This window comes from Microvirga roseola, from assembly GCF_020866965.1.
In the GTDB taxonomy this organism is placed as follows: Bacteria; Pseudomonadota; Alphaproteobacteria; order Rhizobiales; family Beijerinckiaceae; genus Microvirga; species Microvirga roseola.
Genome location: NZ_JAJATX010000004.1, coordinates 55,904 through 111,612 on the forward strand (window position 1 = coordinate 55,904; position 55,709 = coordinate 111,612).

The following is a 55,709-nucleotide window of genomic DNA, read 5'->3' on the forward strand; positions in this document are numbered from 1 at the left end:
GGTTCTTCAGCGCCGCCACGATGCGGTCGAAGCTATTCCAGTCGCGAGCCGCGCGGCCGATGCCGCCATAGACGACGAGCTCGCCGGGCTTCTCCGCCACGTCGGGGTCCAGGTTGTTCATGAGCATGCGCAGAGGCGCTTCCGTCAGCCAGCTCTTGGCTGCAAGCTCGCCGCCGTGGGCTGCGCGGATCACGCGGGCATTGTCGATGCGGGTCATGGGGCGTCCTCGATCAGGCTTTAGAACGGGCGAAGGTGAGACAGGTTTCGAGAATGAGAGCCAGCGCCGCGCGCATGGGGGCGGCATAGGTCTCGCTGTATTCGGCGGGCCACTGGCTTTCGGCGACAGGACCGAGCGGCTCCTTCATGTAGCCTCGGCAGGCGAGCTCCATCTGGATGGCGTGGACGCCGTCCTGCGGCTGCCCGAGGCTGCGCGTGATGTAGCCACCCTTGAAGCGGCCGTTGACCACATAGCTGAAGCCGCTGCCGGCGCTGATCTGCTCGATGGCGCCGCTCAGCGCGGGCGCGCAGGTCGTGCCGCCATTGGTGCCGATGTTGAAATGGGGCAGGGTGCCTTCGAATAGGCGCGGGATCACCGAGCGGATCGAGTGGCAGTCATAGACCACGATCTTGGGATGCATCCCGCGAAGCCGCACGATCTCCTCACGCAGGACCGCATGATAGGGGTTGAAGAAGCGTGCGCGGCGCTCGGCGATCTCGTCTGCGCTCGGCTCGGCCCCCGATCGATACAGCGGCTCGCCGTCGAAGGTGCTGGTCGGGCACAGCTCCGTCGTCGCCTGCCCCGGATAGAGCGAGACGCCGGAGGGATCGCGGTTCACGTCGATCACGGTGCGCGAGATCGACGTGCGAACGACGGTCGCGCCGAGACCGGAGGCGAAGTCGTAGAGGCGCTCGATCCACCAATCCGCATCCTTGCGGGCAAGCCATGGCGAGACGAGTCCGTGCTCATATTCTGCGGGTATTTCGGTGCCCGTATGCGGCAGGCTCACCAGGAGGGGAGCATCGCCGCGGATCACCGTGAGCCAGGAGGGGTGTTCGGCGCTCATCGCGCGACCTCTTCCGCGACGAGCGGCAGCACGTCGTTTCCGATAGCCCCCTCCAGCGCTCCGGATGTGACGAGGGCCGTCGCCTGTTCCATTTCCGGAGCCATGTGCCGGTCGTCGTCGAGATACGGAACCGATGCGCGTAAGAGCGCGCGGGCGCGCTCCAGGCGCTCGCTCGAGCGCATCGGCGCATGGAAGTCGCAGCCCTGAACCGCGGCGAGCAGTTCGATCCCGATCACGTTCGCCGCATTGGCCGCCATCGGCAGGAGGCGGCGCGCCCCGTGGGTCGCCATGGATACGTGATCCTCCTGATTGGCGGAGGTGGGAATCGAGTCGACGCTAGCGGGATAGGCCCGCTGCTTGTTCTCGGAGACGAGCGCCGCCGCCGTGACCTGCGGAATCATGAAGCCGGAATTGAGCCCCGGCTTCGGCGTGAGGAAAGCCGGCAGGCCGGAAAGGGTCGGGTCGACCAGCATGGCGATGCGCCGCTCGGCGAGCGACCCGATCTCGCACAGGGCCATGGCGATCATGTCGGCGGCGAAGGCGACGGGTTCCGCGTGGAAGTTGCCGCCGGAGATGACCTCGCCCGAATCCGAGAAGACCAGGGGATTGTCGGAGACGCCGTTCGCCTCGGTCGCGAGCGTTGCGGCGGCTTGGCGCAGCAGATCGAGCACCGCGCCCATCACCTGCGGCTGGCAGCGCAAGCAGTAGGGATCCTGCACGCGGTCGTCGTTGGTGAGATGCGAGGCGCGGATGGCGCTGCCCTGCATCAGAGCGCGCAGGGACTCCGCCACCTCGATCTGCCCTCGATGCCGCCGAAGCTGCTGGATGCGCGGGTCGAACGGCCCGTCCGATCCCTTGGCCGCATCGGTCGCCAACGCGCCGGTGACGAGGGCGGCGCGGAGCACGCGCTCGGCCTCGAAGAGCCCGGCCAGCGCCAGCGCCGTCGAGACCTGCGTGCCGTTGAGAAGGGCGAGGCCTTCCTTGGGGCCGAGAACGAGAGGCGAAAGACCGGCCTGCGCAAGCGCGTCCTCAGCCAGCATCCGCTCGCCGCCCACGAAGAACTCGCCGACGCCCATCAGCGCCGCCGTCATGTGGGCAAGGGGTGCGAGATCACCCGAAGCGCCGACCGATCCCTGGCCGGGAATGACCGGAACGAGCCCGACCTTCAGGCACGAGGCCAGATGCTCGACGGTGGACCAGCGTATGCCCGACGCTCCTTGAGCGAGACTCGCGAGTTTGAGCGCCATGACCAGTTTCACGACAGGAACCGGGAGAGGCTCGCCGACGCCCGCTGCATGCGAAAGCACGATATTGCGCTGGAGCGTCGCCAGATCGGAGGCGCCGATGCGCACGCTGGCGAGCTTTCCGAAACCCGTGTTGATGCCGTAGACGGGGTCGCCCTTGGCGACGATGGCCTCGATGGTCTTGGCTCCGGCCTCGATGGCCGGACGGCAGCCCTGATCGAGGGCAACATACGCGCCGAAATAGACGCGCCGCCAGTCGGCGAGGGGAACGGAGCCGGGAATGAGCGTTACGGTTTCTGTCACTGGCCCCTCCAGATGCGGGCATGAAGCGGGTTGAAGCCGATGCGATAGGCGAGCTCTGCCGGGCGCTCAATATTCCAGATCGCGAGGTCGCAGGATTTGCCGGGCTCGAGCGTGCCGGTTTCGTCGAGACGGCCGAGCGCGCGCGCCGCTTCGCGCGTGACGCCGGCCATGCATTCCTCGACCGTGAGGCGGAAGAGGGTTGCGCCCATGTTCATGGTGAGCAGAAGCGAGGTCAGCGGCGAGGTGCCGGGATTGCAGTCCGTCGCAATCGCCATGCGGGTCCCGTGCCGGCGGAAGGCACCGACCGGCGGCAGCTTCGTCTCGCGCAGCATGTAGAACGCACCGGGAAGCAGCACCGCGACCGTGCCGGCCTTTGCCATGGCGGCCGCACCGTCCTCGTCCGTATGCTCGAGGTGATCGGCCGAGAGCGCGCCGTACTCGGCGGCGAGCTTGGCTCCATGCAGGTTCGACAGCTGGTCGGCATGCAGCTTGACCTTCAGCCCCAGCGCCCTGGCGGTGGCGAAGACCCGCGCAGTCTGCTCCGCCGAGAAGGCGATTCCCTCGCAGAAGGCATCCACCGCATCCACCAAGCCCTCGCGGGCGAGGGCGGGCAACATCTCCTCGCAGACCTTCGCAATGTAAGCGTCCTTGTCGCCGTTCGCCTCCGGCGGAAGCGCATGCGCGCCGAGGAAGGTCGTGGTGACCGCAACGTTCCGCTCACGGCCAAGACGCCGCGCCGCACGTAAGGACTGCGCTTCCGTCTCCAGGTCGAGGCCGTAGCCCGACTTGACCTCGATGGTGGTGCAGCCTTCGGCGATCAGGTGATCGAGTCGGGGCAGGGCGCTCGCCACCAGCTCGTCCTCGCTCGCAGCACGAGTGGCCCTCACCGTGGAGACGATGCCGCCGCCGGCCCGGGCGATCTCCTCATAGCTCGCGCCTTTCAGGCGCAGCTCGAACTCGTGCGCCCGGTCGCCGCCGAAGACCAGATGGGTGTGGCAGTCGATGAGGCCTGGGGTGATCCAGCGTCCCTCGCAGTCGATCCGCTCGGCCGCGTCCCGTTGGGAGGGCAGATCCTCGACCGGACCGGCAAAGGCGATGCGGCCGTCCTTCGCCGCAACGGCGCCACCCTCGACGATCCCGAGATCGTCGCCGGCAAGGGTGGCAAGGCGAGCGTTGAACCAGATCCGGTCGAAGCGCATGGGTTCTCCTCCGGTGGGCTTGGGTTAATGTCTATACATAATCCCGAAAAGATGGATATTGTCTAGACGTATTCGATCCGCTCTGATGATCTAGCGCGCAGCCGGTCCCCAGCCAGCCGCCATCCTCCCTGCGGATGCATGGTGCCGATGAACCAAGAGGGTTTCAACGATGCGCAAGCTCATTCTCGATCATGCCCTGCTGCCGAGCGGATGGGCGCGGAATGTGGCGGTCGATATCGAAGGCGGCATCATCCGCGCCGTGCGGTCCGATGCCGCTGCAGAGGGGCGTGAGCGTATCGCCGGCATCGCGCTGCCGGGGCTCCCGAATCTCCACAGCCACACTTTCCAGCGCGGCATGGCGGGGCTTGCCGAAACGCGCGGACCGGAAGGCGACAGCTTCTGGACATGGCGGCAGGTCATGTACCGTTTCCTCGACGACCTGACGCCCGACGACGTCGAGGCCATCGCCGCCTTCGCGATGATGGAGATGCTGGAGGGCGGCTTCACGTCGCTCGCGGAGTTTCATTATCTGCACCACGACACCGACGGCCGAGCCTATGCGGACCTGGCCGAGCTCTCGGTCCGCATCGCTGCGGCGGCGGGGGAAACCGGCATTGGGCTCACGCTCCTGCCCGTCTTCTATGCGCAGGGCGGTTTCGGCGCGGCTCCTCCCACGGAAGGGCAGCGGCGCTTCGTCAATGACGTCGAGCGCTATTCCAGCCTGCTGGAAGGCGCGCGCAGGGCCGTGGCGGGTCTCGACGATGCAGTTGTCGGCGTCGCGCCCCACAGCCTGCGCGCCGTCACGCCCGAGAGCCTCGCCGAGGTCGTGGCCCTCGCAGGCGAGGGGCCGATCCACATCCACATCGCCGAGCAGGTGAAAGAGGTCGAAGACTGCATTGCCTGGTCCGGCCAGCGCCCGGTGGCGTGGCTGCTCGACCATGCCCCCGTCGACCGGCGCTGGTGCCTGATCCACGCCACCCATCTCGATCCCGCCGAGACGCGGGGCATTGCGGTCAGCGGAGCCGTGGCGGGATTGTGCCCGATCACTGAAGCAAATCTCGGCGACGGCATCTTCGAGGGCGTCGATTTCCTGGCGGCAGGCGGTCTCTTCGGCGTCGGCTCCGATTCGAATGTCGAGATCAGCGCCCCGGGAGAGCTCAAGCAGTTCGAATACAGCCAGCGCCTCAAGCACCGCGCCCGCAACGTGCTGGCCCGCCGCGAAGGACAATCCACCGGGCGCAGCCTGTACGACGGGGCGCTCGAAGGCGGAGCGCGCGCCCTGGGACGGCGAATCGGAGCCATCAAGGTCGGCCACCGGGCGGATCTCGTCGTGCTCGATGCGGCGCATCCGGATCTTGCAGCCCTCGCAGGCGACCGCTGGCTCGATGCTTACGTCTTCGTGGCCGGCAAGGCTGTCGTCGACACCGTGATCGTCGGCGGCAGCTCGGTGGTTTCGGGAGGCCGGCACTGCAGCCGCGACTCCATCGCTGCGCGCTTTGCCCGCACCATAGCCCGCCTTCTAGCGTGATCGAAGGAAGAGCAGCCCGGCATGAAGCATATCTACCAGCGCATCCGCGACGATATCGAGGCCCGCATCATGTCGGGGGAGTGGCCGCCGGGACATCGCGTGCCGTTCGAGCACGAGCTGATGGCCGAATATGGCTGCTCGCGCATGACCGTGAACAAGGTGCTCTCGACGCTCGCCGCCAACGGCCTGATTCTCCGGCGGCGGCGGGCCGGATCGGTCGTGGCGGAGCCGAGCACCGAGCGCGCTGTGCTGGAAATCCAGGATTTCGCGCTGGAAGCCGCGCGGGCCGGAAGCGCCTACCGCTTCCAGATCCTGCGCCGGGCCATCGAGCCCATCGACTCCGCGGCGGCGCAGCGCACGGGCCAGCCCGCTGGCACCGAGATGCTCAGCATCACCACCCTGCACCTGATGAACGATGTGCCGGAGGCCTTCGAGCAGCGCCTGATCCATCTCGACACGGTCCCCGAGGCCGCCGAGGAACCCTTCGACGACCTTCCGCCGGGCACATGGTTGCTCCGTCGCGTGCCGTGGACCGATGCCGAGCACATCGTCCGCGCCGTCAGCGCAGACAGCGCGCTCGCCAAGCGCCTTCATATCGAGACCGGAGCCGCCTGCCTCGTGCTGGAGCGGCGCACCTGGCAGGCCGGTTCCTTCGTGACGGAGGCCCGCATTGCCTATCCCGGCGACCGGCATCACCTCGTCGGCCGCTTCTCCCCGGTGGGACAGGGGGCGGTCGCATAAGCCGTCCCGGCGCAGCAGCCTTCAGCCGCGTGATTGCAATGAAAAGGCCGCCCTGAAAGGCGGCCTTTGAAGCTTTTGGGTGCGTGACGGAGCTTATTGAAGCTTCGTGCGCATGTCGTTGAGGCCCTGCGTCACGAGGGAAGTGGCGGTGGGGCCGGTGATCTCGTTGCGCAGGATGCGCTCGGAGGCCTTGATGGCGGCATCGACCGCAGCTGCGCGCACTTCCGCGGAGGCCTGAGCTTCTGCCTGGGCGATCTTCGCCTCGGCGGAAGCGGTGCGGCGCTTCACGAAGTCGGCCATCTTTTCCTGCGCCTCGGCGGCCAGGCGCTCGGCCTCGGCCTTGGCAGTGGAGACGATCTCGGCGGCTTCGCGCTCGGCGGCGGCCCGCTTGCTCTCGTACTCGCGCAGCAGGCGCTCGGCGTCCTCGCGCAGGCGCTTGGCCTCGGCGAGTTCGTCGGCGATGCGCTGACCGCGCTTGTCGAGCTGGTTCACGACGTTCTTCGGCACTCCGTAATAGGAGAGGAGCACCATGAAGATGACGAAGGCGATGCCGACCCAGAAGGTGGGATTAGCCAGAAGCGCTGACATAGGGCTCTCCTTACGCCTTTAAATCAATCGAGGGCGGCTTCGACCGCCTGCGGAGCAGGGGTCTTGCCGGTCAGGCGCTCGACGATGGCCGCGGCCGTCTCGGCGGCGATGCCGCGGACATGGCTCATGGCATCCGTCTTCTTCGCCGCAATGGTCGCTTCGGCCTCGGCGAGACGCTTGTTGAGGTCTGCCTCGAGCGCCTTGCGCTTGGCGTCGCTCTCGGCGGCGAGCTTCCCGCGGGTTTCCTGGGCAAGGGCCTGAGCACGGCCTCTGGCTTCGGCCAGTGCCTTCTCGTAGGCCGCGCCGGCCTCTTCCGCGCGGGTCTTCATCGCGGCGGCATCGTCGAGGTCCCTCGCGATCGTAGCGCGACGATTCTCGATGATGCCGGTAAGACGCGGCAGCACAACCCTGGAGAGGAGGGTGTAGAGCACCACGAAGGAAATCGTGAGCCAGAGAAGTTGGCCGGCGAAGGTTTCCGTCGCGAAGGGCGGGAAGGTGGCGTCCGCTGCGTGAGCGTCGCCGGGGACTTCCGTACCAGCCTGTGGGGTCTGAGCCTGGGCCTGAGCCATGGGAATGGTCCTGGAATGTGTAAATGACGGCGGATGGCCCGCCGTCACTGTCTAACAGCAAGGCGCATGGGGCGCCTTGCCCTCCCGATCACCAAATATGTTGATTAGGTGAACAGCAGGAGGAGGGCGACGACGAGGCAGAAGATGCCGAGACCTTCCGCGAGCGCCGCACCGATGAACGCGCGAGCGAACTGGCTGTCGGCAGCCGACGGGTTGCGCAGGGCGCCCGAGAGGAAGTTGCCGAAGATGTTGCCGACGCCGAGAGCGGCGAGGCCCATGCCGAAGCAGGCAATGCCCGCGCCAAGAGCTTTGAAAGCGATAGGATCCATCGTGATCTCCTAGGGTGATGATCGGGAGGGGAAGAAAGGGACGACGCCGTGCCTTAGTGTCCCGGATGCAGGGCGTCGTTGAGGTAGATGCAGGTCAACACCGTGAAGACGTAGGCCTGCAGGGCGGCGACGAGGAACTCGAGCGCCGTAAGACCAACCGCCATGATGAGCGGAAGAGGGGAAAGAAGCGCGATGCCCACGCCGGCGGTGCCGAGCGAGACCACGAAGCCGCCGAACACCTTCAGGGCGATGTGGCCCGCGAGCATGTTGGCGAAGAGACGGAGGCTGAGGGAGATCGGGCGGGAGAGGAAGGAGATAATCTCGATGACCGAGATGAAGGGAAGCAGCCAGCCCGGCACGCCCGACGGCACGAAGAGGTGAAGGAAATGCAGGCCGTGCGCGACGAAGCCATAGATGATGACGGTGCCGATGACCAGGAGGGCCAGGGCGAAGGTCACGACGATTTGGCTGGTCACGGTGAAGAAGCCGGGCACCATGCCCAGCAGGTTCGCCGTCAGCACGAACATGAAAAGGGAGAAGACGAAGGGGAAGAATTTCATTCCTTCGCGACCCGCCGTGTCGGTGAGAGTGTTGGCCACGAAGTCATGGAGAATTTCGGCGACAGACTGAGAACGTCCGGGAATCAGGGCGCGCTTGCGAGAGGCGTAAAGCAGGCCACCGACGATCAGGCCCACAGCACCAATCATGAACAGCGATGAATTGGTGAAGTTGATGATCGGAATGATGGGCTTGACCTGGAATTGCTCGATCGGGCTCGCCATGATCCGCTCTTAATCTCGCTGTTGTTCGCTTTTGCTCGGCCGTCGAAAGTCAGGCTCGTCACTTTTTGTCGTCATACCGGGCGGGTTTCACCGCGCCCGATGCTCGCAGGAGATTGAGCATTCCGGCGCAGAAGCCGAGCAGAAGACAAATTATGAGACCCCAAGGGGAACTGCCGAACAGATGATCGACGAGCCAGCCTACGATCCCGCCCGCGACAACTCCTGAAACGAATTCGGCCGAATACCTGAAGGCTTGGCCGATTGCGTTGGAATCCGTCTTGGAGTGGGCACGAGGTTCAGATTCTGCTCTTTGAACGGACGCTTTATTGATCCGTGCATCGAGAGATTTCAGCCTCGCCGATAGGTCGGCATCGTCGGCACCGTCCGGTTTCCGCTCATCTTCACCGCTCCGCTTGTGAGGGTCCGCCATTGCGATCTCCTTAAAAGCGTTGCGGGAAAAGTGCTTGGAAGCCTGGCCCCGAAAGCCGGGCGCAACATATGAGCGGGGGTCCCCCCTGTCAAGGACTGTCGGAAAAGACTTAAGCAGCTGAAACCTTTACTTAAAAAGCGTTTCGGGGCTGGCTTGGCCTTAAAGCGCACACGTTTTTGAGGCTGAAGGAAGGCGAAGCCTGAAAGCCTTAGGCTACTTCGAGAATGCGCTCGGCGCTCTGCAGGTCGACGGAGACGAGCTGCGAGACGCCTCTTTCCGCCATGGTGACGCCGAAGAGGCGGTCCATCCGCGCCATGGTGATCGGGTTGTGGGTGATCACCACGAAACGGGTTTCGGTCTGGCGCGCCATATCGTCGAGCAGGTCGCAATAGCGCTCGACATTGGCGTCGTCGAGCGGCGCGTCCACCTCGTCCAGCACGCAGATGGGCGAGGGGTTCGTGAGGAACACGGCGAAGATCAGGGCCGTCGCCGTGAGCGCCTGCTCACCGCCGGAGAGCAGGGTCATGGTCTGCGGCTTTTTGCCGGGCGGACGGGCCAGGATATCGAGACCGGCTTCCAGCGGATCGTCCGAATCAACCAGGGTCAGTTCCGCCGTGCCGCCGCCGAAGAGGGTGGTGAAGAGCCGTTGGAAATGGGCGTTGACCACGTCGAAGGCGGCGAGCAGGCGCTCGCGGCCCTCGCGGTTGAGGCTGCCGATGGCCTGGCGCAGGCGCTTGATGGCCTCGACGAGGTCGTCCCGCTCCGTGGTGATGCCGTTGTACTTGGTCTCGAGCTCCGTCAGCTCCTCGTCCGCACGCAGGTTCACGGCGCCGAGGCGCTCCCGGTCCGACTTCAGGGAATGGAGCTTGCTCTCGATCTCTCCATGGGACGGCAGTTCGACGCCGTCCTTGAGGCCTGCCAGTTCGATAAGCCCGGCCGGGGTCGTCTCCAGGTTCTCCGCGATGGCGCGGGTGATCTCGGCGAGGCGCTGGACCGCGGCCTCATGGCGCGCCTGCGACCCGGCGCGGGCCTCGCGGGCGGCGGACAGCGCCTCCAGCGCCGCGCGGGCCGTGCGGTCGGTCTCGGCGAGATTCGTCTCGGCATCGGCGAGGCGGTCGGCCGCCTCCTTGCGCCTGGCCTCGGCCTGCTCGATCTCGGAGAGGAGCGAGCGGCGGCGCAGGAGATAGGTGTCGGGAGCCTCCAGCAGGCGCTGGTGCTCGTCCTGGGCGCGCTCCAGGCGCTCGCCCAGATCCTCGAAGGCCTTGGCGGCGCGGGCGGCGCGCTCGGTCCAGAGGCGGATGTCGGCGGCAATCGAATCCTGCCGGCGGCGCCGCAGTTCCACCTCGTGCATGAGGGATTGCAGGGCGGCCCGCGCCTCGGAGGCAGCGGCCCGGCGCTCGGCGACCCAGGTGCGTTCTTCCAGCAGGCGGCTTTCGAGATCGGGGGCGGGCGCGAGGTCCTGAAGGGCGCTCTGCGCATCCTCCACCCGCTGCTGCGCCTCCGCCTCGCTCTCCGACAGGCGGGCGAGACCTTCCTGCAGGGCCGAGCGGCGCTGGCCGAGCTCGGCCTCCTTGCGCTCGGCGGCGGCAAGGCGCGTACGGGCGGCATCGAGAGCCTGACGGGCCTGACGCGCGGCCTCGATGGTCTGCATCTCGTGGGAGGCGGCGTGGCGCACCGCTTCGAGGGCCTCTTCCGCCTCGCGGCGCAGGTTCTCGGCCTCTTCGCGGGCCTCCGCCGCGTCTCGCTCCAGATCGCCCAACCGATTCTTCTCCGCCAGGCGGCGGGCGGCGGGCGAGGGCGCTTCGGCGGCGGTGGTGAAGCCGTCCCAGCGCCAGAGATCGCCTTCCTGGGAGACGAGGCGCTGGCCGGGCTTGAGAAGGCTGCGCAGGCGCAGGCCCTCTTCCTTGCTCACGACGCCGATCTGCTTCAGGCGGCGCTGAAGCTGAGGCGGGGCGATGGCGAGATCGGCCAGGGAGCGGACGCCCTCCGGCAGCACCGGATCGCCCGCGCCGGACGAAGTCTCGCCCCAATGGGCCGGGGCGGAGGGATTGGTGGAGGCTTCCAGGTCGTCGCCGAGGGCTGCGCCCAAGGCCGTCTCGTAGCCCTTCTGCACAGTGATCTGATCGAGGGCCGGGGGCCAGAGATCGCCGGTGGCGGAGGTCACGAGCTTGGCCAGGGTCCGCGCTTCGGTTTCGAGGCGCTGGGCCCTCCGCTCAGCCTCGTTGAGGGGCTGGCGCAGGCGGTTCTCGGCATCGCGGGCGAGGCTCAGGGTCTCGCGGGCCTCGGTGACGGCCTCTTCCGCCGATTGCACAGCCTCCTCGGCGATGGCCGCTTCCTCACGCAGCTCGTCGATCGGAGGCGCGTCGTCGCCCGAGGTGGAAAGGGCCTCGATCTCGCGCTCCAGCCGCTCCTTCTCGGCGGCGAAGCGCGCGGCGCGCTCCATCTCCTCGCGCACGGAGCGTTCGAGCGCGGCGCGGCGGGCGTTGAGGTCCGAGGTCTGGGCCTGGAGGGCGCTCAAAGCCGCTTCGGCCTCGGCGAGTTCCGCTTCCGCATTCTGCAGGCGCTCCTCGCTCTCGGCGCGGGCGTCGTCCGCCCCGTCCGTCGTGAGCGACAGTTCGGCGGCCTCGGATTGCAGGCGTTCGATGGTGGCTTCCGCATCCGTGCGCTGGGCGGCCTCGCGGGCCAGGTCCCGGTTCAGGTCGGAGATATGGCGCTCCAGCTCCACGACCCGGTCCTTGGAGCGGCGCTCTTCCGATTCGAGCTCGTTGCGGGCATGGGTCAGGCGCTGCAGCGCTGCGGCCGCCTCGGCCTCCGCCTGGCGGAGCGCCGGAATGGAATGGGCGGCGACCGCCTGGGCCGTGGCGGCCCGGGTCTGTTCTTCGGTCAGGTCGGCAACGGCCTTGAGGTCCTCCGCCACTTGGCGTTCGGCGGTGGCCGCCTGCTCTCGCGCCTCGGCGAAGCTGATGGCGTACATCAGCGCTTCCAGACGGCGGATCTCGGCGGAGAGGTTCTTGTAGCGCGAGGCCTGGCGGCCCTGGCGCTTGAGGCTCTCGATCTGGGTTTCCAGCTCGCGGATCACGTCCTCGACGCGGAGAAGGTTGTCTTCCGCCGCTTTCAGCCGCAGCTCCGCCTCATGGCGGCGGGCATGGAGGCCCGCGATGCCGGCCGCGTCCTCCAGGATACGGCGGCGGGATTGCGGCTTGGCCGAGATGATCTCGCTAATCTGGCCCTGGCGGACGAGGGCGGGCGAACGCGCGCCGGTGGCGGCGTCCGCGAACAGGATCTGCACGTCGCGGGCGCGGACTTCCTTGCCGTTGATCCGGTAGGTCGAGCCTTCCTCGCGTTCGATCTTGCGCGAGATTTCAAGAATATCGGCGTCGTTGAAGGCGGCGGGCGCCGTGCGCTCGGCATTGTCGATGGTGAGCATCACCTCGGCCGAGTTGCGCGCCGGCCGGTTGCCCGAGCCTGAGAAGATGACGTCGTCCATCCCCGTGGCGCGCATGTTTTTGTGGGAGTTCTCTCCCATGACCCAGCGCAAGGCTTCGACGAGGTTCGATTTGCCGCAGCCGTTCGGCCCGACCACGCCGGTGAGACCCGGCTCGATCAGGAACTCCATCGGCTCGACGAAGGTCTTGAACCCTGCAATGCGAAGGCGCGTCAGCTTCATGGACGCGCCTTTCCGGCCCGCCCCATCGGGGCAGGGTGGGAGATGTTACTCTCCGAGCATCGGCTTGATGATCGTCTCAAGCTCATTGATTGACAGGCTTCCAGGGTGACGCTGACCATTGATGAAGAAAGTCGGGGTGGAGTCCACCTTGAACTGCTCCATACCCCGGTTCTTCACCGCATTCACCGCGTCATAAAGTTTCTGGTCCTGGAGGCAAGCATCAAATTTTTCCTGTGAAAAACCTGCCTGCTTCATGATCGCCCGCAGGGCATCCAGAGGCTTGTCCGTGAAAGCCCAGTTCCGCTGCTGCTCGAAGAGCAGGTCGGTGATGGGGTAATACTTGTCGTTCCCGTCGCAGCGGGCGAGCATGAAACCGGCCGTGGCCAAGGGATCGAGCGGGAATTCGCGCAGGATGAAGCGCACCTTGCCCGTGTCGATGTAGCGCTTCTTCAGCTCCGGCCACGTCGTTTTGTGGAAGTTCGCGCAGTGCGAGCAGGTCAGCGAGGCGTACTCGATGATCGTCACCTTGGCGTCCTTGGGGCCTAAGGCCACGTCACCGAGCGGGCCCTCGGCCGTGAGCTCCTCGGTGGAGACGTTCTGGGCGAAGGCCGGCAGGCTCGAGGCGAGAAGGGCGGTTGCGGCTGTGGCTCCGAGAAGCTGAAGCGTGTGGCGACGGCTGATCATCTCAAACTGGCTCCCTTGGGAATGTCTTTCTGCCTAGATGGTGACGGATATGGAGACAAGCACCGGATATGTCACGCTTTCGTGCGCGATCCGGTTCCGACCACCGCCTGCCCGAGCCTGTCGAGGGCGGCTTTCAGGGGCTCCTCCTCGATGGGCGCGATGGCCGCATTGACCTTCTCCCTCTCGGCCGGGGTAAGGCTGCGATGGACGGGCTGCTTCTTCTCGATCCGCCGCACGGGCCCCTGCTTGAGCACGAGCTTTCCGATGCAGCGCCAGCCGTAATAGGTGTTCACCCGGTCGATGATGGTGGGCGCGAGGTGCTGGAGTTCGAGGGCGAACGCGCTCTCGACCCGGATCACGAGGGTGGCCGGCTCGGGCCGTGCCTCGGGGTCGGCATGGGGAGGTTTCCGCTTCCACTCGATCTTGAGGGGCTGGGTGAAGGCGGCCAGCCGCTCGCCCACGATATCCGCCCAGGCCATGATGATGTCGGATGTGGCGAATCCCTGCGCCGCTAGGCTCGGAGAGAGGCAGGCGTCCAGAAGCTCGGCGAGGGGGCGGGCCAGGGGCCGCGGGCGTCTCATGTTGAAGGTCCAAAAGTCACGTTGGAATATGCGGTGAGGACAGTTATTCCACGTCACATGTTAACGCCCGCTTCGAGCGTCACCAAGCCCGACCCCGAAAGCCTGCTCGCCTGGTACGACCGTCACCGGCGCGAACTGCCCTGGCGCGCGCGTCCGGGAGAGGTCGCGGATCCCTACCGGGTCTGGCTCTCCGAGATCATGCTGCAGCAGACCACCGTGGCGGCTGTGAAGCCGTTCTACCTTCGATTCCTGGAGCGTTTCCCGACCGTCGAGGCGCTGGCCGAGGCGCCCACGGATGCGGTCATGCAGGCCTGGGCGGGGCTCGGCTATTACTCCCGCGCCCGCAATCTCCATGCCTGCGCCAAGGCGGTTGTGGACAAGTGTGGAGGACGCTTTCCCCCGACCGAGGCCGAGCTTCTGAAGCTTCCCGGCATCGGGGCCTATACGGCGGCGGCGGTGGCGGCCATCGCCTTCAACGAGAAGGCGGCGGCGGTGGACGGCAACGTGGAGCGGGTCGTCTCACGCCTCTACATGGTCGACGAGCCGCTGCCGAAGGCCAAGCCCATCATCCGCAGCCTGACGGACGAGCTGGTGCCATCGGAGCGGCCGGGGGATTTTGCCCAGGCCATCATGGATCTCGGCGCGACGATCTGCACGCCCAAGCGCCCGGCCTGCGCTCTCTGCCCCTGGATGCCGCCTTGCCAGGCCAGGGCTTCGGGGCTGCAGGAGAGCTTTCCGCGCAAGCAGAAGAAGGAGACCGGGCAACTCCGGAAAGGGGCTGCCTTCGTGGTGCTGCGGGCCGACGACACGATCCTGCTCCGGACCCGCCCGCCTCAAGGGCTCCTCGGCGGCATGGCCGAGCCGCCGACGAGCGAATGGACGCCGGATTACGAACCTTCCCGCGCCGTGCTCGACGCGCCCATCGAGGCCCGCTGGCAGCGCCTGCCGGGAACCGTGCGCCACGTCTTCACCCATTTCCCGCTGGAAATGACGGTCCTCTTCGCAAAGGTGCCGAAGGGCACGCCCGCGCCCGAGGACATGCGCTGGGCACCCCGTCCGCAGCTGCAGGAGGAGGCTCTGCCGGGTGTCATGAAGAAGGTGCTCGCCCATGCGCTGGGCGACATGCCGGGAGGGCAGGCGAAGGCTCCGGCAAAGCAGAAGGCCTGACGGCAGTCAGATTCCGGCGAGCGCCTTCCTCTCCCGCCTGAACAGGTCAGCCAGCGCATCCGCCACCCGCCGCACATTGGGCCGGCTGCGGCTGCGCTCATGCATGACGAGGAAGACGTCCTCGAGCAGTTCGGGTTCGGGGCCCGTGATGCGCACGAGGTCGGCGTCGGAATCGCCGAGCCAGCAGGGCAGGAAGGCCGCGCCGAGGTCGGCTCTCGCGGCCTGATGCCGGAGCGGCGTGTCGCCGATGCGGGCGACCACGGGGCGGCCCGCAGCGATCCGGGCGACGAAGGCGGCCTGCCGGGACAGGCTCGGGTCTTCCGGGGGCGCGATGAAACCCTCTGGATCCGGCGTACGGCTGTAGATCGCGAAGGCGACCTCGCCGATCTTGCGGGCGATGAGATGGTCGGCGCCGGTGAGCCGGTACATGCGAAGGCCGATATCCGCCTCGCCGTTCGCAAGGTCCAAGTGACGGCGCGTGGGAAGAAACGCGATCTCGGAGGGCGAGGCGGCTCGCGCCAACCCGGTGGCGTGAAGCGTCAGAAACATGGCGACCGAAGCCGTCGCGGTGATCCGCACCGGGGCGTCCGGATCCGGCCGGTAGGCAGCCGCCGCGCGCTGGGCCGTCTCGGCGGCCTGAGCCATGGGAGTGGCCGCCGCCAGAACCGCCTTGCCGGCTTCCGTCAGCTCGAGGCGGTTGGGGCCGCGCTGAAACAGCTCGATCCCGAACCCATCCTCCAGAACCTTGATTCGCCGCGCGACCGTTGGCTGGCTCTGGCCGAGCGCGCGTGCCGCCGCATTCATCGATCCATGAGCCACCACGGCCAGGAAGATCCGGAGATCGTCCCACGAGGGCGCGGCCATGCCGTTGGAAGGAGAGTCGAGAGGAGCTGGATCCATGAGACGATGCTAAATCGTTGGCTGGGTGTCGGCATAGGGGCTGCCTGAAAATCCTGGACAGGAGAGAACCCGAGCATCGCGCAAGGACCGGCCCGCCGCAGCCTGCCAGAAACATGGGAGCGCTCTTCAGTTTTGGAGAGCGCGGAGGAGGCTCTTCACAGGCATGCGGCTTTGAGGCAATCAGGGTCGGTCACACCAAGGACATCGACCGTGCGCCTCATCCGTTAGCGACGCTATCCGAACGAAATGAGCTGACAGGCCATCCGCATCTTCGCGGTCGTTTCGTCATGCCTTTCTCAGGGCCGGACCCCGGTTCGGCCGGACTGCATTCGTTGACACATGAAGGAAATCACCATGTCCGACCTTGGACAGACACATCGTGCCCTGGAGCGCGGCACCATCCGTTCCGGAAAATTCACCTTGAGCTACGCCGTCGAGGGGGAGGGATTGCCTGCCCTCGCGATCGGCAGCGCCGTCTATTACCCAAAGACGTTCTCGGAAGACCTGCGACGCTCGCTGCAACTGATCTTCGCCGATCACCGGGGCTTCGCGCCTTCGTCAGGCGATGCGACGGTCTCGGAATACGCGCTCGACATCATCCTTGCCGACATGGATCTCGTGCGCCGGCATCTCGGTCTTGAGCGCATGATCGTCATCGGTCATTCCGGTCACGGCTACATGGCGCTGGAATACGCCAAACGCTATCCGCAGCATGTTTCGCATGTGGTGGTGATCGGCGCCGGCCCGAGCCATAGCGCCCTGCACATGCAGGCGCTGGAGCGGCACTGGCAGGACTCGGTCTGCCCCGAGCGCAAGGCGATCCTGGAGCGCGACCTCGCGCTTCTGCCTGCCGAGATCGAGGCGGCGCCGGACCGGCGCTTCATCGCCTATTGCCTGAGGATGCGCGCACGGAGCTGGTACGATCCCGCCTTCGACGCCGCGCCGCTCTGGGAAGGCGTGCATGTGAACATGCCCGCCTTCAATCATCTCTGGGGCGAGGTCTTCCGCGACATCGATGTCAGGCAAGGTCTCGACCGGCTCGACGCGCCGGTCTACCTCGCGCTCGGGCGGTACGATTATCTCGTCGCGCCCTATGAGACCTGGACGCCTTACAGGGACAGCTTCCGCGATCTCACCGTGCGGGTGTTCGAGAAGAGCGGGCACACGCCGCAGCTGGAGGAGAGCGACCTCTTCGATGCGGAGCTGCTGAACTGGCTGGCGTCCCGCCCTTGAGTGCCTGAGGGCGGGCCTCGAGCCTTGTCATGGCCGGGAAGTATCCCGGCCATGATTGCAGAATCATATGCGGCCGAGCGCCGTGTCGGGCTGCAGCTTCATGAGGCGGCGAGCGCGGGGATGGGCCGGTCCTGCCACATCGTCCTGAACGGACAGCTCTTTCGCTCCGCATTCCCACGGCAGGGCTCCTGTCGGCAGGCGCCGACCGAGCGCATCGAGCGCCAGCATGGCGGCGGCGATAACGGCGATCGTGACCATGGCGACGGCGGCGGCCTCGCTCGCAAGGCCGGCCTCTTCGAGATTGTAGAGCACGACGCCGATGGTCTCCGTTCCCGCCGACCAGAGCAGGGCGGAGACGGTGAGTTCGTTGAAGGCGAGCAGGAAGGCCATGAGCCCGCCGGCCGCCGCCGCAGGCAGGAGCGAGGGGAGGATCACGTCCACGATCCGTCGCATCGTGCGGGCGCCGTCGAGGGCGGCGGCTTCCTCCGGCGCGATGTCGACCTGCGCCATGCCGGCCAGAACCGGCTTGAGCACCACCGGCAGGAAGCGAGCGAGATAGGCGAAGACGATGATCCAGGGCGTGGCGTAGAGCGACAGGCCGATGAGCGGCAGCGGCTTGAGGAACAGCAGGATGCAGGCGACCGCCAGCACGATCCCCGGCATGACATAGGGGATTTCGAGCAACGGCGGAACGATCCATCCCGCCGGTCCCGCGCGGCGGACCAGCACATAGGCGATGGGTACGGACAGGATCGCAAGCAGGCAGGCCGCGCCGCCGGCATACATCAGCGAATTCGCGAAGGCCCGAACCGTCACCGCCTGCCGCACCAGAACTTCCATGAAGTTGCCGAGGGTGATGGTGGAGGGCGTGAGCGGCATGCCGTAGGACGGCACGAGGGCGGTCGTCACCAGGGACAGGACCGGCAGCGCCAGCGCAACGGCCAGGATGCCCGCGACGAAGGCCTGGGCGAGAACGCGAGACCGCCCAAGACGCCAGAACGGCTGGAGCGGCGCATCCTCTTCCAGCTGCAGGCCGTCGCGTCGCGTGAGCAGCTGACTGATCAGGACGCACAGTCCCGCCAGCGCTGCAATCAGGATCCCGAGCGCGGCCAGATCGCCGATCACGCCGGGGCCGAAGCTCGACATGCGGCGGTAGATGAGAACCGGCAGCGTCAGGTAGTTCACCGGCGCGCCGAGGAGGGCAGGGATGCCGAAATTGCCTGCTCCGGCCACGAAGGCGAGCAGCGCCGCGCCGATGATGTGCGGGCGCAGCAGCGGGAGCAGGATGTCCTTCACGATCCGGCGCGGGGTCGCGCCGTCCATGCGGGCGGCCTCGATCACGAAGGCGGGAACGCGCTTCAGCCCCGCTGTGAGCACCACATAGACCAGCGGCGCGTGGTGAAGTCCGAGAACGAGAATGATGCCGCCCCGCCCCAGCATCGGATTTTCCGTTCCGACCGGAGGCGCCAGTCCCAGCGTGTTCAGGAGCGGCGAGGCGGGACCCGCAAGGCTCAGGAAGGCGAGCGCCACTACCTGGGGCGAGATCATCATCGACAGGAAGAACAGGAACGATGCAGGCCGACGGCCGCGAATGTCGGTGACGCCGAGGACGAGCGCCATCGCGCCGCCGATCGCGAGCGACAGGAGACACGAGGCGAGGGCCGTTTCCAGGGTCGCAAAGGTCGCGCGGATCGCCGACCGGCTCCCGATGACGGACAGTGCGTTCTCCGGCGCGAAGACGCCGCCCGGAAAGAGGGCGGCCACGATCAGCCGCCCGGCGGGAAGAATGTCGAAGACGAGGACGATCAGAGCGAGAAGAGCGAGGAGGCCGAAACCTCCCCGCTCCAGGAACGGTCTGATCTGATGGGAGCGTATCACTGACCGAAGATGTCGGCGAAGGTCGCCTTGTTCTTCGTCTCATCGGCGAGCGCCTTGGCGGCGTCGAAGCTCATGATCTTGATCTGATCGCGCGAGGGATAGCCGGCGGGTATCGCGACGGCTGGATGGGCGGCGATGTAGCCCTGCTTGAGGGCCAGTTCCTGACCTTCCTTCGAGAGCAGGAAGTCGACGAAGGCGCGCGCAGCCTCGGGGTTCTTCGTGTTCTTCAGGATGGCGACAGGCTCGGACACGGCCGACACGCCCTCCTTCGGAAACACGAACTCCACGGATGCGCCCTTCGCCTTCTCGCGGATCGGCATGAAGTCGACGATCACGCCGTAGAGCTTCTGGCCTCCGGCGACCTGCTTCAAGATATCGCCGTTGCCGCCGCCGGCCATCGCATCGTTGGCCTTGAGTGCTTCGTAGTACTTCCAGCCGCCTTCCATGGCGCCGGTCAGGGTCGCGGCGTGGATGAGGGCGGCGCCGGAGGTGAGGGGGCTCGGCATCACGAGCTGGCCCTTGACCTCCGGCTTCGTGAGATCGAGCCACGACGTCGGCTTGAAGGAGGCCTTCGTGTTGTAGGCGATGCCGGTCGTGATCAGCTTGGTGGCGAACCAGAATTTCTGCTGATCGTGGATGCCTGCGGGATAGGCCGACACGTCGGCCTTTTCGTGGGCCATCAGGCGGCCCTGCTTCTTGAGGCCTTCCATCGTCACGCTGTCGGCGATCAGGAGCAGGTCGGCCTGCGGCTGACCGGCCTCGAACTCGGCGTTGAGCTTGGCGAGGATCTTCGGCGTTCCGTCGCGCACGAAGGTGACGTTCACGCCCGGATGCTTCGCCTTGAAGGCATCCACGGTCTGCTGCGCATCGGTGTTCGGCTGGCTGGTGTAGAGCACCAGGTCGCCGGAGATTCCTTGCGCCTGCGCCAGGGCAGGAACGAGCGAGACGAGAATGGGAAGAAGGCGCTTCATCAGCATGGATCAATTCCTCGTTTGGGGCGGTCCTGCCCTGGCGCTAGCGGCCTTGGGTGACGTCCATGTGACGAAAATCTGTTGCCTCAGACGCGAATGGCCGGCGCGAGCCGGCCACCCCCGAAATCTTGCCTATGCGTGAAGTCACGCTGCCATGTCAGCCCGCACCTTGGCGCGGAACTCGTCGATGGAGACGAGTTTGCCTTTGCGCTCCACGTTCCAGAACGTCCAGCCGTTGCAGGAGGGGAAGCCCTGCGTGAGTGCGCCGATCTTGTGGATCGAGCCGACGATGGCGCCGAGCGCCAGCGTTCCGTCGGCGCGCACCACCGCCTTGTGACGGCGGCGCTCGTCCACGAGCGTTTCGCCTGCCTTCACGTAGCCGCTCTCGATCAGCGACAGGAACGGCACGCGCACTTCCGTGCGCTTCTCCGGCGGAGCGGCGACCGACACGTCGTCGAGCGGCACGACCGCGTCGATGCGCTTGCGCGCAGCCTTGGCATAGGTGGGATCGCGCTCGAGGCCGATGAAGTTGCGGCCCAGCATCTTCGCGACCGCACCCGTCGTGCCGGAGCCGAAGAAGGGATCGAGCACCACGTCGCCGGGGTTCGAGGAGGACAGCAGCACGCGGGCCAGCAGCGATTCGGGCTTCTGGGTCGGGTGCACCTTGCGCCCGTTCGCATCCTTCAGGCGCTCTTCGCCCGTGCAGATGGGAATGAACCAGTCCGAGCGCATCTGCACGTCTTCGTTGCCGGCCTTCAGCGCATCGTAGTGGAAGGTGTAGCCCTTCGAGTCCGCGCTTTTCGAGGCCCAGATCATGGTCTCGTGCGCATTGGTGAAGCGGCGGCCCTTGAAGTTCGGCATCGGGTTGGCCTTGCGCCACACGATGTCGTTCAGGATCCAGAAATTGAGATCCTGCAGGGCGGCGCCCACGCGGAAAATGTTGTGGTAGGAGCCGATGACCCAGAGCGTCGCGTTCTTCTTCATCACGCGGCGCACGGCATGCAGCCAGGCGCGGGTGAACGCGTCGTAATCGGCGAAGCTCGCGAACTTGTCCCAGTCGTCGTCGACCGCGTCGACGAGGCTCTGGTCCGGGCGCGTCAGCGCCTGTTCGAGCTGGAGATTGTAGGGAGGATCCGCAAAGACCACGTCCACGCTTTCGGGAGGAAGCTTCTCGAGATTGGCGATGCAGTCGCCGAGAAGGATCTCGTTGAGAGGAAGAGTTTTCGGCAGGACGGAGAGGGGAGCTTTACGCCCCGTCCGAGGAGCCGGCGCAGACCGCCCGGTACGCGAGACACTGATCCGGGAGGCGGCGCCGGCAGCCCCGGTACGCAAGGTACCCATGGGTAATCACCGGTTACGCAACTGACACTCAGGATCATGCGCCGTTAGGGTAAAGAGGAGGTTTCCAAATGCGGAAAAGTGCAAAAAAAATGCCTCGGCAAAACTTGCCTAACTTTTGAAAAGATTGAGCTTTTTCGTTAATCAGCGTTAAGGGAGGTTACAGGTCCAGTAACCCTTGGCGCAACGGCGCGAAACTCATGCGGTGGAACGGGCAGGGACCCTCGCTCGCGACCGCCGTGAGATGCGCCTTGGTGCTATAGCCCGCATTGCTCGCGAATCCATAGGCCGGATAAACCTCGCCGAGGCGTGCCATCATGCGGTCCCGAATCACCTTCGCGACGATGGAGGCGGCGGCAATGGAGGCGATCTGCGAATCGCCCTTCACGACGGCTTCCGTGAAGCAGGGCAGATGCGGCGGATCGTTGCCGTCCACGAACGCCATGTCGGGCGTGCAGGGAAGCGCCGCGAGTGCGCGGCACATGGCGAGCAGGGATGCCTGCCGGATGTTGATGGTGTCGACCTCCGCATGGGACACGGAGGCGATGCCGACCTGGCATGTGGCCAGGATCTCCGCGAACAGCGCCTCGCGCCTGTGCGCCGGAATCGCCTTCGAATCCCCGAGCCCCTCCGGCACGCAATCGAGATCGAGCACTACGGCCGCCGAAACGACAGGTCCTGCCAGCGGCCCGCGACCGACTTCGTCGAGCCCGGCGATGCAGACGTAGCCCCGCGCACGGGCGGAAAGCTCGCGCTCGATGCCGAGGCCGGTCTTGCTGGGCAGGCGAATCGGTGTGCTCATGGAGGGATCAAAGCGGCGAGGCGCGCCTTTGTCACCCCCGACGGCTCTAAGAGCCGGAACCATTGTGACGCATCTGCACGACGGCTTCCTTCTCCCCTGTCTCGCTCCGGCGACGGGCGTGCTGAAGGAACAGTCAGAACAGGCTCAACTGCCCCGTCTCCTTGGCGGGCGGGCTGAAGAGGTCCGTGCGCAGCCGCAACGACCGCTTGTTGAGGCCGAAGCGTTCGGCGGCCGTCTCGAAGCGGCGGCCGATCATCCAGGCATAGGGGCCGACGCCCGCCTGCCGCACGCCCCATTCGGCGTCGTAATCCTTGCCGCCGCGCGCCTCCTGCAGGAGCGAGAAGACGTGCTTGAGCTTGTCCGGGTAGTGCTCGGCGAGCCAGTCGCGCATCAGGTCCTTCAGATCATAAGGAAGGCGCAGGAGCACATAGCCCGCCTCCTGCGCGCCGGCGGCGGCCACCGCCTTGAGGATCTCCTCGATCTCGTGGTCGTTGATCGCCGGGACGATCGGCGCCACGAGCACGATGACCGGAATGCCGGCGTCCGAGAGCTTGCGGATCGTCTCCAGCCGCTTGGCGGGGGAGGCGGCGCGGGGCTCCATCCGGCGGGCGAGCTTGGGGTCGAGGGTCGTGACCGAGATCGCCACCTTGGCGAGCTGCCGGTCGGCCATGCGGCTTAAGATGTCGATGTCTCTGGTGACGAGGGCGGATTTGGTCACGATCCCGACCGGATGGTTCGTCCGGTCCAGAATCTCCAGGATCGCGCGGGTGATGCGGAAGCGCCGCTCCACCGGCTGGTAGGGATCGGTGTTGGAGCCGAGCGCAATCGTCGTCGGCCGGTAGCCGGGGGCGCGCAGCTCCTTCTCCAGCAGTTCCGGGGCGCTCGGCTTGGCGAAGATCTTGGTCTCGAAATCGAGCCCGGAGGACAGGCCCTGATAGGCGTGGGTGGGCCGCGCGAAGCAATAGGAGCAGCCGTGCTCGCAGCCCCGGTAGGGATTGATCGACTTGTCGAAGAGGATGTCGGGCGAATCGTTCTTGGTGATGATCGTCCGAGGCTTCTCCACGATCACCTCGGTCGGGATCGGCGGCAGCTCCTCCTCGATGGACCAGCCGTCGTCGAATCCCTCGCGCTGCGCGGGCTCGTAGCGCCCGGACGGATTGGCCGCAGCGCCCCGGCCCCGGCGGCGCTCCGCCTCGACCCGGTAGGAGGGATCGTCCATGCGCCGGCGCGCCGCTTCCGCCGCCTCGATGGGGGAGCGGACGGCAGGCCTGGAGAGGACGGGATCGCGGGCATTGCCCCTGGTGCGAATGGTCATGGCGGCCTCGGACGAATCTGGAATGGAAGCGTCCGGCCATTACTGAACAAAACAGGAACAAAATCAAGCCGCCGGTGGGGCGACGGCGCGGAGGAAAAGAAGTATGCTGGCGAAATGTTGACTGTCCTCATTCGCGTCAAACAGGGGCCGGAGGCCCTCGCCGTCACTTTGAGCGCCCTCGTTCCCGCCGTGGCGGCGGGTCTGGTGGGCGATGCGGTCGTCTTGGCGGCAAAACCGGACGATGTCGTCACCCAGGTGGCGGATGCGGCGGGCGCGACGCTGATCGTGACGGAAGATCCCTCCTGGCGCCCCGGCGCGCAGGCCGCCCGGCGCGACTGGCTGCTCTGCCTCGACGACGGCGACATCCCGCAGGAGGGCTGGATCCGGGTGCTGGAGCGCTTCGTGGGCTTAGGCAAACCGGAGAAGGGCCTGGCGCGCCTGCGCCGTCACAGGTCCGGCCTCCTGGAGGCGGCGCTCGGAGCCGTCATGGGCCTGATCCCGCAATCCTCCGTGCGCGCCGGCGACCTCGTGCATCGCCGTGTGCTGCTCGACGAGGTGAAGGCCCGCGCGCCCGTGCGCCTGTCGGCCACCATTGAGCGCGATCCGGTTTTCGGCTGACCCTCAGGCCTTGAGCTTTCCCCGCTTCAGGTGCTCGTCGAGGCGCGGCATGATCTCCACGAAGTTGCAGGGGCGGTGCCGGTAATTGAGCTGGGCCTGCAGAATGCCGTCCCAGGCGTCCTTGCAGGCGCCGGGCGAGCCCGGCAGCACGAAGATGAAGGTCGCGCCCGCGACCCCGGCCGTCGCCCGCGACTGGATCGTCGAGGTGCCGATCTTGTCGTAGGAGATGCGGTGGAAGACGGCGGAAAAGCCCTCCATCCGCTTCTCGAACAGGGGCTCGACGGCCTCCGGCGTCACGTCGCGGCCCGTGAAGCCCGTGCCGCCCGTGGTGATGATCACGTCGATGGCGGGATCGGCGATCCAGGCCTGCACCTTCCCGCGGATCGCCTCCACGTCATCCTGCACGATGGCCCGGTCGGCGAGCCGGTGCCCTGCCTTGGTCAGGCGCTCGGCAAGGGTCGAGCCGGACTTGTCGTCCTCCAGCACCCGCGTGTCGGAGACGGTCAGCACCGCGATGGAGAGAGAAACGAAGGGGAGATTCTCGTCGATGCCGGGCATGGGCAGGCCTTGTCCTGGAAACGTTCACCTCTTGTCATAGCCGGCCTCGTGCCGGGCATCCACGTCTTGTTGAGCGAACTCGTCGGCGTTCTCGATTGAACGAATTCACGCGACCGCGGGATCGCTGGAAATCGCGGACTTGTATTTCTGGCGCAGGCTGAACAGACGCCCCGCAAACATGCCCGCGATCAAGCCAGTCGATCCCACATCGCAAATCAGGAACCACAATCCCGTAGGAGCTTCCGGCTGAATGGCTGAGAGAACAGCCAAGGTGTACTTGATGCCGAAGACCAGCAGCGATGAGGCGAGAGTGAACGTACTGCCGGGAAGATCGAAAACCTGTCGCTCTTTCTCGAAGTGCACTTCGATGGCGGCTGTGCGTGCTATCCCGAACGCGGTGCCGAGACAGAAACTGACCACCCAAATGGCGATGCTGAGACCGCTTCCGTGAAAGCGGTCGAACACAGTCCAGAGGCCCCACAATGCAAAGGCGACGGGCATCGTGGAAAGGCGCAGGAATGTGGTCTGCCCGCCCTTCATGGCGCGAAGCCCTTGAACGATCAGGTAGGCAAGAAAAGCCCAGCTCCACCAAGGCGTATTGCTGAGGACTGCAAGGATGAATCGTCCCGTGTCCGCCATGACCTTCTCCCCACGTGCAGCATGGCTTATGCCGCAACCTTACCGTGCGAGGGGAGGGCGGGCGAGGAAAAATTCGCCAACAGGAGAAGTGCTCAGCTTAAAGCCTATTCGCCCGAAACGTGTCGCAGGCCTCCACCTGTCCGGTTCGCAAGCCCGTCGTGAGCCAGCGCATGCGCTGCTCGGAGGATCCGTGGGTGAAGGAATCGGGGACGACCCGGCCCTGGGACTGCCGCTGCAGCCGGTCGTCGCCGATGGCTTCCGCCGCGGCGAGCGCTTCCGCGATGTCGCCCTGCTCGAGGGACTGCCAGCGCTGGTTCGAGTGATGCGCCCAGACGCCCGCCAGGCAATCGGCCATCAGCTCGACCCGCACGGAGAGCTGGTTGGCCTCCGTCTGCCCCACTTGGCGCTGGCGCTCCTGGATGCGGGGCAGGATACCGAGCTCGTTCTCCACATGGTGGCCGACCTCGTGGGCGAGCACATAGGCATAGGCGAAGTCGCCGCCCGCGCGGAAGCGGCTCTGCATTTCCTGGAAGAAGGAGAGGTCGATATAGACGGTCTGGTCGAGGGGGCAGTAGAACGGCCCCATGGCCGATTGCGCCCCGCCGCAGCCCGAGCGCGTGGCGCCGGAGAACAGCACGAGCTTGGGTGGATTGTACTGCCGGTTGACCTGCTGGGGCAGAACCGTGCCCCACACGTCCTCCGTATTGCCGAGGACGGCGGAGGCGAAGCGGCCCATCTCGTCCTCCGGCACGCCCTGGCGGCCCGGACTCTGCTCGTAGCCGGACCCGCCGCCCGCGACCATCTCGGCCCCGCCGATCAGGAGGCGCGGGTCGATGCCGAGCGCCCAGCCGATGAGCCCGAGCACCACGACCGTGCCGATGCCGAGACCGCCCGCGCGACCCGGCATGCCCATGCCGCGACGGTCTTCCACATTCGACGAGGTTCTAAAGTTGTCCCAGCGCATGGCCCACCCTGAAAGCGCGGCCTATCGCGCCGCAGAGCCTTAAGGCGGGAGCATATGGCCCGGTTCCAGTCGCCGCCGGAAGAAGCCCTTATTCCTTGCCGTCGAGGGCGCGACGCAGGGCCGTGAAGTCCCGCCACCCCAGGCGTTTCTGCAAGGGCTGGCGCAGGAGATAGGCCGGGTGGAGGGTCGGCAATGCGCGGATCTCCCTGCCGTCCTCGGTCTTGTAGGCGAACCAGCGGCCGCGCGTGCGCAGGATGCCGTCCTTGACGTTCAGGAGGTTCTGGGCGGCGGGACCGCCGAGGCAGAGGAGGAATTCGGGGGAGGCCAGCTCGATCTGCCGGGCGATGAACGGCTTGCAGATCGCGACTTCCTGCGGGGTCGGCGTGCGGTTGCCCGGCGGACGCCACGGCACGATGTTGGCCACGTAAACGTCGGAGCGGTCGAGGCCGATGGCCGCCAGCATCCGGTCGAGGAGCTGGCCCGAGCGGCCCATGAAGGGCTTGCCGATCCGGTCCTCGTCCGCGCCGGGCGCTTCGCCCACCAGCATCACCCGGCCTTCCGGATTTCCGTCGGCGAAGGCGAGGTTCTTGGCGGAGAATTTCAGGGCGCAGCCCTCGAAGCCGGCGAGAATGGATTCCAGCTCCTCGAGCGACTGGGCATGGCGCGCCTGCTCGCGGGCAAGGCTCGCCACCTCATCCGGCGCACTGGCCGCAACCTTCGGCAGGGCGCGGGGCGGGGGAGCTGCTCGGGCAGGATCGGCTTTGGGGGCAGGGGCCTGCGCCTGAGCTCTTGAAGGGACCGGCTCGGCCTTCGGCTCCGCAAAGCGATTGTGCGGCGTCTCGTCGAGCGCAAGGTCCACCCCCGCCTCGACATGGAAGTCGAGGAGCGCGTTGAGAGCATCGCGGTCGGTGGGGAGATCCTGCATGGCTCGTATGTAAGCATCCTGAGAGATGTGGACAACTCGGGATGCTCCGGGACGGCGCAATTGTCGCCCGGTTTTCGCTGGCGTCGAATGGAGCGCGGGCCTTTCAGCCCCACCGGTTCGGCAATGATCGGCTTTCGGCATAACCTTATGCCGAAACAGAACTTTCAGGGCCGCAACAATAAAGCTAGGAAGGTGGCTAGTTCAGAATGACTTGAGAAATCGGACAGATTGTTCATATGTAAACCATCTGTCCTTTCAAGCGTTGAAGCCGCGTATCAGGAGGAAACCATGTCCGATCTGCCCGCCCGTGAATCGATGGAGTTCGACGTCGTCATCGTGGGCGCGGGTCCCGCGGGCCTGGCTACCGCCATCCGGCTCAAGCAGAAGGCGGCCGAAAACGGCGGGGACATCTCCGTGGTCGTGGTGGAGAAGGGCTCGGAGGTCGGCGCCCACATTCTCTCCGGCGCGGTGGTCGACCCGATCGGCCTCGACCGGCTCATCCCGGGCTGGCGCCACGAGCCGGACCGGCCCCTCAAGACCCAGGTGACCGCCGACGAGTTCATGTATCTGGGCCATGCGGGCGGCGTGACGCTGCCCAACGTGTTCATGCCCAAGCTCATGAACAACCACGGCAACTTCGTCGGCTCGCTCGGTGACGTCGCCCGCTATCTCGGCCGCAAGGCGGAGGAGCTTGGCGTCGAGATCTATCCCGGCTTTGCGGCGACCGAGGTCCTGGTCGAGGACGGCAAGGTCATGGGCATCGCCACCGGCGACATGGGCATCAGCCGCAACGGCGAGCCCAACGCCAACTACACCCGCGGCATGGAGCTGCGCGCCAAGTACACGATCTTCGGGGAGGGCGCCCGCGGCTCGCTCACCAAGCAGATGGTCGAGCGGTTCGGACTGAACGAAGGCCGCGACCACCAGAAATACGGCATCGGCATCAAGGAGCTCTGGCAGGTCCGACCGGAGAACTTCCAGCCGGGCCTCGTGCGCCATTCCATGGGCTGGCCCCTGCCGAACAATGCGGGCGGCGGCTCCTGGCTCTACCACTTCGACGACAATCTCGTCTCCGTCGGCTTCGTGGTGCACCTCAACTACAAGAACCCGACCCTCTCGCCCTTCGAGGAGTTCCAGCGCTTCAAGACGCACCCGATGGTGCGCGACGTGTTCGAGGGGGCCAAGCGCATCGGCTACGGCGCACGCGCCATCATGGAAGGCGGCTGGCAGTCGGTGCCGCGCCTGTCCTTCCCCGGCGGCTGCCTCGTGGGCGATTCGGCAGGCTTCGTGAACGTGCCGCGCATCAAGGGCAGCCACAACGCCATCCTCTCCGGCATGCTCTGCGCGGATCACCTCTTCGAGGCGCTGCAGGCGGGCCGGGCCAATGACGAGATCGCCTCCTACGAGGAGGCCTGGCGCTCCTCGCCCATCGGCTACGACCTGAAGCGCGTGCGCAACGTGAAGCCGCTCTGGTCGAAATACGGCACCTTCGCCGGCGTGGCGCTGGGCGGCCTCGACATGTGGATGACGGAGCTCCTCGGCTGCTCGCCCTTCGGCACTATGAAGCACGGCAAGCCCGACCACGCGTGCCTGATGCCGCTCGATAAGGTGAAGCCGATCAAGTACGACAAGCCCGACGGCGTGCTGACCTTCGACAAGCTCTCCTCCGTGTTCCTGTCGAACACGAACCACGAGGAGGATCAGCCGCCCCACCTTCAGGTCAAGGATATGGGCCTGCAGAAGGGCTCCGAGCACGATGTCTATGGCGGTCCGTCGCAGCGCTACTGCCCGGCGGGCGTCTATGAATGGGTCGAGGCCGAGGGCGGCGGCGTCCGCTACCAGATCAACGCCCAGAACTGCGTTCACTGCAAAACCTGCGACATCAAGGACCCGAACCAGAACATCAACTGGGTTCCGCCCGAGGGCGGCGGCGGGCCGAACTACATCAACATGTAAATTTCCTTCTTTTCCGCCGTTTCCGGCCCAGAAACGGCGGAAAGGCCGCCAGCCGCATCAACCCTTGGCAGCCCGGCCTCTTCAAGAGACCGTGTCCAGCGGCAATTGTCCCCTTGCCGCAGGAGAAGGGAACCGCCATTCTCCGGCCTGATTTGGCGCACATCTCCACATGAGAGATGTCGCGATGATTGGAGCCGCGCTTCGTGCCAACCTTTAGATTGCCTTTGGCCCGCAAGGGCCTGCCTGCGATTGCATTCCTGGCTGCCGGCCTTCTGGCTGCGCCCGCCCTGGCGGCCAACACGGATCCGAACGTGAGCTTGGTGCCAGCGGAGAGCCTGGAAGGCAACTTCCTGTCGGCCTATGTGGCCGGGTCCGCCCGCGATACGGCGGCGGCCAGCGTCTTTTACCGCGAGGCGATCCAGGACGATCCGCGCAACCAGGAGCTTCTGGAGCGCGCCTTCGTGGCCTTCCTCGCCAGCGGCGCGATGAACGAAGCGGTTCGGGTGGCGGAGCGCCTGACGGCCCGCGATCCATCCAACAACCTGGCGCAGTTCGCCCTTGCGGTCCGCTCCCTCAAGGACAAGAAATACGCCGATGCCCGCGCGCGCCTGGACAAGGGAAATCGCGAACGCGCGGCGGATCTGACGGCCACGCTGCTTTCGGCCTGGACCTATGCGGGTTCCGCCAAGAACGGCAAGAAGGCTCTTGAGACGGTCGACCGGCTCAAGAAGGAGCAGGCCTTCAACCAGTTCCGCCAGTACCACGCCGCCCTGATCGCGGACGTGACCGGCAACACGAAAGAGGCCGAGAAACGCTTCAAGGCGGCCTATGAAGGCGAGCGCAACACCCTGCAGGTGGTGGACGCCTACGGTCGCTTCCTGGCGAAGCAGGGCAAGCGGGACGAGGCTCTCAAGGTCTACCAGACCTTCGACGAGACGGTGCCGCGCCATCCCATCGTCCGCACCGCCATGGAGGCTCTCAAGGAGGGCAAGCCCCTCAAGCCGCTCGTTTCCAACCCGCAGGAGGGCGCAGCCGAGCTGCTCTACGGCCTCGGCGTGGTGGGCAACACCCAGGGCGACGAGCTGACCGCGATCATCTATCTCCAGCTCGGTCTCGCCCTCGACCCGGACCATTCCCTGGCGCTGGTCACCCTGGGCGACGTCTATGAGCGCCTGAAGCAGTACGAGCAGGCGAACGCCGTGTTCGACCGCATTCCCAAGGACGCGCCAGTCCGTGCGAGCGCCGACATCGCCATCGGACAGAACTACGAGCTGATGGAGCGGGGCGACGAGGCGATCAGCCATCTCCAGCAGCTGATGAAGGAGCGTCCCGATGACGTCGAGGTCGTCATGGCGCTCGGCAACGTGCAGCGCTCGCGCAAGAAATTCGCCGAGGCCGCCGAGACCTACAGCAAGGCCATCGACCTGATCGGCGAGCCGGACAAGGGCCACTGGATCCTCTTCTTCTATCGCGGCACGTCCTATGAGCGCGCGAAGCAGTGGGACAAGGCCGAGGCCGACCTGAAGAAGGCACTGGAACTCGTTCCCGATACGCTGCCGGCCGGAAAGGCCCAGGTGCTGAACTACCTCGCCTATTCATGGGTCGACCAGAACATGAATATCGACGAGGCCTTCAAGATGCTGAAGCAGGCCGTGGAGCTGGCCCCTCGCGACGGCATGATCCTCGACTCGCTCGGCTGGGCCTATTACCGCATGGGCCGCTACGAGGACGCCGTGCGAGAACTCGAGAAGGCCGTCGAGCTGAAGGCCGGAGACGCCACGATCAACGATCACCTTGGCGACGCCTACTGGAAGGTCGGCCGCAAGCTCGAGGCGAAGTTCCAGTGGAATCACGCCAAGGACTCCGACCCGGAGCCGGAGGATCTCGCGAAGATCCTCAAGAAGATCGAGGCCGGCCTCGAGGACGAGGTGAAGCCCGCCGCGGCGGAAACCGCTCCCGCGCCGGAGCAGGCGGCGAGCAAGCAGGGCGGCTGATCCAGGCTTTAGCCTTCCATTCGAATGGCCGGGCTCGTCCCGGCCATTTTGCTGTGGGGCCAAGCTCTTCCCATCCGCGCTTCACTCGGGCATGGAAATCCCATGCCCCAGCCCCTCGCGACCCGCGCTCCCGCCAAGATCAACCTGACGCTCCATGTTCTCGGGCGGCGGGCCGACGGTTATCACGAGCTGGAAAGCCTCGTGGCCTTTGCCGGCACGGGCGACGATCTCCGGCTCGAACCCGGCCCGGGCCTTGCTCTGCAGGTCGGCGGCCCGACGGCGCCTCTCGCCGGCAGCAACGCCGACAATCTCGTGCTGAAGGCGGCCCGGCTGCTCGCAGAGCGCGTGGAGAACCTGGCGGTCGGGACGTTTCACCTCACCAAGCGCCTGCCCGTCGCTGCCGGGATCGGCGGCGGCTCCTCGGATGCAGCGGCGGCCCTTCGGCTTCTCGCCCGCCTCAACGGCCTCGGGCTGTCCCATCCGGCCGTGCGCGAGGCCGCCCGCCTGACAGGCGCGGATGTCCCGGTCTGTCTCGAACCGCGGGCACGCATGATGCGCGGGGCAGGGGAGAGCCTTGGGCCTGCCCTCGACCTGCCGCGCCTTCTCGCCGTGCTGGTCAATCCCCGCGTGCCGGTCGAAACGCCCGCCGTCTTCAGGGAACTCGGCCTGCAGCCGGGGGAGAGCCTGCCCGGAGCGGCGCATCCCGCCATGGAGACATCCTCGTCCGACCCGATCTTCGCCGCGCTGAAGGCCGCGCGCAACGACCTGGAGCCGCCCGCCCGCCGGATCGAGCCGCTGGTCGGCGAGGCGCTGGGCCTGATCGGGGCGACGGGCGCCTGTCGCCTCGCGCGCATGTCGGGCTCGGGCGCGACGTGCTTCGGGATCTATGACGATTGCACCGCAGCCGCCGAGGCCGCCAGGCGCATCGGGCGTGAGCGGCCGGACTGGTGGGTGAAGGCGACGAGCCTGCGGTAATGGCGGGAGGATGAGGCTATGGACGAGCCCCTCATCCTCCTCGTTCCTATCTCAGCGGCAGAAAGATATCCGTGACGGCCCGATGCTCCGGGACGTCCGGGAAGAACTCGATGCGCTGGCAATAGAGCGGAAAGTCCCGTGCTTCCTCTCCGCTTTCCGGCAGCCAGACGCTGTACAGATAGGCAATGGCCTCGCCCAGGCTGCTCTCCGGGCCGGTATGGCGCAACACGGCGCAACGGCCGCCGGGAATGGTCTTGGCGATGATACCTGCGCCATTGGGAGCCACATCGCGGTCTGTCTCCGCGCAGAGAACGAGACGGAAGTCTTCCGCAGGCGTAGTGTCCGGGTCATCGTAGAGGATGTTGAGGGTCGCGCTGTGCTTCGGGGAGAGGCCAGCCTCCTTGCGCCATCCGATGAACCGGCGCACCGAGTCGCCGATTGCCGAGGGATCGCCGCGATGTTCGAGAGCGGCGACGCGTAGGTCCCCGACCTCTCGAACTCCGACCTGCTCGTTGCTCCATGTTCTGGCCATGTGGACCTTCCTTGTCTGGCTGAAGGGTTGATAGGCTTCGTGCCAAGAGGTCCATCGCGGCTGGTCTCTGAAATCGCTCGGGGTCTGTCCGAACCGCTGCTTGAAGGCCCGTGAGAAGGCTTCGGGTCCCTCATAGCCGCTGTCGAGCACGATCTGGAGGATCGGCTCCTCGCCTCTGAACGCCAGCTTATAGGAGGCGCGCCTGAGGCGGGCGAGCTGCACGTAGCGGTGCAGGCTGATCCCGAGGAGTGCGGAAAACTGCCGGTGGAAATGGTAGCGTGAGAAGGCGGCAACGCTGCTGAGCACGTCGAGGCTCAGATCGCCGGAGAGGTTCTCGTCGATATGGTCGAGAACCCTCCGAAACCGGGCATGATAGTGCGTCCTGGCTGGTGCCGTCACAGGAACCTCCGTCTTGGCGCTCGGAGGTCTAACCGGCTGCGCCAGGCCTTGCCTGACGGATCTTGCTGATCTGCTTGCCTCAATAGGCGCGGGCGATGCAGAAATCGACCGTTTCCAGCAGCGCCTGCTTCATCGGACCGTTGGGGAAAAGCGCCAGGGCGTCGCGGGCCATGGCGCCGTAGTGGCGCGCCCGCTCGACCGTGTCCTCCAGCGCCTTGTGGCGGCGCATGATGGCGATGGCCTGTTCGAGATCCTTGTCCTCGATCTCGCCCTGTTCCAGCACCCGCCGCCAGAAGGCGCGCTCCTCGTCGGAGCCGCGGCGGAAGGAGAGGACCACGGGAAGGGTGATCTTGCCCTCGCGGAAATCGTCGCCCACGTTCTTGCCCAGGGTCGCGGCCTTGCCGCCATAATCGAGGGCGTCGTCCACGAGCTGGAAGGCGATGCCCAGATTCATGCCGTAGGAGCGGCAGGCGGCCTGCTCGGCCTTGGGGCGTCCGGCGATGACGGGGCCGACCTCGCAGGCGGCGGCGAAGAGCTCCGCCGTCTTGCCGCGGATGACGGCGAGATATTCGTCCTCCGTCGTCTCGGTGTTCTTGGCGGCGGCGAGCTGCATGACCTCGCCCTCCGCGATCACGGTGGCGGCGGCGGAGAGAATGTCGAGGGCGCGCAGGGAGCCGACCTCCACCATCATGCGGAAGGCCTGACCCAGCAGGAAATCGCCCACCAGCACGCTCGCCTCGTTGCCCCACTTGATGCGGGCGGCGATCCTGCCCCGGCGCATGTCGCTTTCGTCCACCACGTCGTCGTGGAGGAGGGTGGCCGTGTGCATGAACTCGACGGAGGCTGCGAGCTTCACATGCCCGTCGCCCTCGTATCCCACGAGGCCCGCAGTCGCCAGTGTCAGCATGGGGCGCAGGCGCTTGCCGCCGGACGAGATCAGATGATTCGCCACTTCCGGGATCATCGTGACCTCGGAGCCCGTGCGCGACAGGATCATCGCATTGACCCGTTCCATATCGGAGGCCACAAGGGAGACGAGCTTCTCGATGCTCGCATTCTTCTCGGGATGCTTATCTTCGAAAGGAACGACAACGCCCACGCTTCAGACCTGGGTTGCCGGCCCAAGGGCCGGTAGGAATATGAGAACACCGTGGCATGGGGGGTCCCATGCTGCAATGCAAAAGCTTTACCGCAGGGAAGGAACCCGACCGCGATGGTCGAAATCGTCCGAACCAACGATCTCGTTCTGATCGGCTTCCTACAATCCTTGTTGGAGAACGCCAATATCCCCGTTCTGGTGGCAGACATGCATATGAGCGCCCTTGAGGGGATGATCGGCGTCTTTCCGAGGCGGATTCTAGTGCCCGAGGATCACGTCGCCCAGGCCCGCCGCCTGATCCGCGATGCGGGGCTCGATTCCGAGCTGCGGCATGCCTGAGGTCACGGAGGATGCGCTCCTCGGCGGCCGCGTAACCCTGCTGCAGCCGGGCAGGGGCCACCGGGCCGGCACGGATGCGGTGCTCCTCGCGGCATCGGCCCCGGTCTCCCCCGGCGACGTCGTGATCGACGTGGGCGCGGCCACCGGCGCCGTGGGCCTCATGGTGGCGGCGCGGGAGAGAGGGATCGACCTCGTCTTCGTGGAGCGTGACCCGGACCTGGCCGATCTCTGCCGCCGCAACTGCAGCCTCAACGGTGTCGATGGGCGGGTCGCCGTGGCGGACGTGCTGGACAAGTCCTCGCGCCATGCGGCGGGCCTGCGGCCGGAAAGCGCCGATTGCGTCCTCACCAACCCGCCATTCCTGGAGGAGGGCCAGGCCCGCCTGTCACCGGACCGGGGCCGCGCCGCCGCCCATGCTCTGCCGCCGGGAGGGCTCGAGGCGTGGCTGAGGGCCTGCACCGGTCTCCTCAAGCCGAAAGGGAGCCTAGTCCTCATCCACCGGGCCGACCGCGTGCCCGAGTGCCTGTCCTCCCTGGGGAACGGCATGGGCGGCGTGGCCCTGCGCTTCATCCACCCCGCCGCCGACCAGCCGGCGATCCGTTTCCTCCTGTCGGCCCGAAAGGGCAGCCGGGCTCCTCTCACCATCCTGCCGCCCCTAGTCCTCAATAGCCCTGATGGACGATTTACTCCTGAAGCCGAGGCGCTTCATCGGGGTGATGCAATGCTCCAGTAAAAAAGGGCGCCGAAGCGCCCTTTTCTGGTCAGAAGCGGTAAACGGGCCTGCGCACCGTGCGGCAGACCTCCACCGGGCGGCGCACCCAGCGGTAGCCGTTCCAGATCCGCTGCGGCTGGATCCAGCAGCGCTGGACCGTGCGGAACGGGCGATACGGCCGGTAGGCGCGGTGTGGCCTGTAGCCCCGATACGGCCGGTGATACTGGACATGCTGGACGACGGGTGCGCTGTAGCCATAGCCTGTGCGATAGGACTGGTGGGCCTCCGTCGGCTGGGCGGACAGGGCTCCGAGGCCGAGGGTGGCAAACCCCAAAACACCGAAAAGCAATCGACGCATCTGATTTCTCCTTAAATCCGGCCGGTTGCCGAAAACGAGTCGGCAAGGCTGCTGCTCAGGATCAGAGGCTATTCCCGCCCACATGAACGCGATCCGACAGCTTCCCTAAAGGAACGTTCATCTTGGGAATGGCCGCCTCGCGCCCTACATGGACGCCATGGCCCAACCCATCGTGTCGCTCATGCTTCCAGAACGCCTGCAGTTTCTCCTCCCCAGCCGCTATCGTACCTACCGGCACCCCATCGTGCCCGTCGTGCGCCTCTCAGGCCCCATCGGAGCCGTCATGCCCATGCGGCCCGGGCTTTCCATGGCGAGCGTCGCACCGGTGCTGGAGCGCGCCTTTTCGTTTCCGGGCGCGAAGGCGGTGGCGCTGGTCATCAATTCCCCCGGCGGATCAGCGGCCCAGTCGCACCTCATCTTCAGGCGCATCCGCGCCTATGCGGAGGAGAAGAAGCTGCCGGTCTTCGCCTTCGTGGAGGATGCGGCGGCCTCCGGCGGCTACATGATCGCCTGCGCGGCGGACGAGATCTTCGCCGATCACACCTCCATCGTCGGCTCCATCGGGGTGGTCTCGGCGGGGTTCGGCTTCGACAAGCTCATCGAGCGCTTCGGAATCGAGCGGCGGGTCCATACGGTGGGCGAGAACAAGTCCATGCTCGACCCGTTCCGGCCGGAAGACCCTGAGGACGTGGCGCGGCTCAAGGGCCTGCAGCAGCGGATCTACGAGGTTTTCACCGGCCTCGTCCGCGCCCGCAGGGGCGCAAAGCTCGACGAGGAGAAGAGCGATCTCTTCACCGGCGCCTTCTGGGTCGGGGCGGAGGCCATGGAGCGCGGTCTCATCGATGGCCTGGGCGATATCCGCTCGGTGATGCGGCTGCGCTTCGGGGAGAACGTCCAGTTCCGCATGATCGAGCCGGCCCGCACGCCGTTTCTGGCCCGTCTCCTCGGACGCCGCGTTCCCGGCCAGGCCGGCAGCCTGGTCGATCCCGGCGAGATGCTGGGGACGCTGGAAGAGCGGGCCGCCTGGGCGCGGCTGGGATTGTAGGCACCGCGGAAGCTTCATCCCGAGAGTCTGGCTCGTCATGCGCCTACCGGCTCTCCTCCCCACAAGGGGGAGGGGTATTCGCGTGTCATCCCCGGCGAGCGCAGCGAGGGAAGGGGATCCCACGCACAGACGCGGCGCTGTGGATTCCCTTCCCCTCCGATGGCTGCGCCATCTCCGGCCGGGAATGACGGGAGGCGCCCCAGCGCTTGACTTGGAAGCCCTCGCATCCCAAGGGTGCGCCTGAGATTTTCAAAGACCGGACGCGATTTATGACGAGCGAACCCGCGCATATGAATCCTGCGCGCTCCTTCCAGGGCCTCATCCTCACGCTCCAGCGCTACTGGGCGGAGCAGGGCTGCNGGGAGGCGCCCCAGCGCTTGACTTGGAAGCCCTCGCATCCCAAGGGTGCGCCTGAGATTTTCAAAGACCGGACGCGATTTATGACGAGCGAACCCGCGCATATGAATCCTGCGCGCTCCTTCCAGGGCCTCATCCTCACGCTCCAGCGCTACTGGGCGGAGCAGGGCTGCGTCATCCTCCAGCCCTACGACATGGAGGTCGGCGCGGGTACCTTCCACCCGGCCACCACCCTGAGGGCGCTGGGTCCCAAGCCCTGGCGCGCGGCCTATGTCCAGCCCTCGCGCCGCCCGAAGGACGGGCGCTACGGCGAGAACCCGAACCGGCTCCAGCATTATTACCAGTTCCAGGTGATCCTGAAGCCGAACCCGCCGAACCTGCAGGAGCTCTATCTCGGTTCGCTAAAGGCTATCGGCATCGACACCGCCGTCCACGACATCCGCTTCGTGGAGGACGACTGGGAGAGCCCGACCCTGGGCGCCTGGGGCCTCGGCTGGGAATGCTGGTGCGACGGCATGGAAGTGTCCCAGTTCACCTACTTCCAGCAGGTGGCGGGCTTCGAGTGTGCGCCGGTCGCGGGTGAACTCACCTACGGCCTCGAGCGCCTCGCCATGTACCTCCAGGGCGTCGAGTCGATCTACGACCTGAACTTCAACGGCCTGGAGGGCGACCGGAAAGTCTCCTACGGCGACGTGTTCCTGCAGGCCGAGCAGGAATATTCGCGGCACAACTTCGAATATGCCGATACCGAAATGCTCTTCCGCCATTTCCGGGATGCGGAAGCCGCCTGCCGCAAATATCTGGAAGACGGCGAGCCGAAGCCGGGCTCCAACGATAGCCGCCATCTCATGGCGCAGCCGGCCTACGATCAGTGCATCAAGGCCAGCCACATGTTCAACCTGCTCGACGCCCGCGGCGTGATCTCCGTCACCGAGCGCCAGAGCTATATCCTGCGCGTCCGCGAACTGGCCAAGGCCTGCGGCGCGGCATGGCTGAAGACCGAAGGGGGAGGCGTGAGCGCGTGAAGCGCTCCTCCCGCCCCGATCCGACAGCCTTTTAGAGATCTCTCATGCCCGACCTCCTCCTCGAACTCTTTTCCGAAGAAATCCCTGCCCGCATGCAGCGGTGTGCGGCGGAGGATTTGAAGAAGCTTGTCACCGATGCGCTCGTGGAGCGCGGCTTTCTCTACGAGGGAGCGCAGGCCTTCGCCACGCCGCGGCGGCTGGCGCTGAACATCGTGGGCCTGCCCGTGAAGGGCGAGGACGTGCGCGAGGAGCGGAAAGGCCCGCGCGTGGGCTCGCCCGATGCGGCGGTCCAGGGCTTCCTGAAGGGGGCGGGGCTTGCCTCCATCGACCAGGCGAAGATCGAGAGCGACCCGAAGAAGGGCGAGTTCTACGTCGCCGTGATCGAGAAGCCCGGCCGCGCGACCCAGGACGTGCTGGCGGAAATCCTGCCCGCCATCGTCAAGAGCTTCCCCTGGCCGAAATCCATGCGCTGGGGCGCGGCCTCCAAGGAGCCTGGCTCGCTCCGCTGGGTGCGTCCGCTCCATTCCATCGTCTGCACCTTCGGACCCGAGACCGAGGAGCCGGAGATCGTGCGTTTCGAGGTCGACGGCATCCAATCCGGCGACGTCACCTACGGCCACCGCTTCATGGCGCCGGAGCCCATCCGCGTGAAGCGCTTCGAGGACTACATGCAGTCGCTCGAGCGCGCGAGTGTCGTGCTCGATTCGGACCGCCGCAAGGACATGATCCTGCACGACGCCAAGGATCTCGCCTTCGCGCAAGGCCTCGAGCTCGTCGAGGACGAGGGGCTTCTGGAGGAGGTCGCAGGGCTCGTGGAATGGCCCGTGGTGCTCATGGGCTCCTTCGATGAGGCGTTCCTCGATATCCCGCCGGAGGCTATCCGCACGACCATCCGTGCGAACCAGAAATGCTTCGTGCTGCGCGATCCCGCCACCGGCAAACTCGCCAACAGGTTCCTGCTCACCTCCAACCTCATAGCAAAGGACGGCGGCAAGACCATCGTGGGCGGCAACGAACGCGTGGTGCGCGCGCGTCTCTCCGACGCCAACTTCTTCTGGAAGACGGACCAGCAGGTGAAGCTCGAAGACCGGCTGGAGAAGCTGAAGACAATCGTCTTCCACGAGAAGCTCGGCACGCAATACGAGCGCGTGGAGCGCATCGCGGCCTTGGCGAAGGAGCTGGCTCCCATCGTCGGCGCGGATCCCGCTCTGGCGGAGCGCGCCGCGCGCCTCGCCAAGGCCGATCTCGTCACCGAGATGGTCGGCGAATTCCCCGAGCTGCAGGGCCTCATGGGCCGCTACTACGCGATGCTGCAAGGCGAGCATCCGAGTGTCGCCGCCGCCATCGAGGAGCACTACAAGCCCCTCGGCCCCTCCGACCGCGTGCCGACCGATCCGGTGTCGGTCGCCGTGGCGCTCGCCGACAAGATCGACACCCTCGTAGGCTTCTGGGCCATCGACGAGAAGCCGACGGGCTCGAAGGATCCTTACGCGCTGCGTCGTGCGGCGTTGGGTGTGATCAGGCTGGTGATCGACAACGAGCGTCGAATGCCTCTCGCTAATCAGACCAAGAAAGCTCTCTTCGGCCTCGACGCGATGGAGAGAGGCATGTCCGTAAAGGATAGAGGCAATCTCCCTGCAGACCTCCTCTCCTTCTTCGCCGACCGCCTGAAAGTCTATCTCCGCGACCAGGGCGCGCGGCACGATCTCATCGACGCCGTGTTCGCGCTCGAAGGCCAGGACGACCTGCTCATGATCGTTCGCCGCGTGGAGGCGCTCGGCCGCTTCCTCGATACGGAGGACGGCAAAAACCTGCTCGCGGGCTACCGACGCGCGGCCAATATCCTGCGCATCGAGGAGAAGAAGGACGGGCGGGCCTACGACGAGGCCCCAGATCTGCAGATCGTCAACGATCAGGGGCAGATCGAGGAGAAGGCGCTCGCGGTCATTCTCCACCAGGCCAAGCAGGAGGCGGCGGCCGCCATCGAATCGGAGGAGTTCGAGGGGGCGATGCGCGCCCTGTCCCGCCTGCGCCAGCCGGTGGACGCCTTCTTCGACAAGGTGACCGTCAATGCGGAAGACCCAGGCTTGAGGGCCAACCGCCTGCGGCTCCTCAACGACATCCGCGAGGCGACGCGTACTGTGGCGGACTTCTCGAAAATCGAGGGGTAGTCTTACATTCGTACCGAACTGTTGCGGCCGGGGCACAGCCATGTCGCCTGCGAGGCGCTAGGCAGCCGGCGTCTCGTTTTTTCGGTACTCCGCCATGATTCGACGTCTTATGATCGGCGCGCTCCTGGGTGCGCCTCTTGCCGCTTGCCAGTCCGTCCATGAGCCGCCGCAGCCCTTCGCCGTGGCGACGCCGAGCGATGGCGGCTGGTATATCGGCTCGATCCCCGACAAGCCCTACGACATCCCGCTCGTCGACCGCAGGAAGATGGACCCGAAATACGCCCGGCAGACGGTGGAGTATACCGGCCCCGAGAAGCCCGGCTCCATCGTGGTCGATATCGACGAGCGCATGCTCTATCTCGTCCAGCCCGAGGGCAAGGCGATCCGCTACGGCGTCGGCGTCGGCAAGCAGGGCTTCTCCTGGAGGGGCGTCGCCTCCGTGGGCCGCAAGGGCGTGTGGCCGGCCTGGTCGCCCACCAAGACCATGGTCCGCATCAACCCGGACCTGCCGGGCCACATGGAGGCGGGCCTCGGCAACCCGCTCGGCGCGCGCGCCCTCTATCTCCACCAGAACGGCGCCGATACGCTCTTCCGCATCCACGGCACCAACGAGCCCTGGAGCATCGGCGAGCAGGTCTCCTCCGGCTGCGTGCGCATGCTCAACGAAGACGTCGCCGACCTCTACGAGCGCGTCCCGGTGGGGGCCACGGTCTATGTGAAGCGCAACGGGCGCTACCGGGTCTGACCGGATAAAATACCAAGGACACAGAGGCCGGGCTCGTCCCGGCCTTTTGTTTGGCGTCTTCAGAACCCGGCCCCCGAAATGACGCCCTCCTTTGCTCCGATATTCAATTAAGGAACCTTGGCTGTTCAGGTTGCGTTTTGTTTCCGCATGCTTCAAGCCAACACCTGCCTGCAGCAGGGCGTTAGAAAGCCAAGGGGTCGAGCGATGACGCAGTGGGTCTACACCTTCGGTGACGGAAAGGCCGAGGGCCAGGCGGGAATGAAAAACCTGCTTGGGGGCAAAGGCGCGAATCTCGCCGAGATGTCCAATCTCGGGCTGCCGGTCCCGCCGGGCTTCACCATCACCACCGAAGTCTGCACCTACTACTACGATCATGGCCGGGCCTATCCGCAGGAGCTGAAGGATCAGGTGGAGAATGCCCTGACCTTCGTCGGGCGGCTCACCGGCCGCACCTTCGGCGATCCGGAAAACCCGCTTCTGGTCTCCGTCCGCTCCGGCGCCCGGGCCTCCATGCCCGGCATGATGGATACTGTGCTCAACCTCGGCCTCAACGACGTCACCGTTGAAGCCCTCGCCAAGGGAGCGGGCGACGAGCGCTTTGCCTATGACAGCTATCGCCGCTTCATCACCATGTATTCCAACGTGGTGCTCGGGCTGGAGCACCATCACTTCGAGGAGATCCTCGACGAGTACAAGGACCGCCGGGGCTACAGCCTCGACACGGACATGACGGCGCAGGACTGGAAGGCCATTCTTCCGCGCTACAAGTCCCTGGTCGAGAAGGAGCTCGGCAAGCCCTTCCCGCAGGAGCCGCAGGAGCAGCTCTGGGGCGCCATCGGCGCCGTGTTCGGCTCCTGGATGAACAACCGCGCCATCAAGTACCGCGAACTCCACGGCATCCCCGCGAGCTGGGGCACGGCGGTGAACGTGCAGGCCATGGTCTTCGGCAATATGGGCGAGACCTCCGCAACCGGCGTCGCCTTCACCCGCAATCCTTCGACCGGCGAGAAGGAGCTCTACGGCGAGTTCCTCATCAATGCGCAGGGCGAGGACGTGGTGGCGGGCATCCGCACGCCGCAGGACATCACGGAGGCCGCGCGCATCGCATCCGGCTCTGACAAGCCTTCCATGGAGAGGGCGATGCCGCAGGCCTATGCCGAGCTGGTGCGCATCTACGGCATTCTCGAGAAGCACTACCGTGACATGCAGGACATGGAATTCACGGTGGAGAAGGGCAAGCTCTGGATGCTCCAGACCCGCAACGGCAAACGCACGGCGAAAGCGGCGCTCCGCATTGCGGTGGAGCTGGCGTCGGAGGGCCTGATCTCGCAGGAGGAGGCGATCACCCGCGTCGACCCCGCGGCCCTCGACCAACTGCTTCACCCCACCATCGACCCGAAGGCCGAGCGCAAGGTTCTGGCGACGGGCCTGCCGGCCTCGCCCGGCGCGGCCTCCGGCGAGATCGTGTTCAATTCCGACGATGCGGAAGCCGCCAAGAAGGCAGGCCAAAAGGTCATCCTCGTGCGCGTCGAAACGAGCCCTGAGGACATCCACGGCATGCATGCGGCTGAAGGAATCCTCACCACCCGCGGCGGCATGACCTCCCACGCGGCGGTGGTCGCCCGCGGCATGGGCAAGCCCTGCGTCTCGGGCGCAGGTTCGATCCGCGTGGATTACGGCGCACAGACCCTGACGGTGGCAGGCCAGACCCTGAAGAAGGGCGACGTCATCACCATCGACGGCTCCAACGGGCAGGTGCTGCTCGGCCAGGTGAAGATGCTGGAGCCGGAGCTCTCCGGCGAGTTCGCTACCCTCATGGGCTGGGCCGACAAGGTGCGGCGCATGAAGGTGCGCACCAATGCGGAGACGCCCCTCGACGCGAAGACCGCGCGCAATTTCGGCGCGGAAGGCATCGGGCTCTGCCGCACGGAGCACATGTTCTTCGAGGGCGACCGCATCGTGGCGGTCCGCGAGATGATTCTCTCCGACGACGAGGCAGGCCGCAGGGCTGCGCTCGCCAAGCTGCTGCCGATGCAGCGCGCGGACTTCGTCGAGCTCTTCACCATCATGAGCGGCCTGCCCGTCACGATCCGCCTGCTCGATCCGCCTTTGCACGAATTCCTGCCGCACTCGGAAGACGAGATGCAGGAAGTGGCGAAGGCGATGAACGCCTCGGTCGAGAAGCTCAGGCACCGCGCCCGCGAGCTGCACGAGTTCAATCCCATGCTCGGCTTCCGCGGCTGCCGTCTGGCCGTGGCCTATCCTGAGATCGCCGAGATGCAGGCCCGCGCCATCTTCGAGGCGGCGGTGGAGGCCGGGAAGAAGACCGGCCAGCCGGTCGTGCCCGAGGTCATGGTGCCGCTGGTCATGACGAAGGCGGAGCTCGATCTCGTGAAGGCGCGCATCGTCGCCATGGCGGAAGCGGTGGCGAAGGAAAGCGGCGTGAAGGTGGATTACCAGGTCGGCACGATGATCGAGCTGCCCCGCGCCGCCCTGCGCGCCGGCGAGATCGCGGAAGCGGCGGAGTTCTTCTCCTTCGGCACCAACGACCTGACGCAGACGGCGCTCGGCATCTCCCGCGACGATGCGGCCTCCTTCCTCGGCTCCTACACGCAGAAGGGCATTCTGCCGGCCGACCCCTTCGTCACCATCGACCAGGAAGGCGTGGGCGAATTGATCAAGCTGGCGGCCGAACGCGGCAAGAAGACGAGGGGCGACATCAAGCTCGGGATCTGCGGCGAGCATGGCGGCGACCCGGCTTCGATCCACTTCTGCCAGGAGGCCGGGCTCGACTACGTGTCCTGCTCGCCCTACCGCGTGCCGATTGCCCGCCTTGCCGCAGCGCAGGCGGCGCTCGGCAACAGGGCGGCGAGCCAGGCGTGAGCACCATGGCCCTGTCCCGCAGCCGCTTGCTCTACCTCGTCGCGATGCTGGTCTCCGGCATCGCGATTGGCCTTTTCGTGGCGGATCGGCCGGATTTGCAGGATGCGGTCATGCCGCCTGCCGCCTGGCCCTTCCTTGTTTCGCTGGTCCTCGACGTTCTCATCATGCAGGCCGCCTCGCGCGGCAAGGCCGAGCCGCTCACTATGGGCGACCGCCTCACGGGCGTGATCGGGGCGGGTCTCATCGTCATCGCCATTCTGGAAATGGGGTCCTAACGTCGAAATGGGGGGAATGGATGCACAAGGGTTCTTGCCACTGCGGGGCGGTGGCTTTCGAGGTCGAGACCGATCTCGAACAGGTCATCGAGTGCAACTGCTCCATCTGCCGGAAGAAGGGCTATCAGCTCACCTTCGTGCCGCGCAGCAAGCTGAACGTGATCCGGGGCGAGGACAATCTCGCCACCTACACCTTCAACACGCACACCGTTCAGCACCGCTTCTGTGCCACCTGCGGCTGCGCGCCCTTTGGCGAAGGCAAGAAGCCGACGAGGGAAGCGACGGCGGCGGTCAACATCCGCTGTCTCGACGACATCGAGCTGTCCGACATCAAGACGATTCCGTTCAACGGGTGGGACGCCTGAGGCATTCCTCAAACAGCCATCATCCTCGGGCCTGTCCCGAGGGCTACGTCTTCTGAGTAGCGAGATAAAGACGTGGATGGCCGCAACGAGTGCGGCCATGACGCGCGGGCGTTTTTCGATCCTGCTCACGCGGCAGTCGCCTCCGACCGCCGCAGGCCCACATACTGGAACTCGGCATACATCAGCACGACGAGAGCCTGAGCGATGACGAAGGCATAGCCTGCGCTCGTCGGAGCAACCCATTCGCTGACCAGGAGCAGGATGCTGTCGGCGGCCCAGACCGCATTGGCGATCACGATGGCCCACACGAGGGGACGGGAAACCTGTTGCCGCAGAGCGAGAACGCTCAGCAGCGCCGCAAAGGGGAGCAGGATTCCCCCCGACACGCGAAGCAGCATCTCCGGCAGGCCGAGGAGGGGGCTCAAGGGGCCGGCCGCGAGCAGCGCCAGCAGACCGAAGGCGGCGCTGGTGGCGGCATCCGCCAGCAGGGCCTGGCGCAGGAGCGGGGAAGGATGGATCGTCGTCATGGCAGGCTCCTCATCGTTGCTCGGTCGATACAGATCGACCTTGCCGGTAAGGATCGCGCGGTCCCCGAACGCCGTCGATTACCTCGGAGGTCATGGAACAGGCCTTCGTCTCGCGCTATGGTCCGCCCATGAAGCCCGTGCCCCCCATTTCCCATGTCGGCGATTATCTGCGTGAATGGCGTCAGCGCCGGCGCATGAGCCAACTCGATCTCGCCCTGGAGGCCGACATCTCCACGAGGCACCTGAGCTTTCTGGAGACAGGACGCTCGCAGCCGAGCCGCGAGATGGTTCTGCTGCTTGCCGAAAAGCTCGACATGCCGCTTCGCGAACAGAACATCATGCTGGTGGCAGCGGGCTATGCGCCGGTCTATTCCGAGCGCTCCCTCGACGATCCGGCCCTTGCCAGCATGCGCCAGGCGGTGGATCTCGTCCTTAAAGGCCACGAGCCCTATCCCGCGCTCGCGGTCGACAGGCACTGGTCGCTGGTCGCTGCGAACGACGCGCTCTTCTCGCTCATCGGGGAGATGGATCCCGCCCTGCTCAAAGCCCCGGTCAACGTGCTTCGCCTGAGCATGCACCCGGCGGGACTCGCGCGGCGCATCGTGAATTTCAGGGAGTGGCGGGACCATCTGGTAGCCCGCCTCGAGCACCAGGTCGATATGACAGGGGATGCGGCGCTTGCCGCCCTCGTCGAGGAACTGCGCGCCTATCCGACCCCCGACGCGGCTGCCCGCGGCCCTGCCGTGCGGCACGACTATGCCGGCATCGTGGTGCCGCTTCAACTGACGACAGGGGAGGGCATGCTCACCCTTTTCAGCACCACCACGGTGTTCGGCACCCCTGTCGACGTCACTCTGTCGGAACTCGCCATCGAGGCCTTCTTTCCCGCCGATGCGGAGACGGCTGAGGCCCTGCGGCGGATGGCGGAGAGGCGCTCTGCAGCATCGTGAAACTCCGGTCTTAACGCCTCATCAACCCTAACCGGCGATAACTTTACCGAGCCGGAGCATTCCTGCCAGATGCTCCAATGTCGGTTCGGTCAGGGTGTGTCGCGTGCGTCTTCGGAATCGTCGCTCTCGGATGAAATGGATCTGCGCCACAACTGCGCCCTGGGCGCTGGCGGGCGGACTCCTGATCTCGTTCACGGCCTCGGCCAGCAACGATCCGCAATCCGGCATCAGCTTCGCACCCCGAGGCCCCCTGGCCCATCTCACCGAGACCGCGCTCGTTCCACCCATCGACGGCGCCGTCGGGCGGGGCAGACTCGATCTCGGGCGCGACATCCTGCGCTCGCTGCCCCGCTACGATCTGCCCGAAGAGGCCGCTCTCGAGGGTGCGCCCCTGAAGGATGAGATGAAGGCGGAGTTCGTCGCCTATCCACAGGTCGACCGGTCCCGCAAAGGAAATCCTTGGGTGGAGCCGGACGTCGCCCTGTCCGATCACGCGGGCGAGATCCGTCCGGTCCTTCAGCGGGCGGCGCAATCGCGTCTGCTCTTCGGCCGGGACGAGCGCCTCCTGCCGCCGACCATCCTCATGGAAGGGCAGATCGAGGGCCCGGACATGGACCAGGGCTTCGAGCCCTGGCAGGCTCCCGAATTCACCACGACCCGCCAGGCGACCTCCGTGCAGTCGCCTGCCGCCGCCGCGGCAGGCTCGACGGGTGCGGCGGGCAGCCTCACGACGCCCATCGTGAAGCGCGCGGTGACGCTGTCCTCGGCAACGCCGGCTCCCATGGACGCCATGCCTATCGAGATCGCCGCCGCTCCCGTCGTGCTGCAATCGCCGCGTCTCGACCGCGACGGCGGCGTGAGTGCAGTGCCGAAGGACGATGGTGCAGAACATCCGCGCTATGCGGATCTGATCGATCCCGACAACCTGAGCAAGGAGCAGCGCTGCCTGGCGGAGGCTGTCTATTTCGAAGCCCGCAGCGAGTCCGCGGAAGGGCAGGCCGCCGTCGCTCAGGTGGTGCTGAACCGGGTGAAGAGCGGTCTCTATCCCTCCACCATCTGCGGCGTGGTTTATCAGAACCGCCACCGGCACCTCGCCTGCCAGTTCACCTTCGCCTGCGAGGGCAAGGCCCTGCGCATCCGGGACGCTGAGTCCTGGGATCGGGCCAAGCGGGTCGCGAGCGCCGTCCTCGAAGGCAAGACCTACCTGACGGATGTGGGCGGAGCCACCCACTACCACGCCAACTATGTGCGCCCCTATTGGGCGAAACGCCTGAAGAAGATGGACGTCATCGGCCGTCACATCTTCTACAAGCTGCGGCCGGGGCAGACCTGAGGAAATTTCCCGGTTGTGCGCCAAGGCACTACGAGTTGTGGGATGAAGTTGCTATGACTTCCGAGCGCTAAGCTTCGGCGAGGATGACCATGGCAGACATCAGAACCTCCGTCCCCGGCTCCGGCTATGGGAGCATTTATATCGACTCGCTGGTCTGGGGCGGGACTGCCTGGGATCTGACGAAGGAGCCGATCAAGGTCTGGCTCGGGATCGGCGAGGATTTCGCGGAAGCCAGCCAGGCTCACGGTGGCCCAAGCGATGTCCTTGAGAGCGCCGATGATGCCGCAGACGAGTGGACCCAGGACGAGGTCAACGCTTTCGGGTATGCTCTCGGCCTCTACGAGAGCGTGTGCGGTCTGCGGTTCACGGTTGCTGAATCGGCAGGAGAGGCCGACATCGTCTGGTGGAAGGTCCAACTCGGCGGCGGCGCGGTAGGCCGCCATGAGATCCCGGTCCCGGGACAGCGCTGGGGCTATTTCGATCCTTCGGCGGAATCCTGGCAGTACCTCGTTTCGGTGGCGACGGCCTCCACACGATCATCCAAGAACTGGGGCATGGCTTCGGGCTTGCGCATCCACACGATGGCGGGGAGGAGGACGATCATTCGACCTTCCCGGGCGTCGACGGGGAGTTCACGATCGGAACCCATGGCCTGAACCAGGGCGTATGGACGGTCATGTCGTACAACACGGGCTGGAACGTGACCCAAAACGGGATCGATCATGGGGCCCAAGGTGGGTTGGGCGCCTTCGACATCGCCGCCTTGCAGGCTCTGTATGGGCCTAACATGTCGACGGCGACGGGCGACAATACCTATGTGTTGCCTACATTCAGCGACTACGTCGGTGAGGAGGGCTGGTTCTGCATCTGGGATGCCGGCGGACAGGACATGCTCGATGCCGGGCATGCCCTGGGACCCGTCGCGCTCGACCTGCGTGCGGCGACACGTCAGAGCCATGATCCCAATGCGGGCGGCTTCATCTCCTGGGAGGTGGGGGTCGCCGGCGGCTTCACGATTGCAAACGGTGTAGTCATCGAAAATGCGACGGGCGGGTCCCACAGCGATGAACTGTACGGCAACTTCGCTGCCAATGTGCTGAAGGGTAACAGCGGTCAGGACCGCCTGTGGGGGGATGCCGGCGATGACATCCTCTATGGCGGGACGGGAAAGGATACTCTGACCGGCAGCTCCGGCCGGGACGCCTTCGTCTTCGATAAGAAGCCGAGCAAGAAGTCGAATATGGACCGGATCTCAGATTTCAACAGAAAGGATGACACGATCCGGCTCGACAATGCGGCATTCAAGAAGATCGGTAAAGCCGGGAAGCTGAAAAGCAAGTATTTCGAAGCCGGCAGCAAGGCCGATGACCGGAACGATTACATTGTCTATAATAAGAAAAAAGGCATCCTCTATTACGATGCCGACGGTTCGGGGAAGGGCAAGGCGCTCGAGATCGCCTCTCTCAAGAAGAAGCTCAAGCTGACCTACGAGGACTTCGCGGTCATTTGAGGGCTCGGCTCAAAACCTCAGCATGTTTTTTCAGGGCGGCATCCGGCCGGATGCCGCCCTGAATCCATCACGGACGCTCATGGCATTCGTGATAAACTTTCAATATTGCTGATGCGCGGTTTGCGCTAGTCTCCGGCTCCCGATTGCTGCCGAAGGCTGCCTTCATGTCCGCATCCTCTGCCTCGTCTTCCTCCTCCCGCATCTCCCCGGAACTCATCGTCCTTTCCGGCTGCCTGATCGCCCTCATCACCTTCGGGCCACGGGCATCCGCCGGGCTGTTCCAGATTCCGATGACGGCCCAGTACGGCTGGGGGCGTGACGTCTTCGGCTTGGCGATTGCCGTCCAGAACCTGCTCTGGGGCGTCGGACAGCCTTTCGCGGGAGCGGTGGCGGACAGGTTTGGCGCGATTCGGGTGCTCTGCGTGGGCGCTCTTCTCTATGCCGTCGGGCTCGTGGTCATGGCCTATGCGACGACGCCGGGCCTTCTGCAGCTCGGCGCGGGCGTGCTCATCGGCTTCGGCCTGTCCGGCTGCTCGTTCAACCTGGTGCTGGGGGCCTTCGGCAAGCTCCTGCCGGAAGAGTGGCGGCCCATGGCCTTCGGCGCGGGCACGGCGGCGGGCTCCTTCGGGCAGTTCCTCTTCCCGCCCATCGGAAACATCCTCATCGATTCCTTCGGCTGGCAGCAGGCTCTGGTGGTCTTCTCCTTCAGCGTCCTGCTCGTCATGCCCCTGTCGCTGGCGCTCGCCACCCGGCCGAGCGGAGGGTCCGCCACCCTGAGTGGACCTGCTCCGGTGCCGGGCCAGTCGATCCGGCAGGCCCTCGCGGAGGCCTTCCGCCACCGCTCCTACGTGCTGCTGGTGCTGGGCTTCTTCACCTGCGGTTTCCAGCTCGCCTTCATTACGGCCCACCTGCCGGCCTACCTGAAGGATGCCGGGCTCTCCGCCACCATCGGCGGCTGGACGCTCGCCGTCATCGGCCTCGCCAACGCCTTCGGCTCGCTTTCGTCCGGCTGGCTTTCCACCCGCATGTCGAAGCGCTGGCTGCTGGCCTGGATCTATCTCGGCCGCTCGGTGGCGATCGCCGCCTTCATCCTGCTGCCGGCCTCGCCCGTCACGTCGATCCTCTTCGGCATCTCCATCGGCCTTTTGTGGCTCTCGACCGTGCCGCCCACATCCTCTCTTGTGATGCTGATGTTCGGCACCCGCTACATGGCCATGCTCTACGGTTTTGCCTTCTTCTCCCACCAGGTCGGCGGGTTCCTCGGCGTCTGGCTCGGCGGGATCCTGTACGAGGTCTATGGCAACTACACCATGGTGTGGTGGCTTTCCATCGTTCTCGGCATCGCCTCGGCCCTCATTAACCTGCCGATCAAGGAGCAGCCGGTGGAGCGGACACCCGCTCTCCAACCTGCGGAATAGCCGCCTCGTCCGAAGGAATGAGGCTGTCGCGCTTGCCCTGATCCTCCCTTGCGCCACAAATGGATGGCGCAAGGGAGGAGACTGGAATGGGCACGTTCAAGGCCATCGTCATCGACAAGACCGATACCGGCCAGAGCGTCGGCTTCCGCGAATTCGACGAGGCCGATCTCATGGAGGGGGACGTCACCGTTCGGGTGTCGCATTCAACCCTCAACTATAAGGACGGGCTGGCGCTTACCGGCATGGCCCCGGTGGTGCGGCGCTTTCCCATGATCCCCGGCGTCGATCTGGTCGGCACCGTGGAGGCCTCCTCCAATCCCGAATTCAAGGCGGGCGATCCGGTCATCCTCAATGGCTGGGGCCTGGGCGAGACCCATCTCGGAGCCTATGCGGAGAAAGTCCGCGTCAAGGGCGACTGGCTGATTCCGCGACCCGAAGGCATCTCGCCCGAGCAGGCCATGGCCATCGGCACGGCGGGCTACACGGCGATGCTCTGCCTCATGGCGCTGGAGCGGCACGGCCTCAAGCCGGATCGCGGTCCCGCCAGCGTGACCGGAGCGGTCGGCGGCGTCGGCTCCGTGGCCGTGGCGCTCCTCGCCAAAGCAGGCTGGCATGTGATCGCCTCCACCGGGCGGCCTGAGGAAGCGGACTATCTAAAGGGCCTCGGCGCTGCGGAAATCCTCGAGCGGAGCGAATTGACCGGTCCGGTGCGGCCGCTCGGAAAGGAGCGCTGGGCTGCGGGCGTCGATACGGTGGGCTCCGCGACGCTCGCCAATTTGCTCTCGATGACGAGATACGGCGGGGCGATTGCCACCTGCGGACTTGCCGGAGGCATGGACCTTCCGGCCAGCGTCGCGCCCTTCATCCTGCGCAACGTGGCGCTGCTCGGCGTCGATTCCGTCATGGCTCCGAAGGCGTTGCGGATCGAGGCCTGGGACCGTCTGGTGCGGGAGCTCGACCATGCCAAGCTCGCGGCCATGACATCCACGATCCCCCTGGACCGGGTCATGGAGGCCGGGCAGGAGATTGTTGCCGGTCGCATCAAGGGCCGGGTCGTGGTGGAGATCGGTTGAGCCTTAGGAGGCGAGGGCCCGCTTCGCCGTGCCCTCGATCCACCTTTTCTGCTTGGCGATCTCGGCGGCCATGAAATCCATGAAGGCTCTCACGCGGGCCGACTGGCGAAGGTCCGGGTGGGTCAGGAGCCACAACCCCGCCGAGAAACCCGGGTTGACCTCCGAGAGCCGGACGAGGTTTCTCTTCTCGTCCGCGATGAAGCAGGGCAGGGGGCCGATGCCGATTCCGGCCTCCACCGCCTCTGCAAGACCGAGGACCGTGTTGACCCGATAGGCGATGTTTTCCGGCGCCACACGCTCTCGCACGAAGCGCGCTGCCTTGAGAGTTGCGAGGTTGTCACCCAGCGCGACCCAGGGCCGCTCGTAGAGGGCAGGGGATTCGAGGTCCTGCGGCTGGCCGTGGTCCGGGAATTCCTCCGCCCGGCCGTAGAGCGCCCAGCCGATGGTCGCAACCCGCCGCCCGACCAGGGTCTCGGGCGGGTTGTCGGTGGCCCGGATCGCCACGTCCGCATCCCGTTTCGAAAGGTTCAGGGCCTGGTTGGCGAGCACCACGTCCAGCCGCATCTCGGGGCAGGTCTTGACGAAGCGCGCGAAGATGTCCGTCAGCAGGTGGACGAGCAGGGTGTCGTTGGTGGTGACCCTCAACTCTCCTGCGGGGGCGACGGCCTGACCTGCCAGCTTGCGGGTGAAGGAGGTCACGTTCTCCTCCATCTGCTCGGCGAGCGCCGTCATCTCCTCGCCCGCCGGAGTCAGGATATAGCCGGTCCGGTGCCGCTCGAAGAGCTTGACCCCGAGGTTCTCCTCCATCTGGCCGAGTCGGCGGAAGACGGTGGAATGGTTGACGCCTAGGCGCTCGGCCGCGCCGGCCAGCCCGTTCGCTTCGGCAATGGTTTTCACCAGCCTGAAATCGTCCCAGTCGAGATGCTGCTGCTTGGCCATCTCTTTGCATCCTCGCAATGGATCTAGTGCATATCTAGCGCTGGTATTGCAGAAAGGAAAGAATATCTTCGGTCGGCAATCTTAGCGGTAGCGGGTTTCCTCAACCTTTCAAATGAGCAGAAAGGTGGCCCTGTGCCGCGCCAAGAATCCGTTGGAGATCATTATGACCAAGGTTCTCGTCCTGTATTACTCGTCCTGGGGCCATATCGAGCAGATGGCCTATGCGGCGGCCGAAGGCGCGCGCGAGGCCGGCGCCGAGGTGTCCGTGAAGCGCGTGCCGGAACTCGTTCCGGCGGAAGTAGCCCAGGCCGCCCACTACAAGCTCGACCAGAAGGCCCCCGTTGCGACGGTCGAGGAGCTGCCGGAATACGACGCCATCATCTTCGGCACGCCGACCCGCTACGGCACCATGACGGCGCAGATGAAGAATTTCCTCGACCAGACCGGCGCTCTGTGGGCGAAAGGCGCGCTCATCGGCAAGGTCGGCTCGGTCTTCACCTCCACCGCCACCCAGCACGGCGGCCAGGAAGCCACCATCCTCACCACGCTGCCGGTGCTCCTGCACCACGGCATGGTGGTGGTCGGCCTGCCTTACTCCTTTGCGGGCCAGTCGGGTGTCGACCAGATCCGCGGCGGCTCGCCCTATGGCGCCTCCACGATCGCAGGCGGCGACGGCTCGCGCCAGCCGACCGAGATCGATCTCGACGGCGCCCGCTTCCAGGGCCGCCACGTGGCGCAGATCGCGGCCAAGCTCGCCGCGAAGTAAGCGGCCTACCGCTCCGCGGCGGCGCGGCGGAGGCGGTCGTTGATCGCCTCGCCCAAGCCCGCCTCCGGGATGGGCGCAACAGCGATGGTCGAAGCGCCCGACGCGTCGAGTTGCCGGAGATAGGAGAAGAGATGAGCGGCGGCCTCTTTGAAGTCGCCGTTTTCGCTCAGGTTGAGAGTCGCGTCCGCGCTCTGGGTGCCTGAGGGCGGCGTTGCCCCAAACAGAAGTGCGGCCTCGCCCGACTGGATCCTCGTCGCATTCAGGCGCACCTGCGCCCTTGGCGCATAGTGGGAGGCCAGCATGCCTGGCGCGAGGGGGCTTGCTCCTCCCTCGGAGCCGGTTTCCAGCTTCTGCCCGATGAGGGCTTCGATGGCCTCGCGCGGCACGCCGCCGGGGCGCAGCAGGCGGGGAGCGCCGCCGAGGCAGGCGACGATGGTCGATTCGACCCCGACCTCCGATGCGCCGCCGTCGAGCACCGCATCGATGCGCCCATCGAGATCGCCCAGCACGTGATCGGCCGTGGTCGGGCTCACCCGCCCGGAACGGTTGGCGGACGGCGCGGCGACAGGGCGTCCGGTCCTTTCGAGCAGGGAATGGGCAAGGGAATGGGCGGGCACCCTCAATCCCACGCTGTCGAGACCCGCGCGGGCAAGGTCGGAAATGGTGCAGCTGGGAGCCACCGGCACGACGAGGGTGAGCGGACCAGGCCAGAAGGCTTCCGCCAGCTGCCTGGCCGTCGCATCGAAGACGCCCTGCTCCTGGGCGGCTGCGAGGCTGGCGAGATGTGAGATCAGCGGGTTGAAGCTCGGACGCTCCTTCGCGGCGTAGATGCCCGCAACCGCCTCCGCGTTGGTCGCATCGGCTCCGAGGCCATAGACCGTCTCTGTCGGGAAGGCCACGAGGCCGCCACGGCGCAGGATCGCTGCCGCCTCGGAGAGCCCCGCCTCGTCGGCCGCCAGACGCGACGTCTGGAGCATTGACCCATGATCGTTCACGTCTAAACTATTCCTTGCCCGAAGGTTGTCAGCGCTTGCTGGGCGGGTTTAACGGCGCGAGGATATGCGTCAACATCAAAAGCCGTTCGGTTGAGAGGAAACACCATGAGCTACCGTGCGCCAGTCTCCGACATCGTCTTTACCATGCGGCATGTGGCTGGCCTCGACCGCGCCATCGGGGAGGGGCTCTACGGCGACCTCTCCGCCGACTTGGCGGCGACGATCCTGGAGGAGGCGGGCCGCTTCGCCAATGACCTGATCGCTCCCCTCAACCGCGAAGGCGACAAGCATGGGGCCACGCTCAAGGACGGCGTAGTCACCACCGCGCCCGGCTGGAAGGAGGCCTACAAGGGCTGGGCGGAAGCGGGCTGGAATGCGCTCCCGGGCCCGGTGGAATATGGCGGCCAGGGCCTGCCGACTCTGTTGAACTCGGCCTGCGTCGAGATGTGGAATGCCGCCTCGATGGCCTTCGGCATCGGCCCCGTGCTCACCATGGGCGCGATCGAGGCGATGGTCGCGCATGGCTCCGAGGATCTCAAGAGCCGCTACCTGGAAAAGCTCGTCTCCGGCGAGTGGACCGCGACCATGAACCTGACGGAGCCGCATGCGGGGTCGGACCTGGCGGCGCTTCGCTCCCGTGCCGAGCCGCAAGGCGACGGCACCTACCGGATCACGGGCCAGAAAATCTTCATTACCTATGGCGAGCACGATCTCACCGACAATATCATCCATCTCGTGCTCGCGCGCCTGCCCGATGCGCCTGCCGGCACGCGCGGCATCTCGCTCTTCCTCGTGCCGAAAATCCTGCCGGACGGCACCCGCAACGACGTGCGCTGCCATTCCATCGAGCACAAGCTCGGCATCCATGCCTCGCCCACCTGCACCATGATCTTCGGTGACAATGGGGGAGCCATCGGCTGGCTCGTCGGCGAGGAGAACCGGGGCCTCAACTGCATGTTCACGATGATGAACAATGCGCGCCTCGCTGTCGGCCTGCAGGGCGTCGCCATTGCCGAGCGCGCCTATCAGCAGGCGCTGTCCTACGCCAACGAGCGCAAGCAGGGCCGTGCCATCGGGGCAGTCGAGGGCATGAGCCCCATCGCCGCGCATCCGGACGTCCAGCGCCATCTGCTCACCATGAAGGCGCTTACCGCAGCTTCGCGCGCCATCTGCTACATGACGGCGGAAGCCATCGACCGCGCGCATCTGGAGGAAGACCCGGCGCGCCGGAAGAAGGCTCATGAGCGCGCTTCGCTGCTCACTCCGGTGGCAAAGGCCTTCTCCACCGATATCGGCATGGAGGTCGCCTCCCTCGGCGTCCAGGTCCATGGCGGCATGGGGTTCATCGAGGAGACGGGCGCGGCGCAGCACTACCGCGATGCACGCATTGCGCCGATCTACGAGGGCACCAACGGCATCCAGGCCATCGATCTCGTCGTCCGCAAGCTGCCGCTCTCCGGCGGCGAGACGGTGCGGGCGCAGATCGCTTCCATGCGCGCCACGGTAACCCGCGTGATGAAGGAAGGCACGCCTGCCTTCGGGGCAACCGCCGCGCGCCTGCGCGATGCCATCGAAAGCCTCGACCGGGCAACGAGCCATCTGCTCCAGTCGGTCTCCTCCAATGCGCAGGGCGAGGCGCTGGCCGGCGCGACGCCGTATCTTCGCCTCTTCGCCCTGGCGCAAGGCGGCGCGGCTTTGGCCGATGCCGCTCTTGCCGCCAACGCGCTTATGGCCGGCGGCGATCAGGATTCCGCCCATACGGGCCGCATTGCCCTCTGCCGCTTCTTTGCGGAGAACATCGCCGTAGGAGCGAAGGGCCTGGAGGACATTGTCCTCTCGGGCGCAGGTTTCCTGCAGGACGCAAATCTGGCCCTCGCGAGCTGATCCCATGACCCTCAACGGAAAAACCCTCTTCATCACCGGCGCCTCGCGCGGCATCGGTCTCGCCATC

At 66.1% G+C, this 55,709-nt stretch carries 54 protein-coding genes (2 of these 54 running past the window's edge); 26 read left to right on the top strand and 28 right to left on the bottom strand.

The annotated features are described in order from the left end of the window. The 4 genes in view from hutU to hutI are tightly spaced (at most 13 nt apart) and all read right to left on the bottom strand, a layout consistent with a single transcriptional unit that may run on beyond the window. Positions 1–217: the start of a urocanate hydratase gene (gene hutU / locus LG661_RS04270; protein WP_230530629.1), read on the bottom strand. Its footprint begins 1,448 nt before the window's first position; 217 of the gene's 1,665 nt are visible here — the first part of the coding sequence; the start codon lies at positions 215–217; the stop codon falls past the left edge of the window. Positions 218–230: 13 nt separating this feature from the next. Beyond that, the gene (gene hutG / locus LG661_RS04275; protein WP_230530630.1) at positions 231–1,064 is read right to left on the bottom strand and encodes an N-formylglutamate deformylase; all 834 of its coding nucleotides are present in this window, start codon (positions 1,062–1,064) and stop codon (positions 231–233) included. Then, positions 1,061–2,611, bottom strand: a complete 1,551-nt coding sequence (gene hutH / locus LG661_RS04280; RefSeq protein ID WP_230530631.1) for a histidine ammonia-lyase — start codon at positions 2,609–2,611, stop codon at positions 1,061–1,063. The genes hutG and hutH overlap by 4 nt, the downstream gene beginning before the upstream one ends. Continuing rightward, positions 2,608–3,810, bottom strand: coding sequence for an imidazolonepropionase (gene hutI, locus LG661_RS04285; RefSeq protein ID WP_230530632.1), 1,203 nt, complete (start codon positions 3,808–3,810; stop codon positions 2,608–2,610). The genes hutH and hutI overlap by 4 nt, the downstream gene beginning before the upstream one ends. Before the next feature lie 169 nt (positions 3,811–3,979). On the opposite strand from hutI, the gene LG661_RS04290 reads away from it, so the two are divergent. After that, positions 3,980–5,338 carry a formimidoylglutamate deiminase gene (locus LG661_RS04290; RefSeq protein ID WP_230530633.1) on the top strand — a complete coding sequence of 453 codons (1,359 nt, stop codon included), beginning with the start codon at positions 3,980–3,982 and terminating at the stop codon, positions 5,336–5,338. A 21-nt stretch (positions 5,339–5,359) separates the two neighbouring features. Next, complete coding sequence (gene hutC, locus LG661_RS04295) at positions 5,360–6,079, top strand: histidine utilization repressor (RefSeq protein ID WP_230530634.1); 720 nt, start codon at positions 5,360–5,362, stop codon at positions 6,077–6,079. Positions 6,080–6,172: 93 nt separating this feature from the next. On the opposite strand, the gene LG661_RS04300 is transcribed toward hutC, so the two are convergent. From LG661_RS04300 to LG661_RS04335, 8 genes are all read right to left on the bottom strand, one after another. After that, the gene (locus LG661_RS04300) at positions 6,173–6,655 is read right to left on the bottom strand and encodes a F0F1 ATP synthase subunit B family protein (protein WP_230530758.1); all 483 of its coding nucleotides are present in this window, start codon (positions 6,653–6,655) and stop codon (positions 6,173–6,175) included. Positions 6,656–6,690: 35 nt separating this feature from the next. Next, positions 6,691–7,236, bottom strand: coding sequence for a F0F1 ATP synthase subunit B family protein (locus LG661_RS04305; protein ID WP_230530635.1), 546 nt, complete (start codon positions 7,234–7,236; stop codon positions 6,691–6,693). Between the two features lie 104 nt (positions 7,237–7,340). Next, positions 7,341–7,565 carry a F0F1 ATP synthase subunit C gene (locus LG661_RS04310; RefSeq protein ID WP_230530636.1) on the bottom strand — a complete coding sequence of 75 codons (225 nt, stop codon included), beginning with the start codon at positions 7,563–7,565 and terminating at the stop codon, positions 7,341–7,343. A gap of 53 nt (positions 7,566–7,618) precedes the next feature. Further along, entirely contained in the window at positions 7,619–8,347 is a 729-nt protein-coding gene (locus LG661_RS04315; protein WP_230530637.1) for a F0F1 ATP synthase subunit A, read from the bottom strand. Positions 8,348–8,405: 58 nt separating this feature from the next. Continuing rightward, entirely contained in the window at positions 8,406–8,777 is a 372-nt protein-coding gene (locus tag LG661_RS04320; RefSeq protein ID WP_230530638.1) for an AtpZ/AtpI family protein, read from the bottom strand. A 208-nt stretch (positions 8,778–8,985) separates the two neighbouring features. Next, positions 8,986–12,444, bottom strand: a complete 3,459-nt coding sequence (locus tag LG661_RS04325; protein WP_230530639.1) for a chromosome segregation SMC family protein — start codon at positions 12,442–12,444, stop codon at positions 8,986–8,988. A gap of 45 nt (positions 12,445–12,489) precedes the next feature. Beyond that, positions 12,490–13,128: a DsbA family protein gene (locus tag LG661_RS04330; protein ID WP_230530640.1), complete on the bottom strand. Its 639-nt coding sequence runs from the start codon at positions 13,126–13,128 to the stop codon at positions 12,490–12,492. A 71-nt stretch (positions 13,129–13,199) separates the two neighbouring features. Next, entirely contained in the window at positions 13,200–13,709 is a 510-nt protein-coding gene (locus tag LG661_RS04335; protein ID WP_230530641.1) for a DUF721 domain-containing protein, read from the bottom strand. Between the two features lie 57 nt (positions 13,710–13,766). On the opposite strand from LG661_RS04335, the gene mutY reads away from it, so the two are divergent. Continuing rightward, positions 13,767–14,876, top strand: coding sequence for an A/G-specific adenine glycosylase (mutY, locus tag LG661_RS04340; RefSeq protein WP_230530759.1), 1,110 nt, complete (start codon positions 13,767–13,769; stop codon positions 14,874–14,876). A gap of 6 nt (positions 14,877–14,882) precedes the next feature. Here mutY and LG661_RS04345 read toward each other — a convergent pair whose 3' ends face one another. Beyond that, positions 14,883–15,776: a LysR family transcriptional regulator gene (locus LG661_RS04345; protein ID WP_230530642.1), complete on the bottom strand. Its 894-nt coding sequence runs from the start codon at positions 15,774–15,776 to the stop codon at positions 14,883–14,885. Positions 15,777–16,130: 354 nt separating this feature from the next. Between LG661_RS04345 and LG661_RS04350 the strand changes: the two genes are divergently transcribed. Further along, positions 16,131–17,009 carry an alpha/beta fold hydrolase gene (locus LG661_RS04350; RefSeq protein WP_230530643.1) on the top strand — a complete coding sequence of 293 codons (879 nt, stop codon included), beginning with the start codon at positions 16,131–16,133 and terminating at the stop codon, positions 17,007–17,009. A 63-nt stretch (positions 17,010–17,072) separates the two neighbouring features. On the opposite strand, the gene LG661_RS04355 is transcribed toward LG661_RS04350, so the two are convergent. The 5 genes from LG661_RS04355 to LG661_RS04375 form a co-directional block, all read right to left on the bottom strand. After that, a complete protein-coding gene (locus tag LG661_RS04355) occupies positions 17,073–18,887 on the bottom strand; it encodes an ABC transporter permease (RefSeq protein WP_230530644.1) in 1,815 nt (604 codons plus the stop codon). Further along, the gene (locus tag LG661_RS04360; RefSeq protein WP_230530760.1) at positions 18,884–19,858 is read right to left on the bottom strand and encodes an ABC transporter substrate-binding protein; all 975 of its coding nucleotides are present in this window, start codon (positions 19,856–19,858) and stop codon (positions 18,884–18,886) included. Before LG661_RS04360 ends, LG661_RS04355 begins: the two co-directional genes overlap by 4 nt. Before the next feature lie 144 nt (positions 19,859–20,002). Beyond that, positions 20,003–21,199 (bottom strand): site-specific DNA-methyltransferase, encoded by a 1,197-nt coding sequence (locus LG661_RS04365; protein ID WP_230530645.1) that lies wholly within the window; start codon positions 21,197–21,199, stop codon positions 20,003–20,005. A 157-nt stretch (positions 21,200–21,356) separates the two neighbouring features. Further along, entirely contained in the window at positions 21,357–21,998 is a 642-nt protein-coding gene (locus LG661_RS04370; protein WP_230530646.1) for a ribonuclease HII, read from the bottom strand. Positions 21,999–22,131: 133 nt separating this feature from the next. Further along, positions 22,132–23,217, bottom strand: coding sequence for a PA0069 family radical SAM protein (locus tag LG661_RS04375; protein ID WP_230530761.1), 1,086 nt, complete (start codon positions 23,215–23,217; stop codon positions 22,132–22,134). A 210-nt stretch (positions 23,218–23,427) separates the two neighbouring features. Between LG661_RS04375 and LG661_RS04380 the strand changes: the two genes are divergently transcribed. Continuing rightward, a complete protein-coding gene (locus LG661_RS04380; protein WP_230530647.1) occupies positions 23,428–23,931 on the top strand; it encodes a hypothetical protein in 504 nt (167 codons plus the stop codon). Between the two features lie 3 nt (positions 23,932–23,934). Here LG661_RS04380 and moaB read toward each other — a convergent pair whose 3' ends face one another. From moaB to LG661_RS04400, 4 genes are all read right to left on the bottom strand, one after another. Then, positions 23,935–24,489 (bottom strand): molybdenum cofactor biosynthesis protein B, encoded by a 555-nt coding sequence (moaB, locus tag LG661_RS04385; RefSeq protein ID WP_230530648.1) that lies wholly within the window; start codon positions 24,487–24,489, stop codon positions 23,935–23,937. 105 nt (positions 24,490–24,594) lie between these two features. Beyond that, positions 24,595–25,128, bottom strand: coding sequence for a DUF6622 family protein (locus LG661_RS04390; protein ID WP_230530649.1), 534 nt, complete (start codon positions 25,126–25,128; stop codon positions 24,595–24,597). A gap of 97 nt (positions 25,129–25,225) precedes the next feature. After that, positions 25,226–26,092 (bottom strand): KPN_02809 family neutral zinc metallopeptidase, encoded by an 867-nt coding sequence (gene ypfJ, locus LG661_RS04395; protein ID WP_230530650.1) that lies wholly within the window; start codon positions 26,090–26,092, stop codon positions 25,226–25,228. Positions 26,093–26,180: 88 nt separating this feature from the next. Continuing rightward, the gene (locus LG661_RS04400; RefSeq protein WP_230530651.1) at positions 26,181–27,017 is read right to left on the bottom strand and encodes a uracil-DNA glycosylase; all 837 of its coding nucleotides are present in this window, start codon (positions 27,015–27,017) and stop codon (positions 26,181–26,183) included. 288 nt (positions 27,018–27,305) lie between these two features. Between LG661_RS04400 and LG661_RS04405 the strand changes: the two genes are divergently transcribed. The 3 genes from LG661_RS04405 to LG661_RS04415 all read left to right on the top strand — a co-directional run bounded on the left by LG661_RS04405 (position 27,306) and on the right by LG661_RS04415 (position 31,942). Next, positions 27,306–28,973 carry an electron transfer flavoprotein-ubiquinone oxidoreductase gene (locus LG661_RS04405; RefSeq protein ID WP_230530652.1) on the top strand — a complete coding sequence of 556 codons (1,668 nt, stop codon included), beginning with the start codon at positions 27,306–27,308 and terminating at the stop codon, positions 28,971–28,973. Positions 28,974–29,176: 203 nt separating this feature from the next. Then, a complete protein-coding gene (locus LG661_RS04410; protein ID WP_230530653.1) occupies positions 29,177–30,967 on the top strand; it encodes a tetratricopeptide repeat protein in 1,791 nt (596 codons plus the stop codon). A 102-nt stretch (positions 30,968–31,069) separates the two neighbouring features. Further along, entirely contained in the window at positions 31,070–31,942 is an 873-nt protein-coding gene (locus tag LG661_RS04415) for a 4-(cytidine 5'-diphospho)-2-C-methyl-D-erythritol kinase (protein WP_230530654.1), read from the top strand. 46 nt (positions 31,943–31,988) lie between these two features. On the opposite strand, the gene LG661_RS04420 is transcribed toward LG661_RS04415, so the two are convergent. Together LG661_RS04420 and LG661_RS04425 are read right to left on the bottom strand one after the other, a co-directional pair. After that, positions 31,989–32,873, bottom strand: coding sequence for an AraC family transcriptional regulator (locus LG661_RS04420; RefSeq protein WP_230530655.1), 885 nt, complete (start codon positions 32,871–32,873; stop codon positions 31,989–31,991). Between the two features lie 79 nt (positions 32,874–32,952). Continuing rightward, a complete protein-coding gene (locus LG661_RS04425) occupies positions 32,953–33,972 on the bottom strand; it encodes a polyprenyl synthetase family protein (protein WP_230530656.1) in 1,020 nt (339 codons plus the stop codon). Between the two features lie 114 nt (positions 33,973–34,086). Between LG661_RS04425 and LG661_RS04430 the strand changes: the two genes are divergently transcribed. Beyond that, positions 34,087–34,311 (top strand): putative signal transducing protein, encoded by a 225-nt coding sequence (locus LG661_RS04430; RefSeq protein WP_230530657.1) that lies wholly within the window; start codon positions 34,087–34,089, stop codon positions 34,309–34,311. Further along, positions 34,304–35,044, top strand: coding sequence for a tRNA1(Val) (adenine(37)-N6)-methyltransferase (locus tag LG661_RS04435; RefSeq protein ID WP_230530658.1), 741 nt, complete (start codon positions 34,304–34,306; stop codon positions 35,042–35,044). The genes LG661_RS04430 and LG661_RS04435 overlap by 8 nt, the downstream gene beginning before the upstream one ends. A gap of 28 nt (positions 35,045–35,072) precedes the next feature. Here LG661_RS04435 and LG661_RS04440 read toward each other — a convergent pair whose 3' ends face one another. Further along, positions 35,073–35,381, bottom strand: coding sequence for a hypothetical protein (locus LG661_RS04440; RefSeq protein ID WP_230530659.1), 309 nt, complete (start codon positions 35,379–35,381; stop codon positions 35,073–35,075). A 172-nt stretch (positions 35,382–35,553) separates the two neighbouring features. Between LG661_RS04440 and LG661_RS04445 the strand changes: the two genes are divergently transcribed. The 7 genes from LG661_RS04445 to LG661_RS04475 all read left to right on the top strand — a co-directional run bounded on the left by LG661_RS04445 (position 35,554) and on the right by LG661_RS04475 (position 44,247). Then, on the top strand, positions 35,554–36,426 hold the full coding sequence (locus tag LG661_RS04445; RefSeq protein WP_230530762.1) for a S49 family peptidase: 873 nt from the start codon (positions 35,554–35,556) through the stop codon (positions 36,424–36,426). Between the two features lie 440 nt (positions 36,427–36,866). Further along, on the top strand, positions 36,867–37,808 hold the full coding sequence (locus LG661_RS04450; RefSeq protein WP_230530660.1) for a glycine--tRNA ligase subunit alpha: 942 nt from the start codon (positions 36,867–36,869) through the stop codon (positions 37,806–37,808). Positions 37,809–37,852: 44 nt separating this feature from the next. Continuing rightward, positions 37,853–39,979: a glycine--tRNA ligase subunit beta gene (gene glyS / locus LG661_RS04455; RefSeq protein WP_230530661.1), complete on the top strand. Its 2,127-nt coding sequence runs from the start codon at positions 37,853–37,855 to the stop codon at positions 39,977–39,979. Positions 39,980–40,073: 94 nt separating this feature from the next. After that, positions 40,074–40,724 carry a L,D-transpeptidase gene (locus LG661_RS04460; protein WP_230530662.1) on the top strand — a complete coding sequence of 217 codons (651 nt, stop codon included), beginning with the start codon at positions 40,074–40,076 and terminating at the stop codon, positions 40,722–40,724. Between the two features lie 204 nt (positions 40,725–40,928). Beyond that, positions 40,929–43,607 (top strand): pyruvate, phosphate dikinase, encoded by a 2,679-nt coding sequence (gene ppdK / locus LG661_RS04465; protein ID WP_230530663.1) that lies wholly within the window; start codon positions 40,929–40,931, stop codon positions 43,605–43,607. A gap of 5 nt (positions 43,608–43,612) precedes the next feature. Next, the gene (locus tag LG661_RS04470) at positions 43,613–43,882 is read left to right on the top strand and encodes a hypothetical protein (RefSeq protein ID WP_230530664.1); all 270 of its coding nucleotides are present in this window, start codon (positions 43,613–43,615) and stop codon (positions 43,880–43,882) included. 20 nt (positions 43,883–43,902) lie between these two features. Continuing rightward, positions 43,903–44,247, top strand: a complete 345-nt coding sequence (locus LG661_RS04475; protein WP_230530665.1) for a GFA family protein — start codon at positions 43,903–43,905, stop codon at positions 44,245–44,247. A gap of 125 nt (positions 44,248–44,372) precedes the next feature. Here the strand turns inward: LG661_RS04475 and LG661_RS04480 are convergent, their stop codons facing one another. Beyond that, positions 44,373–44,774 carry a hypothetical protein gene (locus tag LG661_RS04480; protein WP_230530666.1) on the bottom strand — a complete coding sequence of 134 codons (402 nt, stop codon included), beginning with the start codon at positions 44,772–44,774 and terminating at the stop codon, positions 44,373–44,375. 92 nt (positions 44,775–44,866) lie between these two features. Here LG661_RS04480 and LG661_RS04485 point away from each other — a divergent pair, with 92 nt between their 5' ends. The 6 genes from LG661_RS04485 to acuI all read left to right on the top strand — a co-directional run bounded on the left by LG661_RS04485 (position 44,867) and on the right by acuI (position 51,058). Beyond that, entirely contained in the window at positions 44,867–45,724 is an 858-nt protein-coding gene (locus tag LG661_RS04485) for a helix-turn-helix domain-containing protein (RefSeq protein ID WP_407666650.1), read from the top strand. A gap of 130 nt (positions 45,725–45,854) precedes the next feature. Then, the gene (locus LG661_RS04490; protein WP_230530667.1) at positions 45,855–47,057 is read left to right on the top strand and encodes a cell wall hydrolase; all 1,203 of its coding nucleotides are present in this window, start codon (positions 45,855–45,857) and stop codon (positions 47,055–47,057) included. An 89-nt stretch (positions 47,058–47,146) separates the two neighbouring features. Beyond that, positions 47,147–47,713, top strand: a complete 567-nt coding sequence (locus LG661_RS04495) for a hypothetical protein (protein WP_230530668.1) — start codon at positions 47,147–47,149, stop codon at positions 47,711–47,713. A gap of 20 nt (positions 47,714–47,733) precedes the next feature. Continuing rightward, entirely contained in the window at positions 47,734–48,567 is an 834-nt protein-coding gene (locus tag LG661_RS04500) for a M10 family metallopeptidase C-terminal domain-containing protein (protein ID WP_230530669.1), read from the top strand. 164 nt (positions 48,568–48,731) lie between these two features. Continuing rightward, a complete protein-coding gene (locus tag LG661_RS04505) occupies positions 48,732–49,985 on the top strand; it encodes an MFS transporter (protein ID WP_230530670.1) in 1,254 nt (417 codons plus the stop codon). A gap of 86 nt (positions 49,986–50,071) precedes the next feature. Further along, positions 50,072–51,058 carry an acrylyl-CoA reductase (NADPH) gene (gene acuI / locus LG661_RS04510; RefSeq protein ID WP_230530671.1) on the top strand — a complete coding sequence of 329 codons (987 nt, stop codon included), beginning with the start codon at positions 50,072–50,074 and terminating at the stop codon, positions 51,056–51,058. A 3-nt stretch (positions 51,059–51,061) separates the two neighbouring features. Here acuI and LG661_RS04515 read toward each other — a convergent pair whose 3' ends face one another. After that, positions 51,062–51,997, bottom strand: a complete 936-nt coding sequence (locus tag LG661_RS04515; RefSeq protein ID WP_230530672.1) for a LysR family transcriptional regulator — start codon at positions 51,995–51,997, stop codon at positions 51,062–51,064. Positions 51,998–52,160: 163 nt separating this feature from the next. Here LG661_RS04515 and wrbA point away from each other — a divergent pair, with 163 nt between their 5' ends. Beyond that, positions 52,161–52,763, top strand: a complete 603-nt coding sequence (wrbA, locus tag LG661_RS04520; protein WP_230530673.1) for an NAD(P)H:quinone oxidoreductase — start codon at positions 52,161–52,163, stop codon at positions 52,761–52,763. A 5-nt stretch (positions 52,764–52,768) separates the two neighbouring features. On the opposite strand, the gene LG661_RS04525 is transcribed toward wrbA, so the two are convergent. After that, positions 52,769–53,740: an L-threonylcarbamoyladenylate synthase gene (locus tag LG661_RS04525; protein ID WP_407666653.1), complete on the bottom strand. Its 972-nt coding sequence runs from the start codon at positions 53,738–53,740 to the stop codon at positions 52,769–52,771. A gap of 123 nt (positions 53,741–53,863) precedes the next feature. On the opposite strand from LG661_RS04525, the gene LG661_RS04530 reads away from it, so the two are divergent. Both LG661_RS04530 and LG661_RS04535 read left to right on the top strand, forming a co-directional pair. Beyond that, positions 53,864–55,642, top strand: coding sequence for an acyl-CoA dehydrogenase (locus LG661_RS04530; RefSeq protein ID WP_230530675.1), 1,779 nt, complete (start codon positions 53,864–53,866; stop codon positions 55,640–55,642). Between the two features lie 4 nt (positions 55,643–55,646). Beyond that, on the top strand, positions 55,647–55,709 hold the 5' end (the start) of the coding sequence (locus LG661_RS04535) for an SDR family oxidoreductase (protein WP_230530676.1). Its footprint extends 789 nt past the window's final position; only the first 63 of its 852 coding nucleotides appear in the window; it begins with the start codon at positions 55,647–55,649; its stop codon lies beyond the right edge, outside the window.

Coding starts and splice junctions, on each gene's coding strand:
- hutG (WP_230530630.1), bottom strand. CDS start 1,064: ATGAGCGCCGAACACCCCTCCTGGCTCACGGTGATCCGCGGCGATGCT.
- hutI (WP_230530632.1), bottom strand. CDS start 3,810: ATGCGCTTCGACCGGATCTGGTTCAACGCTCGCCTTGCCACCCTTGCC.
- LG661_RS04290 (WP_230530633.1), top strand. CDS start 3,980: ATGCGCAAGCTCATTCTCGATCATGCCCTGCTGCCGAGCGGATGGGCG.
- hutC (WP_230530634.1), top strand. CDS start 5,360: ATGAAGCATATCTACCAGCGCATCCGCGACGATATCGAGGCCCGCATC.
- LG661_RS04305 (WP_230530635.1), bottom strand. CDS start 7,236: ATGGCTCAGGCCCAGGCTCAGACCCCACAGGCTGGTACGGAAGTCCCC.
- LG661_RS04310 (WP_230530636.1), bottom strand. CDS start 7,565: ATGGATCCTATCGCTTTCAAAGCTCTTGGCGCGGGCATTGCCTGCTTC.
- LG661_RS04315 (WP_230530637.1), bottom strand. CDS start 8,347: ATGGCGAGCCCGATCGAGCAATTCCAGGTCAAGCCCATCATTCCGATC.
- LG661_RS04320 (WP_230530638.1), bottom strand. CDS start 8,777: ATGGCGGACCCTCACAAGCGGAGCGGTGAAGATGAGCGGAAACCGGAC.
- LG661_RS04325 (WP_230530639.1), bottom strand. CDS start 12,444: ATGAAGCTGACGCGCCTTCGCATTGCAGGGTTCAAGACCTTCGTCGAG.
- LG661_RS04330 (WP_230530640.1), bottom strand. CDS start 13,128: ATGATCAGCCGTCGCCACACGCTTCAGCTTCTCGGAGCCACAGCCGCA.
- LG661_RS04335 (WP_230530641.1), bottom strand. CDS start 13,709: ATGAGACGCCCGCGGCCCCTGGCCCGCCCCCTCGCCGAGCTTCTGGAC.
- mutY (WP_230530759.1), top strand. CDS start 13,767: ATGTTAACGCCCGCTTCGAGCGTCACCAAGCCCGACCCCGAAAGCCTG.
- LG661_RS04345 (WP_230530642.1), bottom strand. CDS start 15,776: ATGGATCCAGCTCCTCTCGACTCTCCTTCCAACGGCATGGCCGCGCCC.
- LG661_RS04350 (WP_230530643.1), top strand. CDS start 16,131: ATGTCCGACCTTGGACAGACACATCGTGCCCTGGAGCGCGGCACCATC.
- LG661_RS04360 (WP_230530760.1), bottom strand. CDS start 19,858: ATGAAGCGCCTTCTTCCCATTCTCGTCTCGCTCGTTCCTGCCCTGGCG.
- LG661_RS04365 (WP_230530645.1), bottom strand. CDS start 21,199: ATGGGTACCTTGCGTACCGGGGCTGCCGGCGCCGCCTCCCGGATCAGT.
- LG661_RS04370 (WP_230530646.1), bottom strand. CDS start 21,998: ATGAGCACACCGATTCGCCTGCCCAGCAAGACCGGCCTCGGCATCGAG.
- LG661_RS04375 (WP_230530761.1), bottom strand. CDS start 23,217: ATGGACGATCCCTCCTACCGGGTCGAGGCGGAGCGCCGCCGGGGCCGG.
- LG661_RS04380 (WP_230530647.1), top strand. CDS start 23,428: ATGTTGACTGTCCTCATTCGCGTCAAACAGGGGCCGGAGGCCCTCGCC.
- moaB (WP_230530648.1), bottom strand. CDS start 24,489: ATGCCCGGCATCGACGAGAATCTCCCCTTCGTTTCTCTCTCCATCGCG.
- LG661_RS04390 (WP_230530649.1), bottom strand. CDS start 25,128: ATGGCGGACACGGGACGATTCATCCTTGCAGTCCTCAGCAATACGCCT.
- ypfJ (WP_230530650.1), bottom strand. CDS start 26,092: ATGCGCTGGGACAACTTTAGAACCTCGTCGAATGTGGAAGACCGTCGC.
- LG661_RS04400 (WP_230530651.1), bottom strand. CDS start 27,017: ATGCAGGATCTCCCCACCGACCGCGATGCTCTCAACGCGCTCCTCGAC.
- LG661_RS04405 (WP_230530652.1), top strand. CDS start 27,306: ATGTCCGATCTGCCCGCCCGTGAATCGATGGAGTTCGACGTCGTCATC.
- LG661_RS04415 (WP_230530654.1), top strand. CDS start 31,070: ATGCCCCAGCCCCTCGCGACCCGCGCTCCCGCCAAGATCAACCTGACG.
- LG661_RS04430 (WP_230530657.1), top strand. CDS start 34,087: ATGGTCGAAATCGTCCGAACCAACGATCTCGTTCTGATCGGCTTCCTA.
- LG661_RS04435 (WP_230530658.1), top strand. CDS start 34,304: ATGCCTGAGGTCACGGAGGATGCGCTCCTCGGCGGCCGCGTAACCCTG.
- LG661_RS04440 (WP_230530659.1), bottom strand. CDS start 35,381: ATGCGTCGATTGCTTTTCGGTGTTTTGGGGTTTGCCACCCTCGGCCTC.
- LG661_RS04450 (WP_230530660.1), top strand. CDS start 36,867: ATGACGAGCGAACCCGCGCATATGAATCCTGCGCGCTCCTTCCAGGGC.
- glyS (WP_230530661.1), top strand. CDS start 37,853: ATGCCCGACCTCCTCCTCGAACTCTTTTCCGAAGAAATCCCTGCCCGC.
- LG661_RS04460 (WP_230530662.1), top strand. CDS start 40,074: ATGATTCGACGTCTTATGATCGGCGCGCTCCTGGGTGCGCCTCTTGCC.
- ppdK (WP_230530663.1), top strand. CDS start 40,929: ATGACGCAGTGGGTCTACACCTTCGGTGACGGAAAGGCCGAGGGCCAG.
- LG661_RS04470 (WP_230530664.1), top strand. CDS start 43,613: ATGGCCCTGTCCCGCAGCCGCTTGCTCTACCTCGTCGCGATGCTGGTC.
- LG661_RS04475 (WP_230530665.1), top strand. CDS start 43,903: ATGCACAAGGGTTCTTGCCACTGCGGGGCGGTGGCTTTCGAGGTCGAG.
- LG661_RS04480 (WP_230530666.1), bottom strand. CDS start 44,774: ATGACGACGATCCATCCTTCCCCGCTCCTGCGCCAGGCCCTGCTGGCG.
- LG661_RS04485 (WP_407666650.1), top strand. CDS start 44,867: ATGGAACAGGCCTTCGTCTCGCGCTATGGTCCGCCCATGAAGCCCGTG.
- LG661_RS04490 (WP_230530667.1), top strand. CDS start 45,855: ATGAAATGGATCTGCGCCACAACTGCGCCCTGGGCGCTGGCGGGCGGA.
- LG661_RS04495 (WP_230530668.1), top strand. CDS start 47,147: ATGGCAGACATCAGAACCTCCGTCCCCGGCTCCGGCTATGGGAGCATT.
- LG661_RS04500 (WP_230530669.1), top strand. CDS start 47,734: ATGTCGTACAACACGGGCTGGAACGTGACCCAAAACGGGATCGATCAT.
- LG661_RS04505 (WP_230530670.1), top strand. CDS start 48,732: ATGTCCGCATCCTCTGCCTCGTCTTCCTCCTCCCGCATCTCCCCGGAA.
- acuI (WP_230530671.1), top strand. CDS start 50,072: ATGGGCACGTTCAAGGCCATCGTCATCGACAAGACCGATACCGGCCAG.
- LG661_RS04515 (WP_230530672.1), bottom strand. CDS start 51,997: ATGGCCAAGCAGCAGCATCTCGACTGGGACGATTTCAGGCTGGTGAAA.
- wrbA (WP_230530673.1), top strand. CDS start 52,161: ATGACCAAGGTTCTCGTCCTGTATTACTCGTCCTGGGGCCATATCGAG.
- LG661_RS04525 (WP_407666653.1), bottom strand. CDS start 53,740: ATGCTCCAGACGTCGCGTCTGGCGGCCGACGAGGCGGGGCTCTCCGAG.
- LG661_RS04530 (WP_230530675.1), top strand. CDS start 53,864: ATGAGCTACCGTGCGCCAGTCTCCGACATCGTCTTTACCATGCGGCAT.